The organism is Microbacterium proteolyticum (assembly GCF_029639405.1).
Classification (GTDB): domain Bacteria; phylum Actinomycetota; class Actinomycetes; order Actinomycetales; family Microbacteriaceae; genus Microbacterium.
Genome location: NZ_CP121273.1, coordinates 57,672 through 111,929 on the forward strand (window position 1 = coordinate 57,672; position 54,258 = coordinate 111,929).

Consider the following 54,258-nt stretch of genomic DNA (forward strand, 5'->3'; position numbering starts at 1 on the left):
ACACCGACGTTCTCGGCGCGGTCCTCGACAACAGCGATTTCGTCATCCTGCCCATGGAACCCGCGACCATGAGCGTGAAGCCCGCAGTTCGCGTCATTCGCCAGCTGATCGAGCCGCGGAACCTGCCCTACCGAGTCCTGGTGAGCCGTGTGAAGCGCGATCCCTCCGCGGTGCGCCGCAAAGACGACGCGCTCGAACTCCTCGACGAGATGCACCTCCCACGCTTCCGCAGCGTCATCCGCGAATACGTCATGCACACGGACGCACCGCTGACCGGGGAAGTGGTCACCACCTACCCCCGCAGCCGAGCCACCGCCAACGCCATCGACGACTACAAAGACCTCGCCCTGGAGCTCACGAGCCTCTGGGCCAACGGAAAGAGATAGGGGATCTCCCATGGCACGCAAAACCCTCTCCTCCCTCGTCGGGCGCCTCGAGGACGATCAGCCCGCTGAGACCCCACAGCCGGCGCCCGCCGCCGCCCCCGTGGAGAAGACCGCCGAGGCGGCCCCCGCGGCCGAGGCACCCGCGCCGAAGAAGCGCACCAAGTACCCGCCGAAGGTGTCGTTCTACCAGGAGCTTGAAGACACCGACCGCATCCGCGGTGCAATCCTGCACACGTTCGCACAAGAAGGGTTCCGCAACCTCTCGCAATTCCTCAACGCTGCCGCGATGAAAGAGGTCGAGCGCCTCGAGGCCAAGTACAACGACGGCAAGCCGTTCCCGCCCGTCAAGGCCCGCGAACTGCCCCAGGGGCGCCCAATGGGGGTATGACGTGAGCGCTCGAGCGCGGCGCGGCTGGGCGCTGGCCGGGATCATCCTCGCAAGCGGGGGTGTCGGATACGGCCTTCGCAGCGCCTTCCCGCCCTACCCAGCGCTGACCACACCCGTTGTCATCGACGAAGCTCTCTGGCGCGCGATTCTGAGCGGGCCCCCGATGGCCGGCGTCTTCGCTGTCATCGCCGCCGTCATCGCCTTCACTCCCGCCATCCGCTCAACCAAAATCGCCCGCGAGAACGCCGCGCGCGAACAGTGGTGGAACCGCGCGCAATGGGCCCTAGGGCTGGCCGCATCCGATGACCAGGAAGACCGCGAGGTCGCAAACGACGCCCTCCAGGCCCTGCTCGAGGACGCGACCCCCACCGAAGGCAAGATGATCTACCGCACGATCAAGAACCTTCAACGCCCAGCCGCCGTAGACACGCCCGCAATCGCGACGGAAAATAGACCGAGAAGGAAGGTGATCAGATGGCTCGGCATTCCCGCTCGTCCTTCACCGGACGCTTCGTGACATCGCACAAGGGCAGCCTCCAGCGCCGCATCGCGGCAGGCGAGGCCGACCCGATCAGCGATCGCGAGCGCGCACAGCTTCAAGAGATCCGCCAGACCTACATCCGCAGATTCGGCGTCGACCCCGAGGCCCAGACGGTCTCCAAGACCGCCTGACACGCGCTGAGAAGGGACCGTGCCCACGGGGCCGGTCCCTTCCTTCGTTCTCGAGCATCACCACATCAGCCGCTCGCACCGGATACATGCCGATCTTGCGCAAGGGAGAGCACGGTCCAGGGTGCGGCAACGCCGCATCGCATCGCGACGCGCAGCGCCCTTGACGGTGATCGACCGCGTGCCACGATCCCAGCATCCGGGGGAGGGGTGAATCACTTTCCGGACTCGCTCCCGGGGGCGCGCCCGAAGATGACTTACGGTCCATCTAGACATTTGTCTCATGGAGTCCGTCTTCGTTCTCAAAGGAGAAACGTCATGCCCCGACAGCGTCCGCAACCGCGGCCTTCCCTGATAAGTGAGCGTCCCGCCAGTTCCGACAACGCCCCTCACGCGGGGAGCTCGCCCCGTCGCCGGTCAACGCTGGCTGGTGGGAGCATTTTCGATCCCCCGTTTATGCCAACGGCACACGGGGACATTCCTGTGGCCGAAGGTGATGAGGGCCGAGCGCGATAGTCCTCACTTCCGGTTGCTCGTCGAGGGACCGGTGTGCTTGACGTACTCCGCCCAGGTGCATTCCACTGCGAGCTTCATCCCGTCCTCGGGAAAATAGCCGATTAGTTGCCGCTGAGCCGGATCGTCGTGAAACGTCACCGAGCGCAGCAGCTTCCGCCCCTGCACCTCGACCACGCGCACAATCGCGATTCGTCTGCTGCGGTCGAAGACGAGCCACACCCCCGGCTCGGGGGAGCGCTGCAGCTGAGACATCGGAGACCAAACCTGTACCACGCGCGGCCCTCACGCCCCGTTGACGGTCATGAGCCGTTGATCCCGCCACCGGCAGCATGGACCACGGCGGCGGCATGATGAGCGAAGACGACATGCAATCGCTCAAGCAGGCCACCGGAACCGACGCCGCCCGGCTGTTCCTCCAGCAGATGATCGAGCACCACCGCGGTGCCATCGACATGGCCCTGGAAGAAGCGACCAACGGCCAGAACAGCGACGCCGTCGCACTCGCCAACACCATCATCGAGGCGCAGACCTCCGAGATCGCCACGATGGAGGAGCTTCTCGCCACTCTCTGATCCCGCCCGGGGTGGGGCGCGGAAAGCCCACCGCGCCCCACCACCTGATCAGACGAAACGCACCCTGTGGCGCGACTACAACTACCACCGCGCGCCGGTCTCCGGCCCCGCGCCTTGTCCTTCACCACCCTCACCGCAATCGTCGCGCTTGCTCTGTGGGCGAGCATTCGGGTGGCCCACTGATCCGGCGAGAATGAGCATGGTTCCCAGTTGGATGCAGACGTGACGGACACGGCATTTGACGATATCATCGCTATGTGGCGATGAATAAAGAGGGTGGTCTACTCGATCCTGACGCGACCGCTGTGTACGCGCACCTATTCGACGCGCTTGGGGACCCCACGCGATTGGCGGTTCTCCAGCATCTGGCGTCCGGCGAGCATCGCGTCCGGGATCTCGTCCAGCACCTCGGATTGGCGCAATCAACCGTAAGTAAGCACCTCAGCTTCCTGCGGGACTGCCGACTAGTCACTGTTCGCTCGGAGGGTCGGGCTTCCTGGTTCGATCTTGCGCAACCTGTGGCGACTGCGGCTCTCATTAACGCCGCCGAACTCCTGCTGAGAGACACCGGCACGCGTGTCACGCTATGCGCTCACCTTCATCAGCCTGGTGAAGACTTCGCCCTTGGAACGGACGCGGCCTGATGGGCGCCGGTCACACGCACGCACCGTCTACCGGCGCGGCCGGGCATCCGACCGACCATCGGGCGCGTCTCTGGATTGCGTTTGCAATCACCGCGGCAATCGCCGTGACTCAAGCGGTTGGATCCTTCTTTACCGGCAGTCTTGCCCTCCTCACGGACACGGCCCACGCACTCACTGACGCATCCGGACTTCTCGTTGCACTCATCGCCGCGACGCTGGTGCTGCGGCCGGCTAGTGCGCGACGCACGTGGGGGTTCCGTCGCATCGAAGTTATCGCTGCCTTCGGGCAAGCGGCTCTGTTGATGGCGGTAGGGGGTTACACAGCCATCGAGGGGGTACGCCGGCTCTTCGAGCCCCCGGAGGTGCCAGCTGCGGAACTGCTGGGTTTTGGAGTCGTTGGGTTAGTCGCGAACGTCATCGCCATCTTCGTGCTGTCTTCCAGTCGCGGAGCTAACTTCAACATGCGGGCAGCGTATCTGGAAGTGCTGAATGACGCGCTGGGATCACTGGGGGTTATCGTCGCGGCTGTCGTCATCTGGACGACGGGTTTCTTTCAAGCGGACGCCATCGCCGGTCTTTTCATCGCCGCTCTCATCGTGCCGCGTGCGTTCAAGTTGCTACGCGAGACGTCGTCGGTGTTGATGGAGTTCACCCCCGACGGTTTGGACTTGGACGATGTGAGATCTCACATTCTCCAACTCGACCACGTCATAGACGTCCATGACCTACACGCCTCGACAGTCGCCACCGGCCTGCCGACAATCAGCGCGCATGTCGTGGTTGAAGACGAATGCTTCACGGACGGACACGCAGCCGCTGTCCTTAAGGACGTCAGAGCATGTGTGGCTCAACACTTCGAGGTGTCCGTGCTGCACTCCACCTTCCAGATTGAGACAGCCGACCTGCAAGATTCGGAACCCGGGGATGTCCGTCACGCTTAATCGCGGGCGCCGAACCGCTCGAACGGGCGTGTTCGCAGCCCGATCGCATATCGGCACACCGTCGGCCGTTCCCAGCCATTCGCCCAGAACCTCTCCGTACACTGGCTGCTGATGTATACCGACGCTCACGCCCGGCGCTCAGCGCTGGCGAAAGAGCACGGAGCGATAACGCGACTCATTACCATCATCGCCCTCGGGGCCCTCCTGCTGCTCGGAGTCGTGGCCCTCAACCATGGCGACAACGCCCCGGTAAGCGGTGTGGTCGCGACGGCATCTGACACTGCGCCGCACGACCCGGCCGCACCCGTCGCTACCTCTATCGTCGAGGCGAGCGTGTACGACGTATCGCCCGGAATGGCGCTGTGCGTTCTCGGCGTCGTCTGCGGATTCGTGCTGTACCTCGTTGTTCATCTCCTGGTGCGCCGCGGACCGGCTGGGATCACACTCGTCTGGCGCGCCCTCCCGCCGTCTTTGATCCACCCGGTGTCCGGCAGGCCTGAGGGCCACGCCCTCACAATCGCGCAACTGGGTATCTCTAGAACCTGACATCGGCACGTCGCCCCCGCGGCGACACTCATCCCGGGCAACCCGGGCTTTTCTTGTGCCGTCAAGTGTTGGAGTACCCATGAAAATCAACTGGAAGGCGACGGTCATTACCGCCGCCGTCGCCGTCGCGGTCGTCGCGGGGGCTGTCATCTATGTCCTAGTCGATCAGAACAACACCCGCGTTGCCGCCGAGGAACGGGGAGGAGGGTCGATAGCGGTTGTTAGAGACGACTCCCACGTCCTCGACGACGCCGGCGACGGCGCCATCACCATCGTGGAGTTCTTGGACTTCGAGTGCGAAGCCTGCGGCGCCTACTACCCCGTCGTCGAAGAGCTTCGTGTGAAGTATGAGGGACAGATCAACTACGTCGTTCGCTACTTCCCCCTTCCCGGCCACATCAACTCCGAAAACTCAGCGGTCGCTGCGGAGGCCGCGGCAGCCCAGGGACGCTTCGAAGACATGTACAACCGTCTCTTTGAGACGCAAGCACAGTGGGGGGAGTCTCAGCAAAGCCAAGCGGAGCTGTTCCGCTCGTACGCGACCGAGTTGGGCTTGGATATGACGGCCTACGACGAAGCTGTCGCCGACCCTGCCACTCTCGAGCGCGTTCGATCCGACCTCGACGACGGACGCGCCCTCGGCGTGGACCGAACCCCTACGTTCTTCGTCGACGGCGAACCTCTTGTCATTGAACGATGGAACGACCTTGAAAGTGCCATCACCACCCGCTTGGACGGCACCCCCTAGTGGCGGGCCTGTCACACCGACGAGTCATCATCGTGGGCGCAGGGCAGGCTGGATTGGCAACTGCAGCGGCACTGATCGCTCGCGGCATGGAACCGCAGCGTGACTTCGTGGTCATCGACAGTTCCGCGCGGGGACAACGCACGTGGAGTGCGCGCTGGCCTTCTATGCGGTTGCTCAGCAATGCTGAGCACTCCAGCTTCCCCCGCAGACCACTGGAGGGTGACCCGTATCGGTACCCCACCCCGGGAGACATCGAAGGCTATCTACACAGATTCGAAGCGGAGCTCGGGGTAAACCCCGTCTGGGGTGTCCAGGCCCTCGCCGTGACTCGCCACGGCAACGGCCCAACCCTGCTCTTGAGCACCACGGTTGGCGAAGTGCAGACCCGCAACGTCGTGTGCGCTACCGGCGCCGCAGCACGTCCCCGATTTCCGAAATGGGCCGCGGACGCCGAAGTCGAAGGAGTACAGATGCACACCAACGCCTACAGAACACCCGAGCAGATTCCGCGAGGCCGGGTACTTATTGTCGGCGGTGGTATCGCCGGGACGGAAGTTGCTTCCGACCTCGCGAAGTCGCACGACGTCACTCTGGCGGTCCGCACCCGACGGGCTGAAGCGCATCCGCGGCAATTCCCCACCCAGCCGCGCGTCTCACCGTGGCGGCGCGTGAAGATCGCCCCAGAACCCCTCTACGACGCACTCCGAGATAAAGGCGTCTCCATTCGAGCCGAGACGATTGGGGTGGACGGGGCCAAGTTCGCCTTCGCGGATGGCTACCGGCAGGCCTACCAGTCAGTCGTGTTCGCCACCGGGTACGAAGCGGGCGACGAGTGGTTGCCCACGCAGCCGCAGCTTCAGCGACGCATCCCCACCGCGACGACGCTACCCGGTCTGTTCGTTGCCGGAATCCCCGTGCACAGCCAGGCCAGAGCTAACACCCTTCCCGGGGTATGGACGGACGCGGCTCGTATTGCCCGATTCATCTACGCCCGACCTTGAAAAGACCAATGAGATTCTTCCTCGTATCCAGACCTCGCCATCGCGCAACGCAGGTCACGGTGACGCTGTGCGCCACTGTCGCTCTTAGCGCCGCCCTCATCGTTGCAGGACCCGCCGCGCCGACCTTTGCTGTCGTGGCCCCGGCGCTGAGCTCGGCCATGGATGTCAGCTTCACCACTGCGCCTCTGAGCGTCGAACGTTCAGGAACCACCGTAACGAGCTCCGAGACTCCATCACCTGGGCACCAGACCCATCCTCATTCCACGGCCACCCCACGCGCGGACGGTCGAGGAGTGCCCACCGGCGGTGGCGAGGTCGCTCCCGTGCTGGGAGTCTCCGCGGTGGCGATGATTCTCGGCGGAGCGCTGGTCACGCTTCTGGTCACAGCGCGGCGAACCCGCCACCTCCGGAAGGGCCAAGAAGGTGACCGCTGAGAAGACGCGGCCGTTCGCCGTCGCCTGCATGGTGGCAGCGGCCGCGGTGTTGATAGACCAGTTCAGTAAAGCCATCGCCCTGACTGCGCTTGCCGACGGGAGACGGGTGCCCATTATTGGGGACGCATTCGGTCTGCAACTCGCCTTCAACCCCGGCGCGGTGCTGGGAACGGGCTCGGGCATGACCTGGGTTCTCACCTTGATAGGCGTGGCAGCCGTTGCCGGGCTTTTCGTCCTGGCGGCCCGCGCGCGAACGGTGGGATGGGCGGGTGGTGTGGGGCTATTCCTCGGTGGAGCTGTCGGCAACCTCATCGACCGTTTCATGTCGCCGCCAGGATTCGCAATCGGCCACGTCACCGACTTCCTTGCATACGGGCGTCTGTTCATCGGCAACTTGGCAGACGTCTTCCTCGCCGCTGGAGCGATAGCGGTTGCAGTGATGCTGATGCTCCGCCAACGCGCCCACAGTGGCACCAAGGTCGCGCCTGCCACACCACCCACGTTCGGGGTTCCCCCGGAGGACAAGCAATGAAAAAGACCAAGACGCCATCTCGGTATCAACGAAACGCCCTCGCCCCCGGTCTGATCGCCGCAGCCGCCCTGTTCGTGGCGCCAGCGCTGCTGGACAGCGGCTGGTTCACGCTTGTGCGCTTCATCGTGGCAATCTTGGCGCTCATCGTCGCCTCGTTCGCCTACCAGGAGCGGCAGCTGTGGTGGGTGCCGGTGTTTGCTGTGATCGCGGTGGCATGGAACCCGGTGCTCCCCATCCCCGCTGAAGGTGTTGTCTGGACCGCGGCGCAACCCGCAGCCGCAGTCGTCTTCCTTGTCGCGGGAGCCATCATCAAGAGGGAGCGGGCATGAATCGCAAACTCCTCGCCCTCGGCACGGCGCTCATCATCGTCGGCGTGATGAGCGGTTGCACCGCCACGACCCAAACAACGGACGCCGGCGCGGGCGCATCGTTCTCCGATGGGAATTTCCAAGTGGCCGAGATTGCCCCGTCGGACAGAGGCGAACCCGTTCAGTTCGAAGGCGTCATCGAAACCGGTGAAACCGTCACCAGCGACGACTACCGAGGTGAGGTGCTCGTGGTGAACTTCTGGTACGCCGCCTGCGGACCGTGCATCGTCGAGGCTCCCATGCTCGAGGAGGTCTTTCTGCGCTTCCAGAACGAGGAAGTCGACTTCCTCGGAGTGAACACCTACGACCAAGCTGAGACAGCACTCTCTTTCGCGCGCGAGAACAACGTCACCTATCCCAGCGTCATCGACGTCAATGACGGTCAGGTGAAACTCGCCTTCGCGCAACTCACCCCGATCCAGGCCACACCCACAACGCTCGTAATGGACCGCCAGGGTCGCCTCGCCGCCCGCATCATCGGCCAACTTCCCAGCGCGTCCATCCTGTCCACCATCGTCGCGGACACGCTGGCGGAGAGACCATGAGCGCCGGGGCGCTCGTCGTCGACGGCGCACTCTGGCTTGCCATCCCCCTCGCCCTGGTCGCCGGTCTCATCTCCTTCCTATCGCCCTGTGTCCTACCGCTGGTGCCCGGCTACCTCGGGTACCTCGGCGGTGTGGCCGCCCCTCCCACCTCCACAACCGGAGGAGACGGTGCGACGACGGTCACCACACGCCCGCGGCTCGTAGCAGGCGTCCTGCTCTTCATCGCCGGATTTACTGTGGTCTTCGTCGCCGTGACCGTCTTGGGGGGATTCTTCGGGGTGGCGCTCTCGCGCTACGCCGATCTCCTTACCCGCGTCTTCGGCATTGTGAACATCGTCCTGGGGCTGGTCTTCACAGGCGCAATCCGGCTTGGACAGCGTGGCATGCGTCCGACCCTCCGTCGTCGAGCCGGGCTCGTCGGCGCTCCGCTTCTCGGGTTCTCACTTGGTGTCGGCTGGACACCGTGCATTGGCCCCACACTCGCAGCAATCCTGTCCGTGTCGTGGAACCTTGGTGACCCCGCCCGAGCCGGGCTCCTCGGTCTGTCTTACTCACTCGGCCTCGGAGTGCCCTTCCTCGTACTGGCGCTCGGATGGGGGTGGGCTGCGCGGTCCGTCACAGTCCTCCGCACTCACATCCGCACACTCAACCTCATCGGAGGCGCCGTGCTCATCCTGCTCGGGCTGCTCATGGTGACGGGCGTGTGGACCTCGCTCATGTCACTTCTGCAACAGGTGGTAATCAATGTCCCCCTCCCGCTCTGATACCCGCCACGTCGATTCAGACCCGCGGCGGCCGGCGGACCATCCTGACGGGGCCCCGAACGATCAAGACGGCCCACAGGTAAAGCTGGATGGCAAAGGGTGGCTCCGCTGGACATGGCGCCAGCTCACCAGCATGCGCACCGCGCTCATCCTCCTGCTCTCCCTCGCCCTGGCCGCAGTACCCGGCTCACTGTTTCCTCAACGAGGCGCCGACCCCAACGGCGTCATCCAATGGGAGCGCAACAACCCCGAGTGGTTCCCGTTCCTCGACGCCGTCGGATTGTTCGACGTTTACTACTCGCCCTGGTTCTCGTCCATTTATCTGCTGCTGTTCGTATCCCTCATCGGGTGCGTCATCCCGCGGGCGAAACACCACTACCGCGCTCTCAAAGGACAACCGCCGCGCACACCCATCCGGTTCGCTCGACTCCCCGAACACCTCGAGCGAGCCATCCCCGGCGAGCATCTCACCCCCGCGGCAGCTTTGGATCTTGCCGAAACAGAACTCGCCCGGCGTCGCTATCGCGTCCGCCGCTACGACGGGAAGGGGTGGACCTCCGTTTCGGCCGAACGCGGGTACCTCCGCGAGACCGGCAACCTGCTCTTTCACATCGCCCTGGTCGGCGTGCTCGTCTCCGTCGTCGTCGGCAAGGCGTTCGCCTACACCGGCCAGCGCGTCGTGGTGGAGGGGACAACCTTCGTCAACACCCTCAGCGACTTCTCCTCCTTCGACCCCGGCCGTTTCGCGGACGGATCCAACCTGACGCCGTACTCCCTCACGCTGGACCGTTTCGACGTCACCTACCAGCCAGCAGGCTCCCCTGGCGGTGGGCAAGCGGGCGACTTCGCCGCCAACGTCACGATCAGATCCCCCGGAGCAGACGACCGAACCGAGCGGGTGGTCGTCAACTACCCCATCACTGTAGGGACCGACCGCATCCATCTCCTCGGAAACGGTTACGCGCCTACCCTCACCATCCGTGACGCGGAAGGTCAGATCGTTTATAGCGACTCACTACCCTTCCTCCCGCAAGACTCCAACATGACCTCACTAGGCGTCGTGAAAGTTCCGGATGGCTTGCCGCAGCAGCTCGGGCTGATCGGCTTTTTCTACCCCACACAGGACACCTTGCCCTCAGGTGCCGCCACCTCGATCTACCCCGACGTAATCAACCCCGTCATCACCCTCAACGCATTCGCAGGCGACCTGGGCATCGACGATGGAACCCCCCGTTCCGTCTACGCCCTGGAAGTTGACCAACTCACCCAGCTCACCGGCGGCAACACCGGACAGGAATCCATTGAACTCAGGCCCGGTACCACCGGTGCGCTGCCCAACGGGTGGGGCACCATCACCTGGGAGGAAGCCGACGGTGCTCCGGTGAAACGGTTCGCGTCCCTGCAGATCCAACGCGACCCCAGCAGCGGCTGGGTCCTCGCGTTCTCTGTGCTGGCCTGCGTCGGGCTGTTCACCGGACTTCTCATACCTCGCCGCCGAATCTGGGTGAAAGTCCACCACTCGGCGACCACAACCGACTCGACGATCCACGTGGAGTACGCCGCCCTCGCCCGAGGAGACGACCCGGGGCTTGCCCGCGCGGTCCAGCACCTAGCGGAGGCTCACACAGAAGTGTGTGAGCGGGCGAATACGGCCGCGCAGCCACGATAGGTCCACAGCTATGAACGCCCCCCTCGACCTTGGCGACTACCTGCTGCCCGCAGCGCACCCCTTTACCCTTTTGCCGGGCGCCGCAACGGTGATGGCCACCATCTACCTCCTCGGGGCGCTGCGTCTGTGGCGGCAGCATCGACGGTGGTCGGTGTTGCGCACGGTGAGCTTCGTCTCCGGCTGCGCAGCCCTCGCCGCCGTCACCGGCCTCGCTGTAGAGGACTACGGCAAAGCCCTGCTTTCGGTGTTCATGTTTCAGCAGCTGACATTGATGATGGCCATCCCACCGCTGCTCGTGCTCGGTTCCCCGGGAACCCTTCTGCTGCGTGCCACCCCGCACCGCGGCGTCGGAAAAAGTGTCCTCAAAGTGGCGCACGGCGCGTTGCGGTGGCGAGGGTCAAGATGGGCCCTAAGCCCCTGGGTCGCATTACCCGCCTACCTCGCGGCCTTCTACGGCCTGTACATCGCAGATCTGCTCGATCCCGTCCTAGCCCTCCCCGGCGGTCACACCGCCTTAGAATCGGCGTTCCTGATCAGCGGGATCCTGTTCACCATCCCGGTGCTCTCCACAGATCCACTACCGGTCCGCATGAGCCACGGAGGACGGGCACTCGACCTTTTCGCTGAGGCAGCGTTGCACGCCTTCTTCGGGGTGTTCCTCATGATGGCGACCAGTCTGGTAGTAGGAACATTCGCTGAATCGACCATTGCCCTAGGGATCGACCCCATCGAGGACCAACGCGTAGCCGGCGGTCTTGCATGGTCCTATGGCGAGGCGCCCACACTCATCATGATCCTGATCGTGATGCACCGGTGGTTCCGGCACGACTCCGTTCGTGACGCCGCCGCAAGCAGATGGGCGGACGCGCACGGGGATCCAGAGCTCGACGAGTACAACGAGTACCTGCGCCGTCTAGAGAAAGGCGGGTCCGCATGACAGCACTTCGAGGGGCAACCGGCGCGCTGCGCATGCCCTCTATGTGGACCAGCGGCACGGATTCCTTGCCCGTGACGGCGGCGTTGCCCTTGGCGGCAGCGGCGGGGTTGCTGATGGATGCGGCCACACCGGACCTCGGATGGTGGCCGCTTGCTTTCGTGAGCGTGACGATCCTGCTCGCGGCTCTCCTCGGAAGAGGCACGCTCGCTTCCTTCGTCGTGGGTTGCGTCTTCGGGGCCGTGTTCAACCTTGCCCACCTCGTATGGGTGGCGCAATTCCTCGGACCAGTGCCCTGGTTGGCCCTCAGCGCCCTGCAGACAGTCCTGATCGGTGTCAGCAGCATAACCATCACCCTCACCTACCGTTGGGTGAAGGTACGTAGGCTCGGCGGGGCCTTAGACCTGCTGGGTATCCCCGCGCTGGTAGCAGCCCTGTGGGCCGCGCGGGAAGTACTTGTCGGAATGTGGCCGTACTCGGGCTTCCCCTGGGCACGGGTAGGAATGACGCAAGTGTCGGGACCATTTCCTGAAGTGGCGTCCTGGGTGGGAACGACGGGTGTGACCTTCCTCGTCGTGGGCGTGTGCGCCGCCCTCGTGCAGGCCCTCAGACCGGGGCGTCGCACTCTGCGTGCCGGCGTGCCGGCGCTCGTGGGAGTCCTGCTCATGGCGGTCACACCCCAGTACGCCACCCGGAGTATCGGAACGTTCACCGTCGGGTGGGTCCAAGGCAACGGGCCGGCAGGCTATTTCGACGACCGCAACGAAGGCGACATGCTCCGAGCCCAAGCATCAACATCGAAAACGATTCGGGGCCAGCAGATGGACGTGCTCGCCTGGCCAGAGGGCTCCGTGGACATCGACCCGGCGTCTTCAGAACCCACACGTCGAGTGCTGAGTGAAATCTCCGCCGCGTACGGTGCCCCGCTCCTAATGAACGCCGCAACCACGAGAGGCGAGCAAACGTTCAACTCAACCATGCTGTGGACGACGGACGGTAGCGAGCAGAGCTACGACAAACTCAACCCCGTCCCGTTCGGCGAATACGTGCCCGACCGGTGGCTGTTTGAACGTCTCGCACCTGACCTTGTCAGTCTGATCCAGAGGGAGTACACCCCAGGCAGATCGGCGCCAGTGATGGATATAGGAGGCACCCGCGTCGGGCTGGCGATCTGTTTCGACGTCATCTACGACGACGTGATCTTCGATGCAGCACGGCAAGGCGCGCAGGTCTACATCTTCCAGACAAACAACGCCGACTTCCGCGGAACAGACGAGAACGTGCAGCAGCTCGCCATCGCGCGAATGCGAGCCATCGAAACCGGGCGCGCAGTGGTCAACGTCTCCACCGTGGGAACAAGCCAAGTGATCAACCCCGATGGGTCGACCGAAGAGACCATCGGGGTGGACACGGCCGCTGGCCGAGTGAGCGAGGTGCCGCTACGGGCGGGGATCACGCCGGCGAGCTGGCTCAGCCCCACCATCGAAATTGCAATGGTCGTTGCATCGGCCGGTGTGCTGTTGTGCGTTCGTCTGCGCATCCACGTTCGTGCGCGGAAACGGTGATGAGCTGGACAAACGGCAGACCGCATCGCGCACCCCGCGCGAGCAGCGCACGCTTGGCCTCCGATGCCAGGCTGCCCCGGCTTGGCTGTGACGGCCAGTTCGGATTGGTACCATCGCTGCGATGCCGGTAAGCACGGGACGCGCCCCACTTGGGGCCAGTACCGCCTCCGTCGTGAGAATGAGGATCATCGCCAGCCTCGTCCTAATCTTGATGTGTCTGCTCGCTGTATGGTCAAGCAGCCACTCTGATGCTTCCACGACCTCCGATGCGGCGTCCGCGACCCACACGTGGGAGAGCGATCAAGGTAGTCGAACAGTCCTCGATGAGCCCGCCGGTGACGTTGTCAACAGCCTGACGCAGGCTCTCCCAGCGGCGGCCGTAGCGCTATGCCTGGTAGGCGTGTGTGTGGCGGGAATGCTGCTGGAGCATCGCTTCCGTCTCATGCGGTCGAATCTCAATGTCATCCGCTCACCTCGACGCGATCAGCCTCACGTTTTACGTACCGTCCGCTCACACACCACGACGCTGAGCTTGACCGAACTGTCTCTCTCACGGACCTGACCCGTACCGGGGCTCCGAAAATCACACCTTCTCGGCTGATCTGACGCCAACGAAGTTGTAGTCGAACGCAACTTCCCACCCCTTCGGGCGCGGCCGTACAGGTGCACTCGGAGCGTTTCTGATCCGACGCTCGACGACTGCCGTGGGCGCCCAATCCCCGGGCGCCGCAGTCCCACTGAAAGACGCCATGCACACACTTTTCGCCCCCCGTTCGCCTCGCTGGTTCGCAGCCGCCGGCATTGCCGTGGCGGCACTATCCCTGATGTTCGTTCTACCCGGTTCGCCGCCGGCTCGTGCTCACGACGCTTTGGTCCAGTCCTCCCCAGCAGCGGACTCAGTCGTCTCAGCGACGCCCGCTGAGGTGTCAATGACATACAGCGGGGAGGTCTTCGACGCCTCCAGCGCCATCGCGGTCGAAGTGATTGACTCCTCAGGAGCGAACGTTGCACTGACGCCTCCGGTCGTCGCTGACACGACGGTGACCCAGGCAGTGAAGCCAGTCACGTCTCCAGGCGTAGTCACGGTGCGATGGCGCGTGGTCTCCAGCGACGGTCACCCCATCAGCGGTGAGTACGCGTTCACGGTTGACGCTCCCGTAACGCCCACGGCGTCCGCCGAACCGGACCCCTCTGCAACCACGGGTGCCCCCTCCTCATCTGAGCAGAGCCCGGCCATCTCGTCGACACCAGAACAAAGCGCGACAGCAGACGCCGTGGCGGAGGTCGAAGAGCCACGGAGCGGAATCGGTCTTCCGCTGTTAGTGACTGGCGTCGCTGTCGTCATTCTGGGCGCGGCGGCGCTTGTGCTTTTCTCGTCCGGACGGCGTCGACGACAGCAGCAGGTGGGGCAGTGAAGGAACACCGTCAATGAGCAGTGAGATTTGGTCGACACACCAGTCACGCCCTCTAACGCGCAGGGAACGGCGCCACGCTGATGAGTTCAGGATGCGTGAGGCGCGGAGCTCCCACGGTCCTGAGGCCGCGCGCGCAATGCGCGCCCGCCCGCTTGTTGCGAGTGCGTTGGCGCTGGCGCTCATGTGTCCTCTGGCGCTGCCGGCGTACGCGGCCTCACCTGTCACGGACTCCGAGCCGACCTTGCAGCAAGCCGCTGCGGACGACTCACAACAATTCACCGTGTCCTCCGCGCTCCCCGCTTCGCCCCTGGACAGGCAGAGCTACGCAGCGACGTCTCAGGAAGAAATTCATCAGAAAAAGGCGCGAGAGGCTGCGGCGGCCGCGGCCGCCGCAGCACGCGCAGCTCGGCCCGCTACCACCTTCGCTGCTGAACGCGCAGTCCCCGTCCTCGCCGCCGGTAGCGGGGTTGTGCGCTGGCCATTGACCTCGACGTTCAGAGTCACGGACCAATTCGGAGCAAGAGGCGGGGCGCACATGGGCACCGACATGGTGACCGCGGGCGGCACGCCAATCTACGCGTCCGTGGCCGGGACAGTCGATGTCTCGAGCGAGAGCTATGGCGCCTACGGCGTCGCTGTCACCGTTGAGTCCGTCGTCAACGGCCAACGTATCCGGGCCGTCTACCCGCACATGCAGTACAACACCCGGCAGGTCGGCAGCGGCCAGGAAGTGCAGGCGGGCCAACTCCTCGGACTCGTCGGAAGCACAGGCCGCTCCACCGCAAACCACTTGCATTTCGAGGTGTCCGTCAACGACGTCACCGTGGATTCCCTGGCGTGGTTGGAAGCGAATGCTCAGTGACTAAACGCGCCATTACAAAGCGCGGCGGCAGGCGCCGCGCCGCACCGCAGCGAACGGCACTGCAAAAGAAACTCGACGATCGATACGGCCGCACTTCGCTTCCCTGGCGTCGCCGAGCTTTCTGGATCAGTGTTGCTGTGTTCGCGGTGGCTGCCATTGCCTACCTGGTCTGGATCACACTTCAAAATAGCTTGGACGACATCTCCATCGCCGAGACCGGCTACCTCGTCGTCGATGAGCGGGCTGTGACGGTGTCCTTTCAAGCCACCCCTCCCTCCGGCGCACGGTTCGCGTGCGCCATCCAAGCCCTGGACGAGGATTTCGGCGTCGTGGGGTGGCGGGTCGTCGAGTACGCCCCCTTCCCCGAGACCACTCGATCCTTCACCGAGCGCGTTCCGACTCTCGCCCTGGCAACCACCGGCACCGTCAAAGAGTGCTGGACAATCTAAGGATTCCACCCGTGACCGAATCATCCGCCCTCACCCTTGATGGGCTGTCCCTGCTGATGGTGTGGACGGCCATCGGCGTTTACGCGCTCGCCTTTGCGGCGTATGCCATCGACCTTGCCGTGCGCGTGTCTCGCGTCGAGGCGCCCGCTGCGGAACTCGTGACGGTCGGGGACGTGGCTCCACCGGTGGCGCCCCCGGCGGCCGCGGTGCAATTGCAAGTGCCGCCACGTGAGCGCGAACGTCTCGTATGGGCACGTATCGGAACCGCCCTCACCATTTTGGGATTCGCGCTGCAGCTGAGCGGGGATGTCCTCCGAGGCATCGCCGCAGCTCGTGTGCCGTGGGCGAACATGTACGAATTCGCACTCACCGGCACTCTTCTCATCGTCGGCGTGTTCCTTTTCGCCCTTCGGCGGTACGACCTGCGTTTCCTCGGCTCCTTCTTGCTTGGGATGGTCGTCCTTCTTCTGGGTGGTGCGACCTTGGGGTTCTACGTCGAGGTCACCCCTCTGATGGACCCGCTGCGTAGCGTGTGGCTTGTCATCCACGTCTTCGTGGCCTCCCTTGCGACTGCGCTGTTCGCCATCGCGTGCGGCCTGTCCGTGACGCAACTTCTGCAACACCGGCGTGAGAGTCGCCCCTCCGTCAACACGCGGCGGGGCCTGCTTCGAACCCTGCCCACCTCTGAAGATCTGGAAGCCCTGGCTTACCGGTTCGCCATCATTGGCTTCATCTTCTGGACCTTCACCCTGATTGCCGGCGCGATTTGGGCAAACGACTCCTGGGGACGCTTCTGGGGTTTTGATACCAAAGAGGTGTGGACTTTCATCATCTGGGTGCTGTACGCCGGGTACATCCACGCTCGTGCCACCCGTGGATGGCGCGGTAACCGTTCTGCGTGGCTGTCTATCGTGGGGTTCGCTGCGGTGCTGTTCAACTTCACCGCCGTGAACATGTTCTTCAAGGGTCTGCATGCCTATTCGGGGCTGAACTGATGCCTACTTCCGGCGCTAAGCTCGGGCACGCCCACTCGACGGTAAGGGTGGGGGCACCTGGCTCCACGCGGCTTCCGTCTCTGCAACCGCGCCGGTGGAACGTGTACCGCGTGATTGCGCTCATCATCCTCGTCGTCAGCGCAGTCGCTGCCTTGGTGTGCGCTCTCGCAGTCGGCGGTGGCGCTGCCCCCTTGCAACTGGCCGACGCCGGGCCCCTCGCACGGTGGGGGCTGCCAGTGTCAAAGCTCGTCGTGAACATGAGCGCCGCGGGAATGGGAGGGGCGCTCTTTGTCGCCTTGTTCTCGTTGCGCGTCGAACAGCGCGGGTTTGAATTGGCGTTGGATGTTGCTGCGCTATCTGCCGCCATCTTCACCGTGGCATCTGCTGCTACTGGCTTCTTCAGCTTCATGGTCATCTTCAACCCCGCTTTGAATGCCGGTCCCGAATTTGGGTCTCAGCTTGGCCGGTACCTCGTGCAGACCGAGGGGGGACGTGTGTGGTTGATGACGACCATCGCGGGTGCCATTCTCGCGGTGCTCACATTTGCGGTGCGTTCGTGGGGCGGGACAGCAACCGTGGCACTTCTCGCGCTGGCAGCGCTTGTCCCGATGGGAACACAAGGCCATTCAGGTGATGAGGCCTCTCACCAGCAAGCCACGACAGCCATCGTCATACACCTCATCGCCGCAGCGGTCTGGCTCGGTGGTCTGCTGCTGCTGGCGATCATTCGTTCCGTCACTTCCAAGAGTGAGATGGCGACAGTTCTGATGCGGTACTCCACCATCGCCGTTATTGCCTTCGCGCTCGTCGCGTTCTCGGGCACGGTTCGAGCCGCCATCGGCCTAGAAACTCTCGGTGCTCTCGCCTCCCCTTACGGCCTCATCCTCATCGTCAAGGTTGTAGCCCTCACCGCCATCGGTGTTCTGGGGGCGATCTACCGACTGCGTCTACTCCGAAGGATGCGCGCCAACCCCAGCGACGCCAAGACTTTCTGGCTGCTGTTGTGTGCGGAGTTGGGATTGATGGGGATGGCTAGTGGAGCGGCTGCCGCTCTCGCGAGAACACCGCCGCCGATTCTCCCCGAACCTGCAGGCGCGCTCACACCCGCTGAGGTACTCACCGGCGCTCCGCTACCTCCTGAGTGGACTATGTCGCGTTGGTTCACGGCGTGGAGCCCCGACCTGCTGTGGTTAGTTGCCGCCGTGCTCGGACTCATCTTCTACGTGAGCGCTGTGCTGCGGCTAAAGGCGCGTGGGTACCGATGGAACCCCTGGCGGGCGACCGCGTGGGTGGCAGGGACGCTCCTCTTGGTATGGGTCACTAGCGGAGCGTTGGGCGCTTACCGTAGCTACATCTACAGTGCGCACGTTCTTGGGATAGTCATTCTCCTTGTCGGGGTGGTGCCCCTTCTCGCAGCCGGGGCGCCAATCGAGCTCGCCCGCAAGGCAGCCCATCGCCGCGAAGACGGCAGCAGGGGAGGGTATGAATGGGCGCAGGTGCTCATGCATTCGCGAGGTGTGCGTTTCGCTTCGGCACCCGTGGTCGCTGTCCCGGCCACCGCGATGTTGATTTGGCTGCTTTTCAGTTCTGACCTCCTCCGTTGGACAGTAGGGGATCTCCTAGGGCGGCAAATGGCGACGGCAGCAACCCTCGTCGTGGGATCTCTGCTCGTGCGTGGCTTGATAGGTGGTGACGGGTCCAGCCGCCGGCCGACACAGATGAAGCTGCTGATGGTCGTCGGTTTAGCTGTGGCGATGGCGGTTGTATCTGTGTACATCTCTACTGCCGGTCTAGTAGCCGCCGACTGGTTCGGTGCGATGGGCCGCACCTGGGGTAGAGCACCAGCCGAAGACCAAGACTTCGGTGGAGTGGTGCTGGCTGCTGGCTCCGCGATCGCGGTCGTTCTGGGTGGGTGGGTGGTGTTCCTCTCCCGTGCGCGGTAGAACGACGTCCTAGATTCCTCATGCGGCGTGCGACAGAAGCCGTCATGGCTGATCTGAGGTGCTCTACCCGCTCAGCGGTGATGGTCGTCGTCGTGCTCCTCCTCGAGGAGCATCCCCACGGAGGTGGCGCAGGCGTCACCGCGCCATGCCTCGATACCCTCTCGGATTGCGAAGGCGGCGATGACGAGTCCGGCGATCGCATCGGCCCACCACCAGCCGAACAGGCTGTTGACAATGAGGCCGACGAGAACCGCGGCGGACAGGTAGGTGCAGATGAGGGTCTGCTTGGAGTCGGCCACAGCGGTTGCCGATCCCAGCTCGCGGCCCGCGCGTCGTTCCGCCAGCGAGAGGAATGGCATGATGACGACGCTGAGCGCGGTGAGCACGATTCCGACAGTGGAGTGCTGCACGTCGACCTGGCCCACGAGCGCGAGCACCGACGTCGCGGTGACGTAGGCGGCGAGGGCGAAGAACGCCACGGCGATGACGCGCAGCGTGCCCTTCTCCCACCGCTCGGGGTCGCGGCGGGTGAACTGCCAGGCCACGGCTGCCGCCGAGAGGACCTCGATCGTGGAGTCCAGGCCGAACCCGATCAGCGCAGCCGATGAGGCGACGGTGCCGGCGGTGATCGCGACGACGGCCTCAATGAGGTTGTAGGCGATCGTCGCGGTGACGATCCACTTGATGCGGCGTTGGAGAGTGTGCCGGCGGTCGTCTGTGGGGCGAGAGGTCGTGGTGGTCATGCGCAGGTGCAGCTTTCTCCGGCGCAGCAGCCCGGTTCGACATAGAGGACGACGCGTAGCAGCTCGTCCAAGGCGGGTGAGAGGTGAGAGTCAGCAAGCCGATACCAGGTGCGCCGCCCATCCGGCACAGCCTCCACGAGCCCGCACCCTCGAAGGCACGCGAGCTGGTTCGACATGACCTGTCGGGAGACGCCGAGAGCGTCCGCTAGGTCGGAGGGGTAGGCGGGTGCTTCCCGCAGTGCCAGCAGCACGCCCGCGCGCGTGGAGTCGGAGAGCGCGTGGCCGAGGCGCGCGAGCGCGGCGGTATGCGTCACGGTGGCAGTCGCAGTGGCTGTGGACACGTGTCGACAGTACAGGACTTGCTGAATAATCATCCCCGGTTGGGCGGCCCACTCCGGTGGACGCGCGCAGGGGGATGAATAGGAGTGTTGCGCTACATACCCTAGGGGGGTATGGTATCTAGGTGAACGGATACGAGGGCAACAAAGACGACCTCCAGAAGCGGCTGCGTCGCGTCGAGGGTCAGGTACGAGGGATCGCCCGAATGGTCGATGAAGACAAGTACTGCATCGACATCCTTACGCAGGTCTCCGCCGCGACGAAGGCTTTGGAGACGGTTGCTCTATCCCTGCTCGGGGATCACCTCCGCCACTGCGTCGCGGAGGCGAGCGCAGAGGGCGGCCAGGTTGCCGCAGAGAAGATTCGTGAGGCCAACGACGCGATTGCACGGCTCGTCCGTTCCTGATCCCGCACCGACCCCAGAGGAGCAAATCATGACCGACCGCATCGACCTCGGCCTGAAAGACACCAACGCCGGCTGCGCTTGCTGCGCCACGTCCGCAGCGACAGACGCACCCGCGTCCACCGCGGCGACGGTGACAGAAGACGTCCTGGTGACCGGAATGACATGCTCGCACTGCGTGTCGAGCGTCACGGAGGAGCTGACTGCGATCGACGGTGTCGAGAATGTCACGGTAGACCTCAACGCCGGCGGTACGTCGCGCGTCACCATCCACAGCTTGACCCCGATCGATGCCGCCGCAGTGCGGGCCGCGGTGGAGGAGGCCGGCTACACCCTGGCCGGCGCACCCGCATGAGCGCGGTCGACGTCGAACTCGATATTTCCGGGATGACATGCGCGTCGTGTGCGACCCGGATTGAACGCAAGCTGAACAAGCTTCCCGGTGTGGAAGCAACGGTGAACTACGCCACCGAAAAAGCACGTGTTCGCGGGAACGACGTCGACCCTGCCACCCTGATCGCCGCCGTCGAATCCGCGGGGTACCAGGCGGCTCTCCCCGCACCGCCACCGAGCGGTGATATCGATGAGAACACCCCAAACCGAGAGGACGGCGAGGTCGGGGCGCTACGGCGGCGTCTGCTGATTAGTGCCGCCCTGTCGCTGCCGGTGGCAGTGTTGTCGATGGTCCCGGCGTTGCAGTTCGAGTACTGGCAGTGGCTTGCCCTCACTCTCACCGCCCCGGTGGCGGTCTGGGGCGCGTGGCCGTTCCACCGGGCCGCGGCCGTCAACGCCCGACACGGCGCGGCGACCATGGACACCCTCATCAGCGTTGGCGTCATCGCCGCATTCGGGTGGTCCCTTTACGCGCTGTTCTTCGGTGGCGCAGGCGTGCCCGGCATGACGATGACGTTCACCCTCGTCGGTACCCCGCAGGCCGGGGGCCACGAAATCTATCTGGAAGTGGCCGCGCTGGTCACCGTCTTTATCCTGGCCGGGCGGTATGCCGAAGCGCGCGCGAGGAAATCATCGTCGGAGGCGTTACGGGCGCTGCTGGAGATGGGCGCGAAGCACGCCACGCAGCTCGTCGACGGCGCCGAACGGATGGTGCTGGTCGCGCAGCTGTCGGTCGGAGACACTGTGCTCGTTCGACCGGGGGAGAAGATTCCCTCCGACGGGCTGGTGATCGATGGTGCCTCCGCCGTCGATGCCAGCATGCTCACCGGAGAATCAGTCCCCGTCGAGGTGACGACTGGGTCGCGTGTCGTAGGAGCGACGGTGAATGTCGGCGGCCGCCTCACCGTAGAAATCACCCGGGTCGGCGCCGACACCGAGCTCGCGCGCATGCGCCGGCTGATGGAGGAAGCCCAAACCGGCAAGGCCAAGGTGCAACGCATCGCTGACCGGGTGTCGGCCGTGTTCGTCCCGATCGTCATCGGACTTGCCGCCGCCGCCTTCGTCGGCTGGATGATCGCTGGGGCATCGCTGGAACAAGCGTTCACCGCCGCGGTCGCGACACTAATCATCGCGTGCCCGTGCGCGCTTGGCCTCGCCACCCCCACCGCCCTCTTGGTGGGCACCGGCCGGGGCTCGCAGCTGGGAATCTTGATCCGTGGACCGCAGGTGCTGGAGCAGACCCGCACCGTCGACACCATCGTGCTCGACAAGACCGGCACCGTGACCACCGGCAAGATGACCGTCACCACCGTTCACCCCGCCCCTGGTGTCACCCGGGACGAGCTGCTGCGGGTCGCCGCTGCGGTCGAGGCGGGCTCCGAGCATCCCGTCGCCCGCGCGATCACCGCCACCGCGCCTGGTGCATATGCGGACAGCTTCGCCTCGCACGCCGGGTTCGGTGTGCAGGGGATCGTGGACGGCGCCGCGGTGGTCGCGGGCCGCGCCTCCTGGCTGGCCGAGCAGTGGGGCATCCACCCACCGTCGGAGGCCGCAGCGGAGCTGAACACGCTCGCTCGTACCAGTACCGCAATCGCGGTCGGCCGCGACGGGCGGTACCTGGGCGCGATCGGCGTGGCGGACACGGTGAAGCCGACCAGCTCGACCGCCATCGCACTGTTCCGCGCACTCGGGCTGCGCCCGGTGCTCCTCACCGGCGACAACGACACCACGGCCGCACGGATCGCCGCTGAGGTCGGCATCTCCGACGTGCACGCCGGCGTCACCCCCGCCGGGAAGCTCGAAGTGATCCGCCGGCTCCAAAACGATGGCCACGTGGTCGCAATGGTCGGTGACGGCGTCAACGACGCCGCGGCCCTCGCCGCAGCCGACCTCGGCCTTGCGATGGGGGGCGGCACGGACGCGGCGATCGCCGCCAGTGACATCACGATCGTCTCCGGCGACCTGACCGTCGTGGCCGACGCGATCCGACTCTCCCGCCGCACCCTCCGCACCATCAAGAGCAATCTGTTCTGGGCCTTCGCCTACAACGTCGCCGCCATCCCGATCGCCATGGCCGGGCTGCTGAACCCGCTCGTCGCCGCGGCGGCCATGGCGCTGTCGTCGGTGTTCGTCGTGACCAACAGCCTCCGGCTGCGCCGGTTCCGCCCCGAGCCGGCACCCGTGCACATCGCCCGCACTCCCATGCCCCAACCGAACCTGAATCGTGCGCCGTGGCGGCGCACCCAGCGAAGGAGGCTCCCATGAGCCAGCACGAACATCACAACCACTCGGCCCGCACGAACCACCAGGGCCACAACGCTCCGGCGGCAACGGCAGTACACGACCACGTAGCGATGGGCCACCCGCACGGCACGGATGATCGGGCACCTGCGGCGGGGCACGCCGGGCACGGTCACGCCGACCACGGCGGTCACGCCGGTCACGGTGATCACGTCGCCCGGTTCCGGCGGCTGTTCTGGATCATGCTGGTTCTCGCGGTGCCGGTCGTGGCTTTCTCCAGCATGTTCTCGATGCTGATCGGCTACCCGCTGCCGGACGCGGCGTGGGTGGGATGGGTGTCCCCGATTCTCGGGACCGTCATGTATGTCTGGGGTGGCGCCCCGTTCCTTACCGGCGCCGTCAGCGAGCTGCGCGCCCGCAAGCCCGGCATGATGCTTCTCATTGCCCTCGCGATCACCGTCGCGTTCCTCGCGTCCTGGGGGGCAAGCCTCGGGCTGTTGCACCACGAGTTGGACTTCTGGTGGGAGCTGGCGCTGCTGGTCGTAATCATGCTTCTCGGGCACTGGATCGAGATGCGATCCCTCGCCCAGACCACCTCCGCCCTCGACTCCCTCGCCGCGCTCCTGCCCGACGAGGCCGAGAAGGTGGACGGGGAAACCACCGTCACCGTCGCCCCCGCTGAGCTGCAGGTCGGTGACGTGGTTGTGGTCCGCCCCGGTGGGCGGGTTCCCGCGGACGGGCGGATCGTGCAGGGCTCGGCCAGCATGGACGAGTCGATGATCACCGGAGAATCCCGCCCCGTTCGCCGCGGCGACGGCGATCAGGTCGTCGCCGGCACGGTCGCCACCGACTCCGGAGTTCGCGTAGAAATCACCGCGGTCGGGCAGGACACCGCCCTCGCGGGCATCCAAAAGCTCGTCACTGAGGCTCAAAACTCCTCCTCTCGCGCGCAGCGGCTCGCGGACCGTGCTGCGGGGTGGCTGTTCTGGTTCGCGCTCGGCGCGGCCGCGGTCACCGCCTTGGTGTGGTCCCTGGTGGGATTCCCCGACGAAGCGGTCATCCGCACCATCACCGTTCTGGTCATCGCCTGCCCGCACGCCTTGGGACTGGCGATCCCGCTCGTCGTGTCGATCGCCACGGAGCGTGCCGCGCGCGGCGGTGTTCTGATCAAGGACCGTCTCGCGCTGGAAAGCATGCGCACCGTCGACACGGTGCTGTTCGACAAGACCGGCACACTCACCAAGGGAACGCCGGCCGTCACCGCGATCGACCCTGCCGAAGGGGTCGATGCAGACGAACTGCTGGCCTTGGCCGCCGCCGCCGAGGCGGACTCTGAACACCCCCTTGCTCGGGCGATCGTGAACGCCGCGAAAGAGAAGCAGCTCACCGTCCCCTCCTCCAACGACTTTGAATCGTCACCGGCCGTCGGTGTCCGCGCGCAGGTCACCGGGCGCACCGTCCAGGTCGGCGGCCCCTACATGCTCGAGCAGGAGAAGGCCGCTGAGCGGTCGATCGCGAACGAGTGGCGCAACGAGGGTGCGATCATCCTCCACGTCCTCATCGACGGGCAGGTGGCAGGAGCGCTGCGCCTGGCGGACGAGATCCGCCCTGAATCGCGCGCCGCGGTCGACGCGCTGCACCAGCGGGGCGTGCAGGTGGTCATGATCACCGGAGACGCCGAAGCGGTTGCCGCATCCGTCGCCGCCGACCTCGGCATCGACCGCTACTTCGCCGGGGTCCGCCCCGAAGACAAAGCATCCAAGGTCAAGCAGCTTCAGAACGAATCCCGCAAGGTCGCCATGGTTGGTGACGGGGTGAACGACGCACCCGCCCTCGCGCAAGCCGATGTCGGTATCGCCATCGGCGCGGGCACCGATGTCGCCATCGCGTCCGCCGGGGTCATCCTCGCCAGCGACGACCCCCGCTCCGTGCTGTCCGTGATCGACCTGTCGCGGGCCAGCTATCGGAAGATGAAGCAGAACCTGTGGTGGGCCGCCGGATACAACCTCGTCTCCGTCCCCCTCGCCGCCGGAGTGCTCGCCCCTATCGGGTTCGTCCTCCCCATGTCCGTCGGAGCGATCCTGATGTCGCTGTCCACGATCGTCGTCGCACTCAACGCGCAACTTCTTCGCCGGCTCGACCTCAGCCCGCAAGCCGTCGCCGCGAAGTAGTTTCCCCGCGCCCGCAACCCCCGGGTCGCGCTCGGCGCCCGCTTTTATCGTGGCAGGCGCCGGGGACGGTCCCCGGGAAAGGACCAGCGACCATGACTGCTGTTGACCAGATGCTCACCACGCACCCCAAGGCCGGAACCATTGACGCTGCGGACGCCCTCGCCCGCTGTATCCAGGCGTGCATCGAGTGCGCGCAGACCTGCACCGCGTGTGCCGACGCTTGCTTGTCGGAGGACATGGTGGCCGAGCTGGTGACGTGCATCACCAAGAACGCCAACTGCGCCGACGTATGCGCCGCGACCGGTGCGGTGCTTTCTCGACAGACGACGATGGACGCCGATGTGGTTCGCGCTGTTGTGGAGGCGTGCCGCACCGCGTGTGCCTCCTGCGCGCAGGAATGCGAGCAGCACGCCGACATGCACGAGCACTGCCGCGTCTGCGCAGAGGCGTGCCGTCGCTGTGAGCAGGCGTGCACCGACCTTCTCGCGGCGTTGTAACCGCGGCACACCAACGACCCACCCCGACGGGTCCAGAGCCCGCCGTCACTGCCGGGAAAAGTTAGCCTAGAAATCCATCAGGAGGTGAGAATGTCGCTGATTGCCCTTGCACACCAGTTGCGTGGCCAGCGCGCGGTCACCCGCACCCTCCTGATGATGGTGGCTGTCGTCGGCGCCGTCATCGCGGGGCTCCTGGCCATGCACTCCCTCAACACCCACGCCACCACCGCCGGCCACGGCGGCACGGTGGCCGTCAGCGCCGAGCCGGCACCACCCAGCGCCCACCACGACGCCTCTCCCGGTACCGCAGCGGTGAACACCACCACCGCCGCCACGGATCATGCAGGCTGCACCGGCTGCGGCGACGATCACGCGATGACCTGGATGGTCTGCGTTCTCGCGCTGCTTGTCAGCGTGATCCTGTTCGCGCGGCTGCGCATCGGCTGGCGGATCACCCTGCGAGACGACGTACTCGCCATGATCCACCCCCGATCGCCCGCATCGGCCCACCCGGTTCCGCCACCCTCACTTACCGTTCTCTGCATCAGTCGCACGTGATGACGCGTCCGCCCGCCTCCATGCGGGCAACGCACCTTCCGGCTCGACAACCGTCGCGCCTCATCACTGACTAATGGAGAACACCACCATGAACACCCGCGCCGCGGCGACCGCCGCGCTCACCCTCACCAGCCTTCTCGTCCTCGCCGGATGCTCCGGCGGAACCACCTCCGGCGGCAGCATGCCCGGAATGGACCACGGAAGCAGCAGCAGCGCTACCCCCGCGCAATCTGCTGACGCCAACGAAGCGGACGTCATGTTCGCCACCATGATGATCGAGCACCACACGCAAGCGATCGAGATGTCCGACACCCTCCTGGCCAAAGACGGCATCGACGAGCGGGTGACCGCGCTGGCGGAGCAGATCAAGGCCGCCCAGGAACCTGAAATCGCGCAGATGGAAGGCTGGTTGGAGGACTGGGGCGCCAGCGCCCCCGACACCGGCAGCATGGACCACGGCGGCGGCATGATGAGCGAAGAAGACATGCAGTCGCTCGAGCAGGCCACCGGTACGGACGCTGCCCGCCTGTTCCTCCAGCAAATGATCGAGCACCACCGCGGTGCGATCGAGATGGCGCAAGAAGAAACCGGCAACGGCCAAAACAGTGACGCCGTCGCCCTGGCCAACCAGATCGTCGAATCGCAAACGTCCGAGATCGCCACCATGGAGGAGCTTCTGGCCACTCTCTGATCACCCGTGGTGGGGTGCGAAAACCACCGCGCCCCACCACCCGATCAGACGAAACGCACCCCCATGCAGCACCACCACACCAACCTCACCGCGCCGGGCTCCCGCACCCGCGCCCTGTCCTTGGCCGCCCTCGTCCCCATGGTCGCGCTTGCTCTCGCAGGCTGCGCCACTTCACCGTCCCTCACCGGTGACGACCACCCCGAGCAGCCGCTCACGCACGTGCACGGCATCGTTGATGACCCCGCCACCGATGGATTCCTTATCGGAACCCACGAGGGCATCTTCACCGTCACCCGTGACGGTGAGCTGGGCGCCCGCCTGGCGAAGACGGACTTCGATGCGATGGGCCTGACCGTCCTCGACGACACACTCGTGGCATCCGGCCACCCCGGTCGGACCACCCCGCCCGAGCTGGGAGCCCCCAACCTGGGCATCATCCGAAGCTCCGACAACGGGCAGAGCTGGCAACCCACCGCATTCACAGGCGAGAAAGACTTTCACGCCCTCGCCGCGGACCCCCGCGGAACGCTCTACGGCGTCGCCACCGACGCCAATGAAATGCTCACCAGCACAGACGGCGGTGTCTCCTGGCAGCCCACCGGGGCACCCGTCTATGCCATGTCGCTTGCCGTTGACGCAGCGGGGCGAGTGATGGCCTCCACCGCGGACGGTCTGCTGGTCAGCACCGATCGGGCTGCCACATTTCAGGCGTGGCCGGATGCTCCCCTTCTTGCCGGGCTCAGCGCCTCCCCGGACCACAACCGCGTGGTCGGTATCGGCACCCAGGGACGGATCTGGGCCACAACCGCGGGAGCGCAGAACTGGTTCGAAGTCGGAACGATCCACGGCACCGCCCAAGCCGTCACCATCACCAACAACGGCGACATCCTCGTCGTCGATGACAGCGGCCTGAGCCTCATCCCCTACCAGCAGTAACGCGCATCGCGGCGGGCACCGCCCTCCGCCACCCGCGAAGGGCCCGCACGAATACCCGTGCGGGCCCTCCTCGTTCCCAGATCAGCCGCGGTGCTGGGAACCGTCACCGGTGCTCCCGCTGATGGGAGCGTGGTCTCGACGGAGCAGATACAAGGCTGCCCACCCGAGCAGGCCGAGGGTTGTGAAGATGTCAGCCACGTTGAAGATGGCGAACCAGTCGACAGCGATGAAGTCGACGACCTCTCCGCTGAGCGGTCCGGTTTCAGCGCGTGTGGTGCGGTCCCACAGGTTGCCGATCGCGCCGCCGGCGGCGGCAGCCAGCAGCGCAGTAGCGCCCATGCTCTGCCTCCGCAGCACTCGGATGACGATCCACGTGAGCAGCGCGGCGACAAGGACCATAACGCCGACGACAAGCGGCGCTCCTACATCGCCGCCGAGACCGAATGCGACCCCAGGGTTGAACACGAGGCGCAGGGATACGCCCAGCCCAAGGTCGATATCACGGCCTCCGTCGAGGTAGGACAGGGCCCACGCTTTGGTGAGTTGGTCGACCGTGAAGGCGGCAACTACGGCAGCAGTGGCAGCGAGGAGGCGTGTGAATCTGCTCACGACAGGACTTCGATGAGGCGAACGATCACGCCGGACTCGATCAGGATGTACAGGCCCAGCCCGATGAACACGGCCGGCACGAGCCAGTGCTCGATCTTCTCGAGGGCTTCTGTGACGGCTTTGCTGGTACCTACGAAGCGGGCGACAAGGCACCACACGGCGACCAGGACCAAGAACACGATGATGGTGACGATGGTGTCCGGAACAGGGTTGGTGCGGAACACAGGGGTGTACAGCGAGATGTTGTCGGCGCCGTTTGCGATGGTGATGCCGGCAACTCCGAGCAGGCCCCCGGCGCTGATGGAGCTTTCGTCGTCGCCGTCATCGTCGCCGCGACGTCGGAGCGTACGAATCAGCCCGTAAACACCGATCGCAAGTGGGACCAGGCCCAGCAGCCCGACCCATTCGTCCGGGACGATGGTCAGGCCCGCGGCGGCGAGGCTGCTGATTGCGACCAGGGCGATGAAGCCGAGGTACTGCCCGGCCACGACCTTCCATCCCGGGAGGGCTCCGCGTGCGGACGCGAGAAACAGAACGGTGAGGACGACGATGTCGTCGATGTTCGTCGCCGCGAACAGGCCGATGGCGGCCACGATGGTTCCGATCATCGGGCGTCGCTCCCGTACGTCTTGCACAGATCGACCTTGAAACCCGTCGCGGCGAGGAGTCGCTCGGCCGCTTCGAGAACATCGATCACCTCAGGAGTGGAGACAGAGTAAAAGTTCTGCCGGCCCTCACTGCGGGCAACGACAAGCCCGCATTCGCGGAGGCATCCAACGTGCTCCGACACGGTCGATTGCGCCAAGCCGAGCTCATCGGTCAGGTCCCTCACCCGAGCTTCACCGGCTGACAGCCGACGCAGTATCGACAGGCGACTGTGATCGGCAAGAGAGTGGAACAGGGAGACAGCAGCTGCAAGATCTTGTGTCATCGTCACTCGCCGATCATATCGGTTTTCACCGATGAATACCGGGCGTGCAAAACCGATCGGTTTTGCACCACCCCCGAGGTCGTCGGCAAGATCCCGTGGATTGGCGGGTAGATGTGATGCGAAACCCCGGTGCGTGTGAGCTTTGGCGCTCCTCCGCGGCGTTCTGTGATCGCTTTATGTCGGCTGATTGGAGAGAGAAGTGTCCTGCGATGAAGGAAGTCGCTTCTACGGCGGGTTGACCGCGGCCGCCGTCCAAAGGCTTACGCCTCTGGCGATGGAGCGCGCCACGTCTTCACTCCGGTGACGTCGAGTGCAGCGCTTTGATCAGCGCCGCCTTATTGAGGCGGTAGTACTGGGGATTTTCTGCGCCTTGGCGCGCTCACGCAGCTCGGCCAGTGTCGACTCAGTGGGCATGTTCGAGGTCGACATGCGCGACGGCAGCGGCTACCGCAGCTTCTGGATCCACTCCGGCGTCCCGTTACAGTTCCTGTTCTTCGCCACCCAGTACCCACCCATCAACCGGGCCTGGGTGGAGGCGATGTTGACCGCGGCGAGCGGACCCCACGGCCTCACCCTGCTGCCGGAACCACCGGCCGAACAGCCTCCGCCTGCCTGAACATCGCCTCAACGCGGCTTGGCGTTCCAGCGGGGCTCGCCGGAACGGCGGGGACCTCATTGCACGGGTGCGGGGAGGACCGTCAGGTCTCGGAGCCCCCCTGACGACATGCTGCCTGGCCCGGGACCACTGGTTACTGTGACAGTTCGCGGTCGAGCCGGTCCAGGAGCACTTCGAGGGACACTTCGAATTCTTCTTGGCTGCGGTCCTGACTGAGCAGGGGACGCAGCCGCACCACTTCATCGGCGTTGTCCAGCGAGATGCTGCCGTCGTGTTGCGGGATGCTCGCGTCCCCTTCGTCCAGCGGTTCCTCCACCGGGCCCGTCTGAGCCCCACGGACCGCGGATTCCAGAAGGAGTTGTCCGAGCAGGAAGCTGCTGAAGGACCGGTAGGCGCCGACGGCCTGCGCGTCGGTGAACCCTTGGCCGATCAGGGCGGTCAGGAACGTGTTGACGACCTCGACGCTGCGCAGCGGAGGGCGCAGCCAGGGCGCCGCCGGGTGCCGGGTGGCCACCAGGGGGAAGGCCATGGGGTGGTCCATCGCGATCCGGCGGACCTCGTGGGCAACGGTCTGCAAGAAGGCCTGCCAATGCGCCCCGGTCTCTTTCTCGAGCGCGGATGTCAGGTCGCTCATCAGCAGCGCGACCACCGCCTCAAGGAGGTCCTCCTTGCCATGCACGTGCCGATACAGCGACATCGCTTCGGTATCCAGTCGGTGCGCCAGGGTCCGCATCGACAAGCCCTGCGCGCCCGATTCGTCGATCATCTCCAGCGCGTTCTTCACGATCAGCTCGCGGCTGAGTCCTTTGGGCGACGATCCCGCCGCGCTTTTACTCACAAAGCACCTCCATGTCAATCCTCGCCTCACGGTCGCCGCAGGCCGCTTACGGTGTACGCAGGGCGCGGACCCTCCGGAACCCGGCCAGCCGGAACTAGGTGCGAAGAGACGTTCGCACCTAGTTCACACGCATCACAAATGAATCACAACGTCAGCGACGCGCGGTCCTTCCCGGCGTCGTGATCCTCGACAAGGCAGCGTCCGCGTCATCTCGCATGGGCCGCGGAACGAGAAGTGAGAAGAGCTCATGTCAGATAACCGCACGAACGACTCTTACGACCGGCGGGACACGACGTCCCCGTCCGCGACTGCCGCTCATGCGGTCGGTGGCGGGGGCAGCACCCGTGAGGAGGTGCTGGAGAGGGAAAAGGAACAGTTCGGGGGGATGAAGTTCGGTTCCGCGTTCTTCGGCTGGCTGACCGCCACCGGCACCGCCGTCCTCCTCACCGCGCTGCTGGCTGCGACCGGCACCGCCGTCGGATTGGGCAACCAGGTCGACCCGGGCGAGGCCGCCGATGCCGCAGCGGAGAACGCGGCCACGATCGGCATCATCGGCGGGATCGTGATTGCCCTGATCCTGCTGATCGCGTATTTCTGCGGCGGATATGTCGCCGGGCGGATGGCACGTTTCGACGGCGTCAAGCAGGGAATCGCGGTGTGGCTGTGGGCCATCATCATCGCCGTGGTGCTGGCGATCATCACCGCCGTCGCCGGTGCCCAGTTCAACGTGCTCGGCAACCTGAACAGCTTCCCCCGCATCCCCATCGGCGAGGGCGATCTCACCGCGGGCAGCATCATCACCGCCATCGTCGCGGCGCTGATCGCGCTCGGCGGTGCGATCCTCGGCGGCCTCGCCGGGATGCGCTACCACCGCCGTGTCGATAGGGCCGGCCTCGGCCGCTGACCCACCACACCCTGAGCTCCCGGGCGCCCGTATCGGGAAGAAAGAAGAGAACCATCACCATGATTGACACCACCAACATCAACGACCTGATCGGCGCCGACGTGTACGGCTCCGACGACGAGAAGATCGGCTCGGTCGGCCAGGTATATGTCGACGCCGAAGCACAGACCCCGACGTGGGTCACCATCAAGACCGGCCTGTTCGGCACCTCGGAAACCTTCGCCCCGCTGGACGACGCGTCTTTCGATGGTTACCAGGTCCGTGTCGCATACCCGAAAGATACGGTCAAGGACGCCCCGCGAATTGACAGCGACGGGGAGATCAGCCGCGAAGAAGAAGACGCGCTATACACCTACTACGGCAACGGCACCGCCGCCCCTGACGCGGCACTGTATGACCAGGACATCGACCGGGGCAACGCCGCTCCCCGTGACACGGAGGGCTACGACACCTCCGGTCCCACCACCGGCGATGCGATGACCCGGTCTGAGGAGCAGCTGCACGTCGGAACAGAGAAGGTCGAGACCGGCCGAGCCCGGCTGCGCAAGCACATCGTCACCGAGCAGGTCACCAAGACCGTCCCGGTCAGCCACGAAGAGATCACCGTCACCCGCGAACCCATCACCGACGCCAACCTCGGCGACGCGATGGCCGGCGGGGAGCTCACCTCGGAGGAGCACGAAGTGGTCCTCACCGGGGAGCGAGTCGTCACCAGCAAGGAAACCGTCCCGGTCGAGCGCGTCAGACTCGGCACCGAGACGGTCACCGACCAGCAGCAGGTCACCGAAGACGTGTCTCACGAAGAGATCGAGCTGATCGACCCCGACGCGGACAGCACCCCTTCGAAGTAGACCCCCCCTGTCGTGCCGGTCAGTTCAGAGCGGGCTCCTGGCCGGCACGACTTCACCCACCCCTGACCCCGCCGCAACAATCGCAATTCCGTTGACACCCTCGAGCCCACTCGGTGTGCGTCACCAATCCCTCTGAAAGAGAGTCACCACTATGAATATCCCTGTCATCCTGCAGGACGCGTTGGCCGCGGTCATCACGTTCGTCCCGCTCGCCCTGTTGTTCCTGCTGATCCTGATCGTCGGCCTCATCGTCGCGAAGCTCATCTCCAAGGGGCTGGAGAAGCTCCTCGAAAAGGTCGGCTTCGACCGTCTTGTCGAACGCGGCGGAATCAAGAAGGCACTGGCCAAGTCGAAACTGGACGCGTCCGACATCGTCGGGAAGATCGTCTACTACACGCTCGTGCTGTTCGTGCTGCAGTTCGCGTTCGGTGTGTTCGGACCCAACCCGGTCAGCGACCTGCTGGAAGGCATCATCGGGTTCCTGCCGAAGATCATCGTCGCGATCATCATCATCGTGATCGCCGCCGCCATCGCCGCCGGCGCGAAGGGGCTCATCCAGAACACCCTGGGCGGGCTGTCGTACGGGAAGATCCTCGCCAACATCGTCGCGATCTTCATCCTGTTCCTCGGTGTCACCGCCGCGCTGAACCAGATCGAGGTCGCCACGACCGTCACCACCCCGATCCTCATCGCCGTGCTCGCGATCATCGCCGGTGTGATCATCGTCGGCGCCGGTGGTGGACTGATCAAGCCCATGCAGCAGCGTTGGGAAGCGATGCTGACCAAGGCCGAAGAAGAGGCGCCGAAGATCCAGCAGGAAGCCAAGAACGCGCCCAGCGTTACGGAGCAGGCCAAGCAGGCGAAGGACCAGGTCCAGAACGCCACCCGCACCCAGCCGCAGCGTCCCACGCTGCCGCCCCGGGTCTGATCGCCCCGGAACACCGCGTGGTGCTGGTCCCGCTCCCTGGCGGGGCCAGCACCACCCCTCTCTGACAGGAAACCACCCATGCACAAGCTGATCCGCTTACTTCCGATCCTTCTTCCCCTGGCGCTGAAGCTGTTCCGATCGCGGCCGGGTGGTCGCCAGGCCGGCCCGCCCGCACCGCGGCGATGACCCCGACCGACGATCCGGAACTGGTGCGACACGAGGAACACCTTCACGTCAGCACCGAAACAGTCCCCGTCGAGGCGATCCGAATCGAGAAGGTCATCGTCACCGAAACGCGCACGTTCACCGCAGACGTGCGCCGCGAGGAACTCCGCATCACCCGCGCACCCATCACCGGCCAGAACAGTCGGAGCTCGGTATCGTCGAACGCACCGACGCTACCGATCGTGATCGTCTTGCGCGAAGAACAGCTGACCGTCACCACCCGCATCGTTCCGGTCGAGAAGATCACCGTGAACGTCGCCAACGTCATTAGCGAACAGCACGTCAGCGAACCCATCCGACATGAACACGTCGACGTCGTCGAACACCGCCTTCCATGACCGCGGCGTGGGCTAGTGCCGCCGGCCATCAGTCGTCAGCTCCGCCCGGAGACCCGCGGAATCACCATGTCCGGGTGAGGTTCTACGAAGGTTGCAGGCAAGCATGGAACACCACCGGCTGGCACGGACGAGCGCGGGAGGCGAAATGAGTGCGCGCATCTACCAGGTCATGGTTCGTGGCCGGATGAGCCCCGCGCTGACGGACTCGTTCACTGCGTTTGAGATCGACACCGACACGGACGGACTGACACGACTGATTGGCGACGTGCCCGACCAGTCGCACCTCCTGGGGCTGCTTACCGCCTTGAACGACCTCCACATCGAGATCGTCTCCGTCAACCCCGTAGCCCGCTGACACCAAGACCTGCGCTGACAAACACCACCGCCCGCCGGACCCCATCGGTGTCTCGAATATGTACAGCTAAATGAGACATGATGAGCGATGCGTCAAAGGGTGCCGTCGTCACACAATTTCGGGCGCTGAGAACGTCTCGAAAAGTTGCCTCATCGCGCTCTGCCTCACGGGGTCGCGCGACAGGAGTTTGTGAGGCATGCTGATCGGGTGAGGCTTCTCGGGTACACGCGCGTGAGCACCGTCAGTCAGGACGCGCGCCTGCAACTCGACGCCCTGGGCGCGACGGGTGTTGAGGCGAGGGACGTCTTCTCAGACGTGACCTCGGGCAGCCGTGCCGCGGTGCAGCGGCCAGGGATGAAGAGACTTCTGGAGTACGCGGAGCCCGGCGACACGGTGGTCGTCTGGCGCATCGACCGACTCGGGCGCTCCCTCATCGACGTGCTGAACACGGTGAACCTGCTGCGCGAGAAGGACGTGAAGGTTCGATCGATTTCGGATGGCATCGACCCCGAGACCTCGTCCGGGCGGATGATGCTGGGCATGCTCGCGACGCTGGCGGAGTACGAGCGTGAACTGATCACCGAGCGAGTCAACGCCGGCATCGCCGCGGCGAAGCAGGCTGGCACGCGCTTCGGCCGGCCACCCGTGGATCCGGGCGTCGTGAAGGAGAAGCTTGCGATCGTGCGAGACGCGCGCGCGAAGGGACGCACCGCCGAAGACGCAGCCCGACTGGTCGGATGGTCCAGAGCGACGCTCTACCGTCATCAGCACGCCACCGGCACCCCGGCAGCGGTCGGCGACTAGATGTGCCATGGACGCGCTGGCCCGGTGGCGGATCCTGCGTCTCCATGTCGAGGATGACATTCCCCTGGCCACGCTGGTCAGGGAGACCGGAATCGGTCTGCGCACCCTTCAACGCTGGAACCATGACTACGCGGTGGCGGGGATCGACGGGCTGAAACCGAGCGCGCGAGCGGACGCGGGGACCCGGCGCACCGACCCAGACCTGGTCGCGTTCGTTGAGCAGCTCGGACTCACCAAACCGCGTCCCGGGATGACGGCCTTGCACCGGCTCGCCATGGCCGAGGCCGACCGCATCGGGTGCGCCCGTCCAAGCTATTCGACGGTCCGGTCGATCCTGCACCGCCTTGACCCGGCACTCGTGACCCTCGCGCTGGACGGCCCAGCCGCGTACCGGGACCGACACGAGCTAGTGTTCCGCCGCCGACCGCGAGCCTACAAGTAAGGTGACCCTTACTTCAACCCATCGCGGCGGCCCGCGGACGCGGAGTGAGCAGAAGCGGGCACGAAGGCACCGAACGCAAGACGTCCACCCCCATTGCGGCGTGCACTCATTAATGAGTACGATCCATTTCAGAAGGAGGAACGGATGTCCGCTACGAACGCAGTCAGTCGAAGGTCGAGGTCGATGGAGGCCAAGCAGCGGCGGATCTCCGAGGCGGCAGCCGAACTGTTCGACGCCGAGGGCTTCAGCGCCGTGACCACCCAGCAGATCTCGGACCGGGCAGACGTGGCCGCAGGCACTCTGTTCCGGTACGCCGCTTCGAAGAGCGAGTTGCTGTTGATGGTCTACAACTCCAAGCTCGACGAGGCGCTTCGCGAGGGCCTGGAGCGCGCCGAATCGGTCAGCGACCCGGTCGAGGCCGTGGTCGCGTTGGTCGAGCCGCTCGTGACACGGGCGAGCGAGTCGCCGGAGAACGCGGCCACCTACCAGCGCGAGCTGCTCTTCGGGTCGCCGTCCGAGAGATTCCGGCTCGAGGGCCTCGCTCACGTGCAGGCCTTCGAGGAAGCACTCGCCGCGCGCCTGGTCGACAGCGACCGAGGACGCGGGGTGACCGACGACCACGACGCCGCACGCGTCGCGAGCAGCTCCGTCTTCGCCGTGGTCCATCTCGCAATCGCTCGGCTGTACACCGGCGCCCACCGCGGACACGATCTGCGAGACGACCTCCGCCACCAGATCGCGCAGATCGTGCGGGGGCTGGCGGCGACCCGCGAGGCAACCGGCGAACGTCGACCATGACAACCACACAGAACAGGAAATGAAGGAGAGCAGAATGAGCAGCATCCACAAGGTCACAGTCCTCGGCACCGGCGTCCTGGGATCGCAGATCGCGTTCCAGACGGCGTTCAGCGGCTTCGACGTCGTCGCCTACGACATCAGTGACGAGATTCTCGAGAAGGCGAAGTCACGTTTCTCGTCACTGGCAGAGACCTACAAGCAGGACGGCGTCGCCGGGGCCGCCGAGGGGAAGGCGGAGAAGGCGCTCGAGAACCTGACGTATTCCTCCGACCTGGCAGACGCCGTCAAGGACGCGGATCTGGTGATCGAGGCGATCCCCGAGGTCTTGAAGCTGAAGCAGGAGACCTACGAGAAGCTCGCCGAGGTGGCGCCGGAGAAGACGATCTTCGCGACCAATTCCTCGACGCTGCTGCCCAGCGACATGAAGGACTTCACCGGCCGGCCGCAGAAGTTCCTCGCTCTGCACTTCGCCAATCAGGTCTGGAAGTTCAACACCGGAGAGGTGATGGGAACGGACGAGACCGACCCCGCCGTCTTCGATGAGATCGTCGACTTCGCGGCCGAGATCGGCATGGTGCCGATTCCGATCCACAAGGAGAAGGCAGGTTACGTCCTGAACTCTCTCCTGGTGCCCTTCCTGAACGCCGCAGCCGAGCTCGCCGCCGGCGGATACGCGGAGCCGCATGACGTCGACAAGGTCTGGCGCATCGCGACCGGCGCCCCCATGGGGCCGTTCCAGATCTACGACGTCATCGGGCTGACCACGCCGTACAACATCATGTCGCACGGCAGCCCGGAGGCTCAGAAGATCGCCGCCTGGTTGAAGGAGAACTACATCGACAAGGGCAAGCTCGGCATCTCGACGGGCCACGGCTTCTACGACTACGAGTGACCAAGGAACAGAGAAGGAAGAAAAAGATGCGTTATACGAGCGGGAATTACGAAGCGTTCGCGCGGCCCCGCAAGCCGGCGGGTGTCGATGAGAAGTCGGCCTGGTTCGTCGGATCAGGGCTCGCGTCCCTATCCGGTGCCGCGTTCCTCATCCGCGACGGCCAGATGCCCGGGAACAAGATCACCATTCTCGAGGAGCTGAAGCTGCCCGGTGGCGCGCTCGACGGCATCAAGGAGCCGAAGAAGGGATTCGTGATCCGCGGCGGCCGCGAGATGGAGGACCATTTCGAGTGCCTGTGGGACCTGTTCCGCTCGATCCCGTCCCTCGAGGTAGAAGGAGCGAGCGTCCTGGACGAGTTCTACTGGCTCAACAAGGACGACCCGAACTACTCCCTGCAGCGCGCCACGATCGACCGAGGCCAGGACGCACACACCGACGGCAAGTTCGGCCTGAGCGAGAAGGCGCAGAAGGACATCGTCAAAGTCTTCCTCGCCACTCGCGAGGAGATGGAGAACAAGCGGATCGACGAGGTGTTCGGCAAGGACTTCCTCGAGAGCAACTTCTGGCTCTACTGGCGGACGATGTTCGCCTTCGAGGAGTGGCACTCCGCACTGGAGATGAAGCTGTACCTTCACCGGTTCATCCACCACATCGGCGGCCTGCCCGATTTCTCGGCGTTGAAGTTCACCAAGTACAACCAGTACGAGTCCCTCGTCCTGCCCCTGTACACGTGGCTGCTCGACCAGGGCGTGACGTTCCACTTCTCCACGCAGGTCACGGATGTCGACTTCGACATCTCCGCCGACGGTGCGCGCAAGCAGGCCACGCGTCTGCACTGGGTCTCGGGGCCGGAGGGAGCACCGGGAGACGGCGTCGACCTGTCGGAGAACGACCTGCTGTTCATGACGATCGGATCGCTGACGGAGAACTCGAACGAGGGAGACCAGCACACCCCCGCACGTCTGGACGAGGGCCCCGCACCCGCCTGGGACCTGTGGCGGCGGATCGCGCAGAAGGACCCCGCGTTCGGGCGTCCGGGAGTCTTCGCCGATCACATCCCGCAGACGAAATGGGAGTCGGCCACCGTCACCACCCTAGACGCGCGGATCCCGGCGTACATCGAGAAGATCGCCAAGCGCGACCCCTTCAGCGGGAAGGTGGTCACGGGAGGTATCGTCACCGCGCGGGACTCCCGCTGGCTCCTGTCATGGACCGTCAACCGGCAGCCCCACTTCAAGCAGCAGAAGCCCGACGAGATCGTGGTGTGGGTTTACGCCCTGTTCTCCGACGTGCCCGGGGACTACACGGGAAAGACCATTCAGGAGTCCACCGGTGAGGAGATCGCGCAGGAGTGGCTCTATCATCTCGGCGTCCCCGTCGAGGAGATCCCCGAGCTCGCGGCCAATGCTGCGAAGACCGTTCCGGTGATGATGCCCTACGTGACCGCGTTCTTCATGCCGCGGCAGGCCGGAGACCGCCCGGATGTCGTCCCGGAAGGATCGGTGAACTTCGCCTTCATCGGGCAGTTCGCCGAGTCCAAGGAGCGCGACTGCATCTTCACGACGGAGTACTCGGTGCGCACGCCGATGGAGGCCGTCTACACCCTGCTGGACATCGAACGCGGCGTGCCCGAGGTCTTCAACTCCACGTACGACGTGCGGAAGCTGCTCTCGGCGACCAGCCGGCTGCGCGACGGCGAGGAGGTGCATCTCCCCGGCGGCCCTATCGCCCGGAAGCTGCTTCACAACAAGGTGGACGACACGGAGATCGGTGCACTCCTCAGCGAGTACGGCCTGATCGCCGATCACAGCGACCACTGATGATCTCCTGATCCCTGGGAAAGGGGAGATCGGAGCCGGCAGAGCCGGTCCCGATCTCCCCTTTTTCGGCTCATCGCGAATGAGAGTGTAGGAGCGGTCTGAATCCGCCGGCTTCGAGGAGCGATCTGGCGACGTAGTGCGTGAGGTTCCGGAAGCCGAGGGCGGAACCGCGAAGGTGCTCGAGCCGGCCGTTGATGGCCTCCGTTGGGCCGTTGCTCGTTCCGGGGCGGTCGAAGAACGCGAGGATGTCCGCGGCGCGCTGCTTCAGTGTGCGGCCGAGGCGACGGACCTCTTTGAGCAGCGCGGGGACGCCGTTGCTGACAGAGTCGATCACCGCCCGCATCATCTCCTTCGCCTTGTTCTTGTCGGGTTCGCGGTAGGCGGCGACGATGCGCTGGTAGATGCCCCAGGTCGCTTCGACCTCGACGTGCTCCTCGGCGGCGAACACCGCGTCGAGCCGCGCGGTCTGCTTCTCGGTGAGGAAGCTCGCGCCGGTGTGGAGGGTGCGGCGGACCCCGTAGAGCGGGTCGCCGGCGTGACCGCGGTGCCCGAGGGTGTCTTGTTGGACGCGCTGCCTGGTCCGGTCGAGCGCGTCGCCGGCGAGGCGGACGACGTGGAACGGGTCCATCACCGGGACCGCGTCGGGGAGCTCTTCGGCCGCGGCGGTCTTGAACCCGGAGAACCCGTCCATCGCGACCACCTCGATCCGGCTCGACCACTCCGCAGGCCGGGCGGCGAGCCACTCCTTGAACACCTGCTTCGAGCGGCCCTCGACCATGTCCAGCAGCCTGGCCGGGCCCGTCTTGTTCCTCGTGGGGGTGAGGTCGATGATCACGGTCACGTACTTCTCGCCAAACCGTGTGTGACGCCAGACGTGCTCGTCGACACCGATCGTGGTGACCCCGTCGAACCTCGCCGGGTCGTCGATCAGGCGACGCTTGCCTTCGGCGATGATCGCGGTGTTCGCGGTATGCCACGACACCCCGAGCCCTGCTGCGGCGCGGGAGACGGTGAGGTGGTCGACCACGATCGCCGTGAGTGCCCACCCGATCCCGCCGCGGGAGATCTTCTCCCTCGGCGCCGCCGCCTTCGACGTGTCCTGCCGCCAGGTCCGGCGGCAGTGCGTGCACCGGTAGCGGCGCACCCGGACCAGCAGCGTCGTCGGCCGATGCCCGAACGGCTCACGCGCCAGCGGCCGCGTCACCGTGTCACGCGGCACGCCCTCCGCGCCGCACTTCCGACACCACGGGTCGTCCTCGACGACGCGGCACTCCAGCACCTGGCTCTGTCACGCTTAGCTGGCCCAGGCTTGTCGCTTTGATTTGGCCCAGCTCGTCGGCTGCCGGGGTGTCGTTGTCGGTCTGATTTGGCCCAGGGCTGAGGGTGTCCTCGTTCGGTATCGAGCGAGGAGGGGCCTGTGAGGTCGAGGGTGGAAGAGTTCGCCGAGATTCGTCGTGCGGCGCGGGTCGAGGGGTTGTCGATCAACGCGCTGGCGAAACGGTTCCGAGTGCATCGACGCACGGTCCGTCAGGCGTTGGAGTCCGCAGAGCCGCCGGCGCGGAAGACCCCGGTCCGGGCAGCGCCGAAGCTCGATGGGGTGCGGGAGCTTATCGACGGGATGCTGCGGCAGGACATCGACGCGCCGCGGAAGCAGCGGCAGACCGCGACCCGGATCTGGCACCGGCTCCTGGACGAGCACGGCGCCGATGTCGGCTACCCGACGGTGCGTGACTACGTGCGGTGGCGGCGGCCGGAGATCCTTGGCACCAGCGGGGTGTCGCGAGCGATGGTCCCGCAGGAACACGCGCCCGGCGCTGAGGCGGAGGTCGATTTCGGGGAGCTGTGGGTGATCCTCGCTGGGGTGAAGACAAAGTGCTACATGTTCGCGTTCCGCCTCTCCCACTCGGGGCGTGCCGTGCACCGCGTCTACCCGACGCAGGCGTTGGAGGCGTTCCTGGAAGGCCATATCGACGCGTTCGAGGAACTCGGCGGTGTCCCAACGCTGCAGATCAAGTACGACAACCTCTCACCCGCAGTCACGCAGGTTCTCTCCGGCCGGGCGCGGGTAGAGACCACACGGTGGGCGTTGTTCCGATCGCATTACGGGTTCGACGCGTTCTACTGCGAGCCCGGGATCAACGGGGCGCACGAGAAGGGCGGCATCGAGGGCGAGGTTGGCAGGTTCCGCCGCACCTGGCTCTCACCCATGCCCGTCGTCGCGTCCCTCGCCGAGCTCAACGCCCGGATCCGTGAATGGGATCTGCGGGATGAGAGACGGCGGATCGGGCAGAAGATCAGCACTGTCGCCCAGGACCTCTCCTCCGATCGGGAGCATCTCGCGCAGCTGCCGAGGGATCGGTTCGACCCGGGCCTGGAGCTCTACCCGCGGGTCGACAGGTCCGGGCTGGTGACGGTGCGGCAGGCGAAGTACTCCGTCCCGGTCCGGCTCATCGGCCGCAAACTCCGCGTCTCGCTGCGCGCGTCTGAGCTCGTCGTATTCGACGGCCGGCAGGTCGTGGCCCGGCATGAGCGGGTCATCGAACGCTACGGGCAATCCGTCCAGCTCGATCACTACCTCGAGGTGCTCCAGCACAAGCCCGGCGCTCTCGGCGGCTCCACCGCCCTCGCCCACGCCCGCAACACGGGCGCGTTCACTGGGCTGCATGAGGGGTTCTGGGCGGAATCGAGGAAGGTCAACGGTGATGCAGCCGGCACGAGAGAGCTCATCGACGTGCTCCTGCTGCACCGCACTATGCCGACCCCGGCGGTGCTCGCTGGAATCAGTGCCGCGCTCACCGTCGGCGCGGTCACTGCCGACGTCGTCGCCGTGGAAGCGCGCCTCGCGGCGGCCCAGCTCGAGAAAAATGACATCGCGCTCATCGAGGCGCCGACGTTGCCGAAGGTGGTGTCGCTCACGCAACGTCGTCTCACCGACCCGGCCGCGGTCATCGCCGGCCTCCCGCAAGACAACCGGCCCCTCCCGTCCGTCGCCGGCTACGACGCATTGCTGACCAAGAGAGCCGCGAAACACGCGGTTACCGCATCCATGAGTGAAGGAGCCTCCGGCGCATGAGTCCGACCCTCACGAACGTTACGACCACGCTCCGCCACCGCCGCGGCCTGACTGAGGAAGCCGCCGCGGCCGCCGTCGACTCCGCCTGCCGACGGCTCCGGCTGCCGACGATCCGGGCGGTGATGGAAGAGGCGACGCAGACCGCGAAACGGGAGCAACTGTCCTACCTCGGCTACCTCGCCGAGCTGCTCCTCGCCGAGGTCGACGACCGGGACCGCCGCTCCATCACGCGCCGGGTCCAGAACGCCGGCTTCCCGCGGCAGAAATGGTTGGGCGACTTCGACTACGACGCGAACCCGAACATCAACCCCGCCACCATCCACACCCTCGCGCAAGGCGACTGGATCCGCCGCGGGGAACCCCTCTGCCTCATCGGCGACTCCGGCACCGGCAAGTCGCATCTCCTGATCGGGCTCGGCACCGCCGCAGCCGAAAAGGGCTACCGGGTCCGATACACGCTCGCGACCCGGCTCGTGAACGAGCTCGTCGAAGCCGCCGACGATATGCAACTGAACCGCACCATCGCCCGCTACGGTCGCGTCGACCTGCTCTTGATCGATGAACTCGGCTACATGGAACTCGATCGCAGAGGCGCCGAACTCCTGTTCCAAGTCCTCACCGAGAGAGAAGAGAAGGCATCCGTGGCGATCGCGACCAACGAAGCCTTCAGCGGATGGACGAAGACATTCACCGACCCGAGACTCTGCGCGGCGATCGTCGACCGACTCACCTTCCACGGCACCATCATCGAGACCGGGACCGACTCATATCGACTCAACCACACCAGGAAGACGCCAGCGCGCTAGCGGTCCAGACGGCCGCCAGCATCCAGATCTTGTGCTCCTCATCTGGTACAACTTGTGATAGACAAGTGGCACAAGAGATTGGATGAGTGATGTTGATGAGCGGTGCGCGCATGTTCGACCCAGCCCAGTTGATCGCAGGAGCGTTCTCGCTACCTGCAGTCTCGTTCTTCGTGGCATTGGTCCTTGCGGCAGGTATAGGTCTCTACACGTCACGGGCTTCTGCTGCTGCACGGCCGCTTACCGCAGAGCCGCGATCAGTTCGAGCGCGATACGCACCCGAGCGGCGTGCGATTGGATGGGCCGCGGCCGGGGTGCTCGTCTTTTTCTTCGTTGACTACGTGATCCGCGGCTACATCCTCACTGGTGCGGATCGTCTTCATTGGTGGCGATTCACCACCCCGATCGCGTGCGCCATCATCGGTCTCGGCATCGTCCTCGCTTTCATCGTGACGAGGGGGACGACCCCGGCGGAGGTTCCCGTGATTTCGGCCGAACGTCGAAGCTGGGTGAGCTTCAGCTCCCGGTTCGCGCTCATCAGCCTGGGGCTCACGGCTCTGATCCTCGTGGTGACGACCGTTGCTGCCGGTCTCGCATCGTCACCCAACGTGCAGGGCCAATACGTCTGGCTCGTCATTCCCATCCCCAACGAAAGCACGATCGACCCGATCCGTCTGCCCTTCTACGGGTGGACCTACGGGCTGCCGGTGCTCACCAGCCTGGGTGCCCTGCTCGCCGTCGCCTGGTCCGCGTTCGATCGCAATGCGGCGCGCCCATACCTCCACACCGAGACCCTCATCGCCGAGCGGGCTGCGCGTCGAGAGGCCGCGCGCAACGTCACACGCGTGACAACGGCGGCGGTTCTTCTCACACTCGCCGGCGCCTGGCGTTTCATCGCAAACTCGGGATCGGTTTCCCACCTGACCGTCACGGGGCAGAACGGGGACAACCCCTACGACGCCGCCTGGCGATACGCCGAGCTCGCCGTCGCCGCGGGATGGTGCGCTCCCATTCTCGAGATCACCGGGTTCGTGCTGCTACTCCTCGTCGCTGGCAGTGGCCTGCGACGCCGCCCAGCGACCCGCCAACCATCGGCTCCGACCGAGACACCGGCGACCCTGGAGGCAACGCGATGACATCGCACGTCGTCGTCACCACACCCGAAGAGAGCAACCCAGCGATCGACATCTACCGGCAGCTTCGCGGGCTCATCGTCTCAGGCCAATTGGGCGCGAACGAGCGGCTTCCCACGGTGCGCCAGACCGCCGCAGACCTCAAAGTCGCGCAGGGCACCGCGGCGAAGGCCTACAAGATGCTCGAGCAGGATGGACTCGTCGTCACCCGGACCGCGGCCGGGACGCGCGTGGCAGACTCCGCCGCAGTGCTGCCTCAATCGGTGATCCGGCGAATCCGCGAACTCGTCGACGAAGCCGCCGCCACGAACACGGACCACGACGACGTGATCAATGTCCTCCGCGCGATACTGCAAACTCGATCCGGCAACGCGCACCATCCAGCCTGACGAACACAGCCCTTCAGAAGACACCATCTTGGATGGGCCAAATCAGGCCGTCCCCCCTGGGCCACAAGACGTTGACAAAGCCAAGCACCGCCCGATCAGGCTCGAGCAGCTGCCCGACGGCTTGAAGGCCGAGCTCGTCGAGACGGCAGAACGTGGTCAGGTCAGGGGTCGCGAACGTAGGGTGGTGCAAGTCGAGGTCTTCCGGCGGATGGTGAGCGTGAGAACTTCCATCCTGGAAGACCTCGACGCCTATCCGCGAACCAGCCGGCGGTCCCGGGCTACACCCTCAACTGCGAAGAGCCTCGAATGGACCAGGCTCGTGAGCCCTGAACTGTCGGTCGTCTCTCAACCGGTATTGGGGATGAAACAAAGTGCGGCAACCGAACTACTGCGCCGCATCGACGGTGATGAAGACGAGTTCCGCACAACCTTCTGTGACACAGAATTCGTGTATCGGGCCTCGACCGCACCGCCTCCTTCGGGGTAACGGCCAGGTCAACCGACGGTACATCCTGTTGGTGCAAAACCGATCGGGTTTTGCTCCAATACGGTTGTCGAAGGACATGTAGTCGCGCCTGCCGGGGCTGGCCTTCACCGAGATGCGGCGTGTGCTTGCTGAGCGGGGGCGGGTTCGGTCCAGTGGTCGAGGTCGATTATGAGGCCGCTGGTGCTGTTTGCTTGGGCGGCGAGTTGCTGGAGGTATGCGCCTACGAGGGGTGTTGCTTCGGGTGTGGTGTAGGTGAAGCGGAGGGGGATGTTGGGGTTCATCCAGATTGTGATGCGAGGTTCGGGGTTGGCACGTTGGGTCAGGGTGAGGGTGAAGTTCTCGCCGCGGCGGAGCTTGGTCGCGGCGATGACTTGGATGTAGTGCAGGAGGCGATCGTCGATGATGGCGTCGCTGTTGCTGTAGTAAAGGTTTCCCATGGGCCCTATCAGTCGGATGGTGGGCGCGCGCAGGGAGTGACGGGCCTGTCGCACGAGACGGCGGTGCCGCTCACATATAGAAGAGCACGACAGGGCCTGCTCCGTCACAAAAATGTTCGGACCCCGGGCGGAGGGTGTTCCTCAGATGGTGATGCTCGCGATTTGCACCGTGATGCGTGCGGATTTGTCGGGGTGTGCGGATCGCAGATGATCAGCGATGTCGCGGGCAATAGTGGGGGCGGGGCTGCTGTGGGTGGCGACTCGGGCCGATATGGTCGTTCGCTCGTTCGTGGTGCGTAGATTCACGATGGGCTCTGGGGCTGGTGAGGTGCCGAGGGTGGCAGCGATCGCTCGTGCGATTCGTGTTGGTGTGGGCGCTGAGGGGTACACGGCGGTAACTCCCGGAACGCTGAGGACGAGGGTGGTCAGGTCCTCCGGCTGCGGAGAGGGGGTGGGTTGTTCGCTACTCATCTGGCGTCGTCTCCTGCAGCCGCGTCGTGGATGTTTTCGACAGTGATGTTGAGGGCGTCGATGTGCAGCTCGGTGTGTTCGTGAAGGACCTTCATTACCTGTTCGCGGAGCTGGGTGAGCAGTGGTGGCATCGGCGTGCGTGTGGCGATGCTGACGGTGATGTTGACATGTACGGGGGCGTGTGGTGTGTCGGCTTCACCGGTGATTCGACATGCTCCGACCAGGATGCCGGGGATGGTGTCGCTGACGTCACGGATGAGGGCACGTACGGCTCCTTCGGTGATGCTGAGGCTCACCAAGGGGTCGGGGTGGTGCAGGGGGAGGTCGCGTCCGGCCCGAAGCTCGGCGCCGATGTTGTTGATGATGTCGTTCAGCCAGGACGGGGGAGGAGCAGGCACGGTATCGGCGTCGTGTGCGATCAGATCGCGGGAGAGGTGGGAGACACGCTCGAGAGCGCGCAGCGCGTTGACGCACTCCGGGCACTCCTCGATGGCGGGGTCGTAGGGGGTGCGGTCGTGGGCGAGGTAGGTGCTGAGCTCGTCGAGGGTTTTGCCGCAGTCCAGGACGGTGCGGTCGGAGTTGGTGTTGGTGTCGGTCATCGCCATCCCTCCATTCGGACTGTGATGTTCACTCGTGCTCGTGCGAGTTTGCCGCGTGCTTGGCCGGTGGTGACCCCCATTGCATCGGCAATGTCTTGGTAGCTCAGTCCCGCCACTTCGCGAAGGAGCCAGCATTGCCGCTGATCCTCGGGCAAGGCGTCCAACGCTTTGGAGAGTTCGCGCAGTTGCGCGTTGCGTATTGTCGTCTCCTCCGGGTCGTGTCCGGTGGCTGCATGGTCGGCCGGGAAGACTGTTTCCGGGGGGCGTTTTTTGAGGTGGGCGAATGCGCGTCTCGTGGCGATACGCATCATCCATGGCTTGGCTTGGCTCGGGTCACGCAGGGTGGGCAGTTTCTTCCAGGCGACGACGTAGGTGTCTTGGAGGATGTCGTCGGCGTCGGTGTAGCTGCTGACGATGCGAGCGATGTAGGCGCGCATGATGGGTGCGTGTCGGGTGATGAGGGTGCGAAAAGCGGCCACGTCCCCGTCGACTGCTCGCTGGACAAGCAAGTCGTCGGCTGCGGCGGCCAATCCTTGATTGGACGGAGAACCGCTGGTCGTGGTTGGGGGCATGGACTCCGCTTACCTTTTTTGTGACGATCGCACCGTGTCCGCGCTCATGTGTGTGACGGTGCCGCTGCACATGCAGCGAGTGAATTTATACCGTAAGTCGACCGGCTAAGTGCTGCTTGCCCGTCCAAGCCCTCGATCCACTCGTGGAAGGACCACCAGCTGTGACCACCTCCGACAACGACGCTGCTGCGGCGGCGAAAGACCGCTTCGAAGACGCCACCGACGCGCTGCAACACGCCTCCACGAACGGCAGCGACGGCACCGCTCGTTCCGGCAGTCACGTCGCTGACCATGTCTCCGTCGAGATCGACGAGGCGAAACAGCAGGCCGAATCCGCCATCGACACGACCCTGCAGTCTGCAGTGAACGCCGTGGAGGGAGCGCGCGCCACCTACCAGCGGGACCCGAAGAAGGCACTCATCACGGCCGGCGCCGTCGCGATCGGACTCGTGGCCCTCGTCACACTGCTACGCCGCCTCTAACAACTCCAGACCACCTATCGACCTCAGTCACACCCATAACGAAGGAGCAACCCATGTCCACTCCCACCAACGACGACGCGCAGCTGTCCGCCGACGAAGACTCCTACGAAGGCGCAGACGTCGAAGTCTCAACCGAGACCGACACCACCTCCAAGCCCGGCGGGCTCGGTGAAGACGGAACCATTCCGAGCGACCCTAACGGTGTCGCCGCCGGGCACACCGGCACCGCCTCCAACTTCAACCCGGAAGAGGATGAGGACGCGCACTGACTGTACGCTGCGCTGACAGCTCGACGAGCACGGAGAAGTTCGATGTCCCCGGTGTGGGGCCCGTGCTCGTCGAGCTGTGCGCGCATCACTTCACCCTCACGAACGAACGGATGATGCTGCTCGGCACCGTGACCCGCCTCACGGGCCGAGCCGTCGACGTCGTCGACTACGAACGTGTCGCGCAACACCTGCACGACATGGGGGTCATTTGAGGCTGCGCCAACGGGAGCGTCTGAGGGTGTGTTATCGGCGTAGTTGCCACCACTTTCGCCGGGGGTGTGGGCGTGGCGTTGACGGCTTTGGTGGGGAGGGCGCGTCAGGACCGTCGGCTGCTTCTTCGAGCCGGATTTGGCGGCCTTCTTTGACGTCGCTGCGCTCATTCTCGGCCTGTTTTTTGCTCTTTCGGGTGTCGCGGGCGGGCAGCTGAATGTCTTCTTCGGCGGCGATGCCGCCTTGCAACTGGCGGCCGCGTTCGAGTTCGGCGTCGAACTCGGCGCCGAACAGGAGGGCGAGGTTGGCGATCCACAGCCAGAGCAGGAAGATGATGACCCCGGCGAGCGAGCCGTAGGTGCGGTCGTAGTTGGAGAAGTTGGCGACGTAGATCCCGAAGCCGGCGGTCGCTATAGCGAGGGCAGCGATGGCGATGATGGCGCCGAGGCTGATCCAGCGGAACTTCGGCTGTTTGGCGTTGGGGGTGGCGTAGTACAGCACCGCGACGAGGAACACGATGACGAAGAGCATGACCGGCCATTTCGCGATGTCCCATGCGATTTGCACGCCCTGACCGAGGCCAAGGGCGTTGCCGATAGCGGTAGTGACATCACCCGAGATGACGAGACCGAGCGCGACGAGGACAAGCGCTACCACGGCAATGACGGTGACCAGCAGCTGCATCGGGCGCAGCTTCCAGAAGGGGCGTCCTTCGTCGATTTCGTAGATGCGGTTCATTGCACGGCTGAAAGCGCCCACGTATCCGGATGCTGACCAGAGTGCGAGGGCGATACCGGTGACGAGTGCGATACCGGCGCCTCGAGATGACGCGATCTGCTCGATCGGTTCGCGGAGCGTGTCAGCGGCGTTGGGGGCGACGTCTTGGATGATGCCGATGATGGCGTTGGCGGCGGCGTCGCCTTGGCCAACGACACCCAGTACGGAGAAGATCGCAATCAGCGCCGGAAATAGTGCGAGGACGGCGTAGTACACCAGGCCCGCGGCGGCGTCTGTGCACTGGTCAGCGGAGAATTCCCGCACTGTCTTTCGCAGCACGTACTTCCATGACCGCTTCGTCAGCTCGGTGGGAGAGTCTGGCTTCTCGTCAGCGTCCGGGTGCGGCGCATCCGCGCTGGTCTTATTGCCTGGTTTTTGCTTCAGCATGTCCGTCCCGAGGGTTCAGAGCACACCGCGCGTGTGCGGGCGCATTTCAGTGTCCGACATCAGGTGCCCCCACTGCAGGGGCTTGCCTGCCCACAGGCACCGCGTCCCGTGGGCTCAAGAGTCCTCGAGGCCGGTTCGCGAACGCGCAGCGTCTACGAGCTGATTTGCCTCGCGTCGCGAGTAGCCAGTACGGAGAATCTGGCGGAAATGACGCCGTTGATGCCGGGGTGTAGGGGTCGGCCATAAGCGATAGGGAGGTGTTCCGCCGTGCGGGCGGCCCGAGTTTGGCGGGCTCCCTTTGCCCGAGCATCGGCCTAGCCTCCCTTATTTCCTTGGCGCTTCCATCACGTAGCCGGCGCCGCGAACGGTGCGAATGAGCGGCTCCTGGCCGGCGTTGGTCTTCCTGCGCAGGTGATGGATGTAGAGCTCGACGACGTTGGAGCTTCCGCCGAATTCGTAGTTCCAGACGCGGTCGAGGATCTGCTCCTTCGACACCACGCGGCGTTGGTTGCGCATGAGGAAGCGCAGCAGCTCGAACTCCGTCGCCGTCAGCTGGATCTCGCGGTCGCCACGCACGACTTCGTGGCTGTCCTCGTTCAGCGAGAGGTCGCCGACGCGCAGGATGGGCTCGGAGTCGCGGGTGAGGGCGGTGCCCGCGCGTCGCATGAGCCCGCGGAGGCGTGCGACGACCTCCTCGAGGCTGAAGGGCTTGGTGACGTAGTCGTCGCCGCCGGCGGTGAGGCCGGCGACACGGTCGGCCACGGAGTCCTTCGCGGTGAGGAAGAGCACGGGGACGTCGTTGCCCGAGTGCCGCAGTCGCTGCAGGACCGCCATGCCGTCGAGGTCGGGCATCATGACGTCGAGCACGAGGGCGTCAGGTTCGAAGTCGCGGGCGGCCTGCAGGGCGTTGAAGCCGGAGCCGGCGGTGCGCACTTCCCAGCCCTCCATGCGCAGTGCCATCGACAGCAGGTCGGTGAGCATCTGCTCGTCGTCGATGACGAGCACGCGCGTCATTTCGCAACCACGACGGTGCCGGGGCTTTCTGCCAGATACGTCACAGACGAAGCATATGAGTGTCGGGCGGTCGTAATGCTGGCTTCAAGCGGCGCGAGGTCTGCACTGCTACCGCTTTGCGCCCCGGATTATTCGAAGCGGAACCGATCGGTTACGTGCCGTCGTGACGGTCAGATGATGTCGTAAGGCGACTCCTCATCGTCGAACACCTGCCCAGAATGGTTGCGCCACCCGCCGCCGCCGCCGTCGGCGAGGCCGCTATCAAGGCGCACTGTGGAGGAAGCGATGGTGATCGAACTTGCCGCCGCCGACACGAAGATGCTGAGACGTTCGCCCCCGTCCAGCGTGACCGTGATGAAGCCACCGCCGGCGCGCGTGGCGCCGAGAACCTGAGCCTCGATATCCCCGACGCTCTCCAACGGCGCGAGAGCATGGGTGGCACCATTCACGGTCAGCTGAACCCGTTCGATGCTCTGAGTCATGCGGTACAACGTAGATGTCGCTAGGTCTCACCGGCATCGGGGTTGCACCATCGGAAAGCGCGTTGCACACTGCGACTGTTGTCACGCCTCTACCGGGTGATTCCGTCGGTCGGCGTCGCGCGCGAGTTGGTCCGGAGTGCGCCCGGCCGGCTCATCAAGCACGTGAAGTCCCTGTGGCGAGTTGGCGGCGTCGGTCAGCATCCGCAGCCAGGACGGGTTGAGCTGCGGTGTGTGGCCACCCTCGTATCTAAACGCCAGCTTGACTCCGGGGTACAGGTAGACGCTTGTCCGGCCACCGCCGAGGCTGATGTCGATCTTCCATGTGAAGGTGAACCGCTCCCCGCGGCGGATCTTCGCCACGATGACCGCCTGCAGGTGAGCGAGCTCCCGGTCATCGAAGTCGGCACTGACACTCGAGTCGTACGTGAATCTCCCCATCGGAAACCTCCAACATCGGGACCCCCGGCGCGACCATCATGGCGAGAGGTCCCACACGCCGGAGGAACGACGTCCGTGTCAGCGTCTCAGACGACACGTTCACCCCTGGACCCTTGCGAAAACCTTCCCGGGCTGTTGTGCAAATGTGAGCAACATCGCGGGTGCGATAATTCGGAGCGGCCGGGCGATTTCGCGATGGCCCAGCCTCGAACGAGATGAAGGACACGCTCGCCCCGTGGGACGACTGATCTACACGCAAGACTCCAGCTACGACATCGACGACCGTATCCTCGCGCACCTCCGCGTCGTCATGATGAACAAGCTCCGCCGCCGTGAAGGCTTCATGCTCCAGATGCCCACCACCGGCGGCGGCCGCTCCTCCATCTGGATCAGCCCCACACGGGCCCTGCTCATGCAGTTCTACGGCGGCCGCGCACCGCAGCTCGACCGTGAGTTGATCGACAAGATGATGCACGACGCGAGTAGCGCCGACGGGCTCACCCTCTCGAACCGTCTGTAACGGCATCGCCACAGGTGATGTGGCGGGTGAATCTCGGACCGATCCGTTCTGTCTCCCCGGCGTCCGCGTTAGCGTGACGCCGTGACGAAGCCCCACCGCATCAGCCATCCTGCGGCAGCCCGCCTCGCCGGCGTCCCCCTCGAAAGCCTCGACGCATGGGCAGCCGTCGACCGGCAAGGACGCTACGACACCGCCGAGTTCAAACTCTGGACCGAAATACACGTGGCCGTCCGCTCAATCGATGGGCGCTAAGCCGGCGCCATCCCCGCGTCGAAATAGGAGACGGGTCCGAATGCCCCCTCTCGATGATCTGTTGCGCCTTGTAGGTTTCCTCATTGGTGCGATTCCGATCGGTTTCGCACCACCCCCGAGGTCGTCGGCAAGATCCCGTGGATTGGCGGGTAGATGTGATGCGAAACCCCGGTGCGAATGGTGTCCGGATGGGGATCGCTATCCGGTACGGCAGGGGCCGGCGGCCCAGCGACACGGATTCCGCGAAATCCCGCGGGGGACACTCGTACCGCATAGGCGTCCGGTTGCCCATACCGTTAAGGGTAACCTATGCGGTACGCTCCGCTTATGAGGGTGGGATACGCGCGAGTCTCGACAATCGAGCAGGACGCCGAGCGGCAAGTGGCTCGGCTGCTCGAGCTCGGCGTGCCAGAGGACCGCATCTACAGCGATGTCGGTTTTAGCGGCGCGAAAATGACCCGGACCGGGCTGGACAACGCCCTGGCCGCGGTGCGCGAGGGCGACACCTTCGTCGTTCCCGCACTCGACCGTCTCGCGCGGAACACCGAAGGAGCGCTCGAGGTGATCCGCCGACTGACGGATGCCGGGGTGATCTTCCAGAACGGCACCACGCCATACGATCCGAAGGACCCGATGGCGAAGCTGTTCTTCACCATCCTCGCCGCCGTCGCCGAGGCGGAAGGCGGGTGGATCAGCTTGCGCACGCGCGAGGCTATGGCGCGACCAAAGGTCCGCGCGAAGCTGAAAGGCCGGCGCCCGAAACTGACCGAACGCCAGGACGAGAACATCGCCAAGCACATGGCCGCGGGCGATCTCGCGGTCGCGGAGATCGCGCAGATGTTCAACACGTCACGCACGGGCGTCTACCGAGCCCAGGCGCGCCATCAGGCGCGCAGCGCTCAGAGGGTGGGGGAGTGATGGAAACGCTCAGGATCGTCGGCCTCGTCGTCGGCGGGATCATTCTCCTGGGTGCTCTGGCGACCATGGGCGTGTGGGTGCCGAAGGTGCTCTATCGCAGCCCGGAACCGGGCAAGCTCGACGGCCTCACGGTGAAGTTCACCGATGCCCGGGTGTCCAAGGACCGCGTCATCGACCGCACGTGGGCGGTGTCGGTGTACATGCAGAACGAGGGCAGCCGCCCGCGGGAGATCCCGCGCATGGCCTACGACACCGCGTTCTGGTCGAACAGGCGGACGGGCATGACCCGGGCCCGCACCGAGTACAAGGGGCACCTCGAGCACGATTTTCAGTACGAGGTTGTCCAGGGCAACGGCGTCGTCGCCAATCGCGTGCTCAATCCCGGCGACACCCCTGCCGTGTTCACCGCCTACGTCACAATGCCGGGGGACCAGTACCCCGAAGCGCTGGATATCGCGTCATTCGACGGGTCCCAGGCCGTCAAGCATCTGCGCGGGCGCCTACAGGTGAGCGCGGACGCATGATCTCTTCCCCAAGGGGCCAGGCCCCGCGCCTTTCCGGAGGGCTGTCGATAGCCTCGATCACACGGCTGATCGAGGGGGGCAGAGATGGCACCACGTCGTCGCGCGCAGCGGCCACACGAAGGGCAAGGCGTCTTCGACCTGTGGGGGCTGTCCGAGCAACAGGCCGACCAAAGCATCGAGCAGGCGCGGAACGCGCCGCCCGCGCCCGTCGAGCAGCAGCTCGTCGACGGGCAACTGGACTTCAACTTCGACGAGGACACGGAGGTTCGCGATGAACCGGTACGGGATGCTCGCACGCGAGCACTGGACGAAGTACGCACCCAGCAGAGTGGCGCAGCTGGAGAACCCGGACGAGTTCTTCGAGAGCCTGGGGGAGCAGGTACCGTCCCTGACGGCATCATTCCCGGCGGGATCAACGAACCCGGCCCGTGGGGCGGGTACGAGAACGGCCGTATCCCCGAGAACACGCTCTCGCCGATCCCGTGGAAACCCGAGTACGTTCTTCGCGCCGACGCGACTCAGGCGCTCATCGCGCTGAACAACGCCTACCGCGCTCAGTTCGGTCAGGACCTCGTCGTCAACGACGGGTACCGCGACTACGACGAGCAGGCCAGAGCCAAGGAAATCTACGGCAGCGATGCCGCCACACCCGGACAGTCCAACCACGGGTGGGCACTCGCTGTCGATGTCGGCATCTTCAGTTTCTACAGCCTCGAGTACACGTGGATGGACCAGAACGCCCCTCGTTTCGGGTGGCGTAACCCCGACTGGGCACGGCCTGGGGGGCGCGGTCCGATCGAATCATGGCACTG

At 65.2% G+C, this 54,258-nt stretch carries 68 protein-coding genes and 1 pseudogene (3 of these 69 only partly in view); 54 read left to right on the forward strand and 15 right to left on the reverse strand.

The genetic code is table 11. The features are described from left to right. From P8R59_RS00340 to P8R59_RS00355, 4 genes are all read left to right on the forward strand, one after another. Positions 1-386 carry the 3' portion of a ParA family protein gene (locus P8R59_RS00340; RefSeq protein WP_076677877.1) on the forward strand. Its footprint begins 271 nt before the window's first position, so 386 of the gene's 657 nt are visible here — the last part of the coding sequence; the start codon falls outside the window, past its left edge; its stop codon occupies positions 384-386. 10 nt (positions 387-396) lie between these two features. Further along, positions 397-774 (forward strand): ParB family protein, encoded by a 378-nt coding sequence (locus tag P8R59_RS00345; protein WP_076677875.1) that lies wholly within the window; start codon positions 397-399, stop codon positions 772-774. Positions 775-937: 163 nt separating this feature from the next. After that, complete coding sequence (locus P8R59_RS00350) at positions 938-1,291, forward strand: hypothetical protein (RefSeq protein ID WP_091366575.1); 354 nt, start codon at positions 938-940, stop codon at positions 1,289-1,291. Beyond that, positions 1,288-1,446: a hypothetical protein gene (locus tag P8R59_RS00355; protein WP_164878236.1), complete on the forward strand. Its 159-nt coding sequence runs from the start codon at positions 1,288-1,290 to the stop codon at positions 1,444-1,446. The genes P8R59_RS00350 and P8R59_RS00355 overlap by 4 nt, the downstream gene beginning before the upstream one ends. A 516-nt stretch (positions 1,447-1,962) precedes the next feature. Here P8R59_RS00355 and P8R59_RS00360 read toward each other — a convergent pair. Beyond that, positions 1,963-2,211: a hypothetical protein gene (locus tag P8R59_RS00360; protein ID WP_076677871.1), complete on the reverse strand. Its 249-nt coding sequence runs from the start codon at positions 2,209-2,211 to the stop codon at positions 1,963-1,965. 98 nt (positions 2,212-2,309) lie between these two features. On the opposite strand from P8R59_RS00360, the gene P8R59_RS00365 reads away from it, so the two are divergent. The 18 genes from P8R59_RS00365 (at position 2,310) to P8R59_RS00450 (ending at position 18,886) form a co-directional block, all read left to right on the forward strand. Continuing rightward, on the forward strand, positions 2,310-2,531 hold the full coding sequence (locus tag P8R59_RS00365) for a DUF305 domain-containing protein (RefSeq protein WP_239278280.1): 222 nt from the start codon (positions 2,310-2,312) through the stop codon (positions 2,529-2,531). A 263-nt stretch (positions 2,532-2,794) separates the two neighbouring features. Next, complete coding sequence (locus tag P8R59_RS00370) at positions 2,795-3,175, forward strand: ArsR/SmtB family transcription factor (RefSeq protein WP_083709113.1); 381 nt, start codon at positions 2,795-2,797, stop codon at positions 3,173-3,175. Beyond that, the gene (locus P8R59_RS00375; protein WP_076677867.1) at positions 3,175-4,116 is read left to right on the forward strand and encodes a cation diffusion facilitator family transporter; all 942 of its coding nucleotides are present in this window, start codon (positions 3,175-3,177) and stop codon (positions 4,114-4,116) included. Before P8R59_RS00370 ends, P8R59_RS00375 begins: the two co-directional genes overlap by 1 nt. Positions 4,117-4,227: 111 nt before the next feature. Continuing rightward, the gene (locus tag P8R59_RS00380; RefSeq protein ID WP_076677865.1) at positions 4,228-4,662 is read left to right on the forward strand and encodes a hypothetical protein; all 435 of its coding nucleotides are present in this window, start codon (positions 4,228-4,230) and stop codon (positions 4,660-4,662) included. A 79-nt stretch (positions 4,663-4,741) separates the two neighbouring features. Continuing rightward, positions 4,742-5,410: a DsbA family protein gene (locus tag P8R59_RS00385; RefSeq protein ID WP_076677862.1), complete on the forward strand. Its 669-nt coding sequence runs from the start codon at positions 4,742-4,744 to the stop codon at positions 5,408-5,410. 32 nt (positions 5,411-5,442) lie between these two features. Then, positions 5,443-6,411 carry an NAD(P)-binding domain-containing protein gene (locus P8R59_RS00390; protein ID WP_239278268.1) on the forward strand — a complete coding sequence of 323 codons (969 nt, stop codon included), beginning with the start codon at positions 5,443-5,445 and terminating at the stop codon, positions 6,409-6,411. A gap of 423 nt (positions 6,412-6,834) precedes the next feature. After that, the gene (locus P8R59_RS00395; RefSeq protein ID WP_083709109.1) at positions 6,835-7,377 is read left to right on the forward strand and encodes a signal peptidase II; all 543 of its coding nucleotides are present in this window, start codon (positions 6,835-6,837) and stop codon (positions 7,375-7,377) included. Then, positions 7,374-7,706: a DUF6804 family protein gene (locus P8R59_RS00400; protein ID WP_076677858.1), complete on the forward strand. Its 333-nt coding sequence runs from the start codon at positions 7,374-7,376 to the stop codon at positions 7,704-7,706. The genes P8R59_RS00395 and P8R59_RS00400 overlap by 4 nt, the downstream gene beginning before the upstream one ends. Next, positions 7,703-8,290, forward strand: a complete 588-nt coding sequence (locus tag P8R59_RS00405; protein ID WP_076677856.1) for a TlpA family protein disulfide reductase — start codon at positions 7,703-7,705, stop codon at positions 8,288-8,290. The genes P8R59_RS00400 and P8R59_RS00405 overlap by 4 nt, the downstream gene beginning before the upstream one ends. Next, the gene (locus P8R59_RS00410) at positions 8,287-9,054 is read left to right on the forward strand and encodes a cytochrome c biogenesis CcdA family protein (RefSeq protein ID WP_076677854.1); all 768 of its coding nucleotides are present in this window, start codon (positions 8,287-8,289) and stop codon (positions 9,052-9,054) included. The genes P8R59_RS00405 and P8R59_RS00410 overlap by 4 nt, the downstream gene beginning before the upstream one ends. 133 nt (positions 9,055-9,187) lie before the next feature. Then, positions 9,188-10,723, forward strand: a complete 1,536-nt coding sequence (gene resB / locus P8R59_RS00415) for a cytochrome c biogenesis protein ResB (RefSeq protein ID WP_278100885.1) — start codon at positions 9,188-9,190, stop codon at positions 10,721-10,723. A 10-nt stretch (positions 10,724-10,733) separates the two neighbouring features. After that, complete coding sequence (locus P8R59_RS00420) at positions 10,734-11,660, forward strand: cytochrome c oxidase assembly protein (protein WP_076677849.1); 927 nt, start codon at positions 10,734-10,736, stop codon at positions 11,658-11,660. Next, a complete protein-coding gene (lnt, locus tag P8R59_RS00425; protein ID WP_239278247.1) occupies positions 11,657-13,222 on the forward strand; it encodes an apolipoprotein N-acyltransferase in 1,566 nt (521 codons plus the stop codon). Before P8R59_RS00420 ends, lnt begins: the two co-directional genes overlap by 4 nt. A gap of 824 nt (positions 13,223-14,046) precedes the next feature. Then, positions 14,047-14,637: a copper resistance CopC family protein gene (locus P8R59_RS00430; RefSeq protein ID WP_239278236.1), complete on the forward strand. Its 591-nt coding sequence runs from the start codon at positions 14,047-14,049 to the stop codon at positions 14,635-14,637. 535 nt (positions 14,638-15,172) lie between these two features. Next, positions 15,173-15,499, forward strand: a complete 327-nt coding sequence (locus tag P8R59_RS00435) for a M23 family metallopeptidase (RefSeq protein ID WP_239278227.1) — start codon at positions 15,173-15,175, stop codon at positions 15,497-15,499. A gap of 146 nt (positions 15,500-15,645) precedes the next feature. After that, on the forward strand, positions 15,646-15,948 hold the full coding sequence (locus P8R59_RS00440) for a DUF4307 domain-containing protein (protein WP_239278225.1): 303 nt from the start codon (positions 15,646-15,648) through the stop codon (positions 15,946-15,948). An 11-nt stretch (positions 15,949-15,959) separates the two neighbouring features. Next, entirely contained in the window at positions 15,960-16,943 is a 984-nt protein-coding gene (gene ccsB / locus P8R59_RS00445) for a c-type cytochrome biogenesis protein CcsB (protein ID WP_256334329.1), read from the forward strand. 110 nt (positions 16,944-17,053) lie between these two features. Then, positions 17,054-18,886: a cytochrome c oxidase assembly protein gene (locus P8R59_RS00450; RefSeq protein WP_181373634.1), complete on the forward strand. Its 1,833-nt coding sequence runs from the start codon at positions 17,054-17,056 to the stop codon at positions 18,884-18,886. Positions 18,887-18,957: 71 nt separating this feature from the next. On the opposite strand, the gene P8R59_RS00455 is transcribed toward P8R59_RS00450, so the two are convergent. Continuing rightward, on the reverse strand, positions 18,958-19,629 hold the full coding sequence (locus P8R59_RS00455) for a cation diffusion facilitator family transporter (protein ID WP_076677837.1): 672 nt from the start codon (positions 19,627-19,629) through the stop codon (positions 18,958-18,960). After that, a complete protein-coding gene (locus tag P8R59_RS00460) occupies positions 19,626-20,003 on the reverse strand; it encodes an ArsR/SmtB family transcription factor (RefSeq protein ID WP_076677834.1) in 378 nt (125 codons plus the stop codon). Before P8R59_RS00460 ends, P8R59_RS00455 begins: the two co-directional genes overlap by 4 nt. A gap of 89 nt (positions 20,004-20,092) precedes the next feature. On the opposite strand from P8R59_RS00460, the gene P8R59_RS00465 reads away from it, so the two are divergent. From P8R59_RS00465 to P8R59_RS00500, 8 genes are all read left to right on the forward strand, one after another. Beyond that, complete coding sequence (locus tag P8R59_RS00465) at positions 20,093-20,374, forward strand: metal-sensitive transcriptional regulator (RefSeq protein WP_058233655.1); 282 nt, start codon at positions 20,093-20,095, stop codon at positions 20,372-20,374. A 28-nt stretch (positions 20,375-20,402) separates the two neighbouring features. Continuing rightward, a complete protein-coding gene (locus P8R59_RS00470; RefSeq protein ID WP_058233654.1) occupies positions 20,403-20,726 on the forward strand; it encodes a cation transporter in 324 nt (107 codons plus the stop codon). Next, positions 20,723-23,029: a heavy metal translocating P-type ATPase gene (locus P8R59_RS00475; protein WP_083709106.1), complete on the forward strand. Its 2,307-nt coding sequence runs from the start codon at positions 20,723-20,725 to the stop codon at positions 23,027-23,029. Before P8R59_RS00470 ends, P8R59_RS00475 begins: the two co-directional genes overlap by 4 nt. Then, a complete protein-coding gene (locus P8R59_RS00480; RefSeq protein ID WP_083709105.1) occupies positions 23,026-25,176 on the forward strand; it encodes a heavy metal translocating P-type ATPase in 2,151 nt (716 codons plus the stop codon). Before P8R59_RS00475 ends, P8R59_RS00480 begins: the two co-directional genes overlap by 4 nt. Before the next feature lie 92 nt (positions 25,177-25,268). Beyond that, the gene (locus tag P8R59_RS00485) at positions 25,269-25,673 is read left to right on the forward strand and encodes a four-helix bundle copper-binding protein (RefSeq protein WP_058233652.1); all 405 of its coding nucleotides are present in this window, start codon (positions 25,269-25,271) and stop codon (positions 25,671-25,673) included. 90 nt (positions 25,674-25,763) lie between these two features. Next, a complete protein-coding gene (locus P8R59_RS00490; RefSeq protein WP_160897564.1) occupies positions 25,764-26,231 on the forward strand; it encodes a DUF6153 family protein in 468 nt (155 codons plus the stop codon). An 88-nt stretch (positions 26,232-26,319) separates the two neighbouring features. Further along, positions 26,320-26,922 (forward strand): DUF305 domain-containing protein, encoded by a 603-nt coding sequence (locus P8R59_RS00495; protein WP_058233676.1) that lies wholly within the window; start codon positions 26,320-26,322, stop codon positions 26,920-26,922. A gap of 63 nt (positions 26,923-26,985) precedes the next feature. Further along, complete coding sequence (locus P8R59_RS00500) at positions 26,986-27,858, forward strand: F510_1955 family glycosylhydrolase (RefSeq protein ID WP_278100873.1); 873 nt, start codon at positions 26,986-26,988, stop codon at positions 27,856-27,858. Between the two features lie 81 nt (positions 27,859-27,939). On the opposite strand, the gene P8R59_RS00505 is transcribed toward P8R59_RS00500, so the two are convergent. From P8R59_RS00505 to P8R59_RS00515, 3 genes are read right to left on the reverse strand one after another with little or no spacing between them, the layout of a single operon-like run. Then, positions 27,940-28,467, reverse strand: a complete 528-nt coding sequence (locus P8R59_RS00505; protein WP_278100874.1) for a signal peptidase II — start codon at positions 28,465-28,467, stop codon at positions 27,940-27,942. Continuing rightward, positions 28,464-29,075 carry a cadmium resistance transporter gene (locus tag P8R59_RS00510; RefSeq protein WP_160897565.1) on the reverse strand — a complete coding sequence of 204 codons (612 nt, stop codon included), beginning with the start codon at positions 29,073-29,075 and terminating at the stop codon, positions 28,464-28,466. Before P8R59_RS00510 ends, P8R59_RS00505 begins: the two co-directional genes overlap by 4 nt. Continuing rightward, positions 29,072-29,398, reverse strand: a complete 327-nt coding sequence (locus tag P8R59_RS00515; RefSeq protein WP_058233674.1) for an ArsR/SmtB family transcription factor — start codon at positions 29,396-29,398, stop codon at positions 29,072-29,074. The genes P8R59_RS00510 and P8R59_RS00515 overlap by 4 nt, the downstream gene beginning before the upstream one ends. A 412-nt stretch (positions 29,399-29,810) precedes the next feature. Here P8R59_RS00515 and P8R59_RS00520 point away from each other — a divergent pair, with 412 nt between their 5' ends. Continuing rightward, positions 29,811-30,014 carry a hypothetical protein gene (locus P8R59_RS00520; RefSeq protein ID WP_138173529.1) on the forward strand — a complete coding sequence of 68 codons (204 nt, stop codon included), beginning with the start codon at positions 29,811-29,813 and terminating at the stop codon, positions 30,012-30,014. Between the two features lie 133 nt (positions 30,015-30,147). On the opposite strand, the gene P8R59_RS00525 is transcribed toward P8R59_RS00520, so the two are convergent. Continuing rightward, complete coding sequence (locus P8R59_RS00525) at positions 30,148-30,852, reverse strand: TetR/AcrR family transcriptional regulator C-terminal domain-containing protein (protein WP_239277153.1); 705 nt, start codon at positions 30,850-30,852, stop codon at positions 30,148-30,150. A gap of 385 nt (positions 30,853-31,237) precedes the next feature. Here P8R59_RS00525 and P8R59_RS00530 point away from each other — a divergent pair, with 385 nt between their 5' ends. The 10 genes from P8R59_RS00530 to P8R59_RS00575 all read left to right on the forward strand — a co-directional run bounded on the left by P8R59_RS00530 (position 31,238) and on the right by P8R59_RS00575 (position 39,209). Further along, entirely contained in the window at positions 31,238-31,756 is a 519-nt protein-coding gene (locus P8R59_RS00530; RefSeq protein WP_308192659.1) for a hypothetical protein, read from the forward strand. A 59-nt stretch (positions 31,757-31,815) separates the two neighbouring features. Beyond that, positions 31,816-32,607 (forward strand): DUF2382 domain-containing protein, encoded by a 792-nt coding sequence (locus P8R59_RS00535; RefSeq protein WP_138173527.1) that lies wholly within the window; start codon positions 31,816-31,818, stop codon positions 32,605-32,607. A gap of 151 nt (positions 32,608-32,758) precedes the next feature. Beyond that, positions 32,759-33,535 carry a mechanosensitive ion channel family protein gene (locus P8R59_RS00540; RefSeq protein ID WP_138173525.1) on the forward strand — a complete coding sequence of 259 codons (777 nt, stop codon included), beginning with the start codon at positions 32,759-32,761 and terminating at the stop codon, positions 33,533-33,535. Between the two features lie 182 nt (positions 33,536-33,717). Beyond that, positions 33,718-34,098 carry a DUF2382 domain-containing protein gene (locus P8R59_RS00545; protein WP_138173523.1) on the forward strand — a complete coding sequence of 127 codons (381 nt, stop codon included), beginning with the start codon at positions 33,718-33,720 and terminating at the stop codon, positions 34,096-34,098. A 145-nt stretch (positions 34,099-34,243) separates the two neighbouring features. After that, a complete protein-coding gene (locus P8R59_RS00550; protein ID WP_138173521.1) occupies positions 34,244-34,453 on the forward strand; it encodes a hypothetical protein in 210 nt (69 codons plus the stop codon). A 207-nt stretch (positions 34,454-34,660) separates the two neighbouring features. Continuing rightward, positions 34,661-35,257, forward strand: coding sequence for a recombinase family protein (locus P8R59_RS00555; protein WP_070434801.1), 597 nt, complete (start codon positions 34,661-34,663; stop codon positions 35,255-35,257). A 7-nt stretch (positions 35,258-35,264) separates the two neighbouring features. Further along, on the forward strand, positions 35,265-35,699 hold the full coding sequence (locus tag P8R59_RS00560) for a helix-turn-helix domain-containing protein (RefSeq protein ID WP_160897566.1): 435 nt from the start codon (positions 35,265-35,267) through the stop codon (positions 35,697-35,699). A gap of 183 nt (positions 35,700-35,882) precedes the next feature. After that, the gene (locus tag P8R59_RS00565) at positions 35,883-36,497 is read left to right on the forward strand and encodes a TetR/AcrR family transcriptional regulator (RefSeq protein ID WP_084603825.1); all 615 of its coding nucleotides are present in this window, start codon (positions 35,883-35,885) and stop codon (positions 36,495-36,497) included. A gap of 34 nt (positions 36,498-36,531) precedes the next feature. Next, on the forward strand, positions 36,532-37,389 hold the full coding sequence (locus P8R59_RS00570) for a 3-hydroxyacyl-CoA dehydrogenase (protein ID WP_045247274.1): 858 nt from the start codon (positions 36,532-36,534) through the stop codon (positions 37,387-37,389). A gap of 26 nt (positions 37,390-37,415) precedes the next feature. Further along, positions 37,416-39,209 carry an oleate hydratase gene (locus P8R59_RS00575; protein ID WP_160897567.1) on the forward strand — a complete coding sequence of 598 codons (1,794 nt, stop codon included), beginning with the start codon at positions 37,416-37,418 and terminating at the stop codon, positions 39,207-39,209. A gap of 70 nt (positions 39,210-39,279) precedes the next feature. Here P8R59_RS00575 and P8R59_RS00580 read toward each other — a convergent pair. Then, positions 39,280-40,488, reverse strand: a pseudogene (locus P8R59_RS00580) (ISL3-like element ISPfr18 family transposase); the annotation flags it as partial. 138 nt (positions 40,489-40,626) lie between these two features. Here P8R59_RS00580 and istA point away from each other — a divergent pair. From istA to P8R59_RS00600, 4 genes are all read left to right on the forward strand, one after another. Further along, positions 40,627-42,282 carry an IS21 family transposase gene (gene istA, locus P8R59_RS00585; RefSeq protein WP_278100875.1) on the forward strand — a complete coding sequence of 552 codons (1,656 nt, stop codon included), beginning with the start codon at positions 40,627-40,629 and terminating at the stop codon, positions 42,280-42,282. Continuing rightward, entirely contained in the window at positions 42,279-43,088 is an 810-nt protein-coding gene (gene istB, locus P8R59_RS00590; RefSeq protein ID WP_278100876.1) for an IS21-like element helper ATPase IstB, read from the forward strand. The genes istA and istB overlap by 4 nt, the downstream gene beginning before the upstream one ends. Positions 43,089-43,399: 311 nt before the next feature. Beyond that, the gene (locus P8R59_RS00595; RefSeq protein WP_278100877.1) at positions 43,400-44,221 is read left to right on the forward strand and encodes a hypothetical protein; all 822 of its coding nucleotides are present in this window, start codon (positions 43,400-43,402) and stop codon (positions 44,219-44,221) included. After that, positions 44,218-44,607: a GntR family transcriptional regulator gene (locus P8R59_RS00600; protein ID WP_278100878.1), complete on the forward strand. Its 390-nt coding sequence runs from the start codon at positions 44,218-44,220 to the stop codon at positions 44,605-44,607. The genes P8R59_RS00595 and P8R59_RS00600 overlap by 4 nt, the downstream gene beginning before the upstream one ends. A gap of 591 nt (positions 44,608-45,198) precedes the next feature. On the opposite strand, the gene P8R59_RS00605 is transcribed toward P8R59_RS00600, so the two are convergent. The 3 genes from P8R59_RS00605 to P8R59_RS00615 form a co-directional block, all read right to left on the reverse strand. Further along, positions 45,199-45,531 carry a hypothetical protein gene (locus P8R59_RS00605; protein WP_160897569.1) on the reverse strand — a complete coding sequence of 111 codons (333 nt, stop codon included), beginning with the start codon at positions 45,529-45,531 and terminating at the stop codon, positions 45,199-45,201. Between the two features lie 467 nt (positions 45,532-45,998). Beyond that, a complete protein-coding gene (locus tag P8R59_RS00610) occupies positions 45,999-46,601 on the reverse strand; it encodes an Asp23/Gls24 family envelope stress response protein (RefSeq protein ID WP_278100879.1) in 603 nt (200 codons plus the stop codon). Beyond that, positions 46,598-47,131, reverse strand: a complete 534-nt coding sequence (locus tag P8R59_RS00615) for an RNA polymerase sigma factor (RefSeq protein WP_237488854.1) — start codon at positions 47,129-47,131, stop codon at positions 46,598-46,600. The genes P8R59_RS00610 and P8R59_RS00615 overlap by 4 nt, the downstream gene beginning before the upstream one ends. A 203-nt stretch (positions 47,132-47,334) precedes the next feature. On the opposite strand from P8R59_RS00615, the gene P8R59_RS00620 reads away from it, so the two are divergent. From P8R59_RS00620 to P8R59_RS00630, 3 genes are read left to right on the forward strand one after another with little or no spacing between them, the layout of a single operon-like run. Beyond that, positions 47,335-47,655: a hypothetical protein gene (locus P8R59_RS00620; RefSeq protein ID WP_108320231.1), complete on the forward strand. Its 321-nt coding sequence runs from the start codon at positions 47,335-47,337 to the stop codon at positions 47,653-47,655. Between the two features lie 53 nt (positions 47,656-47,708). Further along, positions 47,709-47,924 carry a hypothetical protein gene (locus P8R59_RS00625; protein WP_237488855.1) on the forward strand — a complete coding sequence of 72 codons (216 nt, stop codon included), beginning with the start codon at positions 47,709-47,711 and terminating at the stop codon, positions 47,922-47,924. A 53-nt stretch (positions 47,925-47,977) separates the two neighbouring features. Further along, on the forward strand, positions 47,978-48,136 hold the full coding sequence (locus tag P8R59_RS00630) for a hypothetical protein (protein ID WP_160897572.1): 159 nt from the start codon (positions 47,978-47,980) through the stop codon (positions 48,134-48,136). A gap of 31 nt (positions 48,137-48,167) precedes the next feature. Here P8R59_RS00630 and P8R59_RS00635 read toward each other — a convergent pair whose 3' ends face one another. From P8R59_RS00635 to P8R59_RS00650, 4 genes are all read right to left on the reverse strand, one after another. Then, positions 48,168-49,298, reverse strand: coding sequence for a YihY/virulence factor BrkB family protein (locus P8R59_RS00635; protein WP_278100880.1), 1,131 nt, complete (start codon positions 49,296-49,298; stop codon positions 48,168-48,170). A 324-nt stretch (positions 49,299-49,622) separates the two neighbouring features. Then, on the reverse strand, positions 49,623-50,312 hold the full coding sequence (locus P8R59_RS00640; protein ID WP_160897573.1) for a response regulator transcription factor: 690 nt from the start codon (positions 50,310-50,312) through the stop codon (positions 49,623-49,625). Positions 50,313-50,482: 170 nt separating this feature from the next. Continuing rightward, the gene (locus tag P8R59_RS00645; RefSeq protein WP_160897574.1) at positions 50,483-50,794 is read right to left on the reverse strand and encodes a hypothetical protein; all 312 of its coding nucleotides are present in this window, start codon (positions 50,792-50,794) and stop codon (positions 50,483-50,485) included. 81 nt (positions 50,795-50,875) lie between these two features. After that, complete coding sequence (locus tag P8R59_RS00650) at positions 50,876-51,232, reverse strand: ATP-dependent DNA ligase (protein ID WP_108320225.1); 357 nt, start codon at positions 51,230-51,232, stop codon at positions 50,876-50,878. Between the two features lie 235 nt (positions 51,233-51,467). On the opposite strand from P8R59_RS00650, the gene P8R59_RS00655 reads away from it, so the two are divergent. Beyond that, the gene (locus tag P8R59_RS00655; protein ID WP_237488856.1) at positions 51,468-51,752 is read left to right on the forward strand and encodes an ATP-dependent DNA ligase; all 285 of its coding nucleotides are present in this window, start codon (positions 51,468-51,470) and stop codon (positions 51,750-51,752) included. An 81-nt stretch (positions 51,753-51,833) separates the two neighbouring features. After that, the gene (locus P8R59_RS00660; protein ID WP_160897575.1) at positions 51,834-52,004 is read left to right on the forward strand and encodes a hypothetical protein; all 171 of its coding nucleotides are present in this window, start codon (positions 51,834-51,836) and stop codon (positions 52,002-52,004) included. Between the two features lie 327 nt (positions 52,005-52,331). After that, complete coding sequence (locus P8R59_RS00665) at positions 52,332-52,922, forward strand: recombinase family protein (RefSeq protein ID WP_076677903.1); 591 nt, start codon at positions 52,332-52,334, stop codon at positions 52,920-52,922. Further along, positions 52,922-53,446 (forward strand): hypothetical protein, encoded by a 525-nt coding sequence (locus P8R59_RS00670; protein WP_076677827.1) that lies wholly within the window; start codon positions 52,922-52,924, stop codon positions 53,444-53,446. The genes P8R59_RS00665 and P8R59_RS00670 overlap by 1 nt, the downstream gene beginning before the upstream one ends. An 84-nt stretch (positions 53,447-53,530) precedes the next feature. Further along, positions 53,531-54,258 carry the 5' portion of a M15 family metallopeptidase gene (locus tag P8R59_RS00675; protein ID WP_278100881.1) on the forward strand. Its footprint extends 25 nt past the window's final position, so only the first 728 of its 753 coding nucleotides appear in the window; it begins with the start codon at positions 53,531-53,533; its stop codon lies beyond the right edge, outside the window. After that, positions 54,250-54,258 carry the beginning of a hypothetical protein gene (locus tag P8R59_RS00680; protein ID WP_278100882.1) on the forward strand. Its footprint extends 1,476 nt past the window's final position, so the window shows 9 of its 1,485 coding nt (coding positions 1-9); its start codon is at positions 54,250-54,252; its stop codon lies beyond the right edge, outside the window. Before P8R59_RS00675 ends, P8R59_RS00680 begins: the two co-directional genes overlap by 34 nt.

Excerpts from the sequence above, each read along its gene's own strand:
- P8R59_RS00345 (WP_076677875.1), top strand. The coding sequence starts at position 397 with ATGGCACGCAAAACCCTCTCCTCCCTCGTCGGGCGCCTCGAGGACGAT.
- P8R59_RS00350 (WP_091366575.1), top strand. The coding sequence starts at position 938 with ATGGCCGGCGTCTTCGCTGTCATCGCCGCCGTCATCGCCTTCACTCCC.
- P8R59_RS00360 (WP_076677871.1), bottom strand. The coding sequence starts at position 2,211 with ATGTCTCAGCTGCAGCGCTCCCCCGAGCCGGGGGTGTGGCTCGTCTTC.
- P8R59_RS00365 (WP_239278280.1), top strand. The coding sequence starts at position 2,310 with ATGAGCGAAGACGACATGCAATCGCTCAAGCAGGCCACCGGAACCGAC.
- P8R59_RS00370 (WP_083709113.1), top strand. The coding sequence starts at position 2,795 with ATGAATAAAGAGGGTGGTCTACTCGATCCTGACGCGACCGCTGTGTAC.
- P8R59_RS00375 (WP_076677867.1), top strand. The coding sequence starts at position 3,175 with ATGGGCGCCGGTCACACGCACGCACCGTCTACCGGCGCGGCCGGGCAT.
- P8R59_RS00380 (WP_076677865.1), top strand. The coding sequence starts at position 4,228 with ATGTATACCGACGCTCACGCCCGGCGCTCAGCGCTGGCGAAAGAGCAC.
- P8R59_RS00385 (WP_076677862.1), top strand. The coding sequence starts at position 4,742 with ATGAAAATCAACTGGAAGGCGACGGTCATTACCGCCGCCGTCGCCGTC.
- P8R59_RS00400 (WP_076677858.1), top strand. The coding sequence starts at position 7,374 with ATGAAAAAGACCAAGACGCCATCTCGGTATCAACGAAACGCCCTCGCC.
- P8R59_RS00405 (WP_076677856.1), top strand. The coding sequence starts at position 7,703 with ATGAATCGCAAACTCCTCGCCCTCGGCACGGCGCTCATCATCGTCGGC.
- P8R59_RS00410 (WP_076677854.1), top strand. The coding sequence starts at position 8,287 with ATGAGCGCCGGGGCGCTCGTCGTCGACGGCGCACTCTGGCTTGCCATC.
- resB (WP_278100885.1), top strand. The coding sequence starts at position 9,188 with ATGCGCACCGCGCTCATCCTCCTGCTCTCCCTCGCCCTGGCCGCAGTA.
- P8R59_RS00420 (WP_076677849.1), top strand. The coding sequence starts at position 10,734 with ATGAACGCCCCCCTCGACCTTGGCGACTACCTGCTGCCCGCAGCGCAC.
- lnt (WP_239278247.1), top strand. The coding sequence starts at position 11,657 with ATGACAGCACTTCGAGGGGCAACCGGCGCGCTGCGCATGCCCTCTATG.
- P8R59_RS00430 (WP_239278236.1), top strand. The coding sequence starts at position 14,047 with ATGTTCGTTCTACCCGGTTCGCCGCCGGCTCGTGCTCACGACGCTTTG.
- P8R59_RS00435 (WP_239278227.1), top strand. The coding sequence starts at position 15,173 with ATGGGCACCGACATGGTGACCGCGGGCGGCACGCCAATCTACGCGTCC.
- P8R59_RS00455 (WP_076677837.1), bottom strand. The coding sequence starts at position 19,629 with ATGACCACCACGACCTCTCGCCCCACAGACGACCGCCGGCACACTCTC.
- P8R59_RS00460 (WP_076677834.1), bottom strand. The coding sequence starts at position 20,003 with ATGATTATTCAGCAAGTCCTGTACTGTCGACACGTGTCCACAGCCACT.
- P8R59_RS00470 (WP_058233654.1), top strand. The coding sequence starts at position 20,403 with ATGACCGACCGCATCGACCTCGGCCTGAAAGACACCAACGCCGGCTGC.
- P8R59_RS00475 (WP_083709106.1), top strand. The coding sequence starts at position 20,723 with ATGAGCGCGGTCGACGTCGAACTCGATATTTCCGGGATGACATGCGCG.
- P8R59_RS00480 (WP_083709105.1), top strand. The coding sequence starts at position 23,026 with ATGAGCCAGCACGAACATCACAACCACTCGGCCCGCACGAACCACCAG.
- P8R59_RS00485 (WP_058233652.1), top strand. The coding sequence starts at position 25,269 with ATGACTGCTGTTGACCAGATGCTCACCACGCACCCCAAGGCCGGAACC.
- P8R59_RS00490 (WP_160897564.1), top strand. The coding sequence starts at position 25,764 with ATGTCGCTGATTGCCCTTGCACACCAGTTGCGTGGCCAGCGCGCGGTC.
- P8R59_RS00495 (WP_058233676.1), top strand. The coding sequence starts at position 26,320 with ATGAACACCCGCGCCGCGGCGACCGCCGCGCTCACCCTCACCAGCCTT.
- P8R59_RS00500 (WP_278100873.1), top strand. The coding sequence starts at position 26,986 with ATGCAGCACCACCACACCAACCTCACCGCGCCGGGCTCCCGCACCCGC.
- P8R59_RS00510 (WP_160897565.1), bottom strand. The coding sequence starts at position 29,075 with ATGATCGGAACCATCGTGGCCGCCATCGGCCTGTTCGCGGCGACGAAC.
- P8R59_RS00515 (WP_058233674.1), bottom strand. The coding sequence starts at position 29,398 with ATGACACAAGATCTTGCAGCTGCTGTCTCCCTGTTCCACTCTCTTGCC.
- P8R59_RS00520 (WP_138173529.1), top strand. The coding sequence starts at position 29,811 with ATGTTCGAGGTCGACATGCGCGACGGCAGCGGCTACCGCAGCTTCTGG.
- P8R59_RS00530 (WP_308192659.1), top strand. The coding sequence starts at position 31,238 with ATGAAGTTCGGTTCCGCGTTCTTCGGCTGGCTGACCGCCACCGGCACC.
- P8R59_RS00535 (WP_138173527.1), top strand. The coding sequence starts at position 31,816 with ATGATTGACACCACCAACATCAACGACCTGATCGGCGCCGACGTGTAC.
- P8R59_RS00540 (WP_138173525.1), top strand. The coding sequence starts at position 32,759 with ATGAATATCCCTGTCATCCTGCAGGACGCGTTGGCCGCGGTCATCACG.
- P8R59_RS00545 (WP_138173523.1), top strand. The coding sequence starts at position 33,718 with ATGACCCCGACCGACGATCCGGAACTGGTGCGACACGAGGAACACCTT.
- P8R59_RS00550 (WP_138173521.1), top strand. The coding sequence starts at position 34,244 with ATGAGTGCGCGCATCTACCAGGTCATGGTTCGTGGCCGGATGAGCCCC.
- P8R59_RS00560 (WP_160897566.1), top strand. The coding sequence starts at position 35,265 with ATGGACGCGCTGGCCCGGTGGCGGATCCTGCGTCTCCATGTCGAGGAT.
- P8R59_RS00565 (WP_084603825.1), top strand. The coding sequence starts at position 35,883 with ATGGAGGCCAAGCAGCGGCGGATCTCCGAGGCGGCAGCCGAACTGTTC.
- P8R59_RS00570 (WP_045247274.1), top strand. The coding sequence starts at position 36,532 with ATGAGCAGCATCCACAAGGTCACAGTCCTCGGCACCGGCGTCCTGGGA.
- P8R59_RS00575 (WP_160897567.1), top strand. The coding sequence starts at position 37,416 with ATGCGTTATACGAGCGGGAATTACGAAGCGTTCGCGCGGCCCCGCAAG.
- istB (WP_278100876.1), top strand. The coding sequence starts at position 42,279 with ATGAGTCCGACCCTCACGAACGTTACGACCACGCTCCGCCACCGCCGC.
- P8R59_RS00600 (WP_278100878.1), top strand. The coding sequence starts at position 44,218 with ATGACATCGCACGTCGTCGTCACCACACCCGAAGAGAGCAACCCAGCG.
- P8R59_RS00605 (WP_160897569.1), bottom strand. The coding sequence starts at position 45,531 with ATGGGAAACCTTTACTACAGCAACAGCGACGCCATCATCGACGATCGC.
- P8R59_RS00610 (WP_278100879.1), bottom strand. The coding sequence starts at position 46,601 with ATGACCGACACCAACACCAACTCCGACCGCACCGTCCTGGACTGCGGC.
- P8R59_RS00625 (WP_237488855.1), top strand. The coding sequence starts at position 47,709 with ATGTCCACTCCCACCAACGACGACGCGCAGCTGTCCGCCGACGAAGAC.
- P8R59_RS00635 (WP_278100880.1), bottom strand. The coding sequence starts at position 49,298 with ATGCTGAAGCAAAAACCAGGCAATAAGACCAGCGCGGATGCGCCGCAC.
- P8R59_RS00640 (WP_160897573.1), bottom strand. The coding sequence starts at position 50,312 with ATGACGCGCGTGCTCGTCATCGACGACGAGCAGATGCTCACCGACCTG.
- P8R59_RS00645 (WP_160897574.1), bottom strand. The coding sequence starts at position 50,794 with ATGACTCAGAGCATCGAACGGGTTCAGCTGACCGTGAATGGTGCCACC.
- P8R59_RS00650 (WP_108320225.1), bottom strand. The coding sequence starts at position 51,232 with ATGGGGAGATTCACGTACGACTCGAGTGTCAGTGCCGACTTCGATGAC.
- P8R59_RS00665 (WP_076677903.1), top strand. The coding sequence starts at position 52,332 with ATGAGGGTGGGATACGCGCGAGTCTCGACAATCGAGCAGGACGCCGAG.
- P8R59_RS00670 (WP_076677827.1), top strand. The coding sequence starts at position 52,922 with ATGGAAACGCTCAGGATCGTCGGCCTCGTCGTCGGCGGGATCATTCTC.